Source organism: Granulicella sp. dw_53 (genome assembly GCF_018449545.1).
Lineage (GTDB): Bacteria > Acidobacteriota > Terriglobia > Terriglobales > Acidobacteriaceae > Edaphobacter.
The window spans coordinates 286,842-328,474 of record NZ_JAAVUR010000008.1 but is presented as its reverse complement, the minus strand read 5'-3'; the positions used below and the strand labels follow the sequence as shown (position 1 = coordinate 328,474).

Genomic DNA, 41,633 nt, shown 5'->3' with positions numbered 1-41,633 from the left:
GCAATACACCCCCGCCCCCCGCCCGCCCCCCCGCCACCCGGCCCCCCCCCCGCCCCCGGAGCCCCGCCATACTCCCCATACATCCCATGCGCCGCCCAAAGCCCAAGCTCCAAGAGCTCAGTCCCCTCATCCAGCAACAACGCCAGCCTCTCCCGCACCGTAAGCCGCCCCTTGGCCCGCTGCGCCTGCGCCGCCTTCGCACCACCCCCGCCGCGAATCACATCCTCCTCTGCCCGCAGCGCCTCCATCAACACCCGCAGCGCCTCGCGATTCGCCCCAAACCGCGCAGAGTTCAAATCCAACTTCGACTCCAGCCTCTCAAACTTAAATTCATCCGCCATTCGCACCATCCAATAATCGACTCATATGCATGAGCCCGCAGCCTACCACGGACGATCAAAATTCTGCACCCAACCCACCACTGAAACTGAATCCAAGATATGAAAAACGCCATCCAAACCAAGTGCGAATTCTGGGAATATTCATCTTCCCAATGTGTCTATCTAAAGCCCTCGAGGGCTTTCCAGGCAATACCACCTGGTTGAAACCAAACAGCGTGCGACGCCCGATGCGCTCTCAGTAGAACAAAATCAAAGCTGCGCATCAGCTCACGCCGAGGACATTCCTTCATTGACACCGACTACCAAGAACTACTCCGGCTGCGCGTTGCTTTTTGCATCCTTGTTTCTCTTCTCCATCTCCCCTGTCCACGCCCAATCGGATCGCGCGGCGTTAAAGAGAGTCGCCCTGAATCTCCCCGATGCACCCGGCAGGGACTCCTCCTCAGAATCCTCCAGCACCTCGTCCTCCAACTCTGACGACGATGCGGCAGCCCCCAAAGGCACCTCCAGCATCTCAGGCATCGTCCAGGACGCCACCGCGGCCTTGGTCCCCGGCGCCAGGGTAATCCTTCGCGAAAAGAACACCGGCCGCCAGCAGATCCTCACAGCCGATAGCGCCGGAGCATTTAACTTCACCGCCCTGCCCGCCGGAACCTATCAGGTAACGGCCACCTTCACCGCCCTCGGAGTATTCGTCTCCCCCGACATCGTACTCGCCTCCGGACAGCAGTACACCATCCCGCAGATCACCTTGCCAGTCGCAACCAAAGCCGACGTCGAGGTCACCGTCAGCCTCCAGGAGCAAGCCCAGGAGCAAATCCGTGTCGAAGAAAAACAGCGCGCCTTCGGAATCATCCCAAACTTCTACGTCACCTATGACCCACACTTCGTACCTCTCACCACCAAGCTCAAATACCAACTAGCCCTCAAGACAGCAACCGATCCCGTCACCATCGGCGCGGCCCTCTTCATCGCCGGCATCGATCAGGCAGCCGACACCCCCGGCTACGTCCAGGGCGCAAAAGGCTACGGCCAGCGATTCGGAGCTGCCTACACCAACGGAGTCTCCGAGATCATGATCGGAGGCGCCATCCTGCCCTCCATCCTCCACCAGGACCCGCGCTACTTCTACCAGGGCACCGGCACAAAGAAATCACGCGCCCTCCACGCAATCTCCGCCCCCTTCAAAACCAAAGGCGACAACGGCAAGTGGGAGTTCAACTACTCCAGCCTGGGCGGCGACCTCCTCTCAGCCTCCATCTCCAACGCCTACTACCCAAGAAACGACCGAGGCCCCGGACTAGTCTTCGGCAACGCCCTGATAACCACCGGAGGCCGCATGGTCAACGGCCTGGCCCAGGAGTTCATCCTCCGCAAAATCACCTCCAAACCAAAAGACTAACCCCACCACCTCCCTCCCCCACCACTGTGTGCCGTTGCCTGTTCTAGCCGTTGCTTGTTTTAACCCGTTACCCCAAACCCAAACCGCCCGGGTGCCCCATCCTTCGCGCCTCTGTCTCTCGCGAAGGGTGGGATCGAAAACCTCTCCCCAGCCCAAAACGGAGCAGCACAAAAGCGGGTGCCCCACCCTTTCCGACAGTCTCATCGTCGGATAGGGTGGGGTATCGTGCAAAGCACGACCGCCTTCCTTCGCCAAGCTCAACCGCTCAAGAAGCCACCAACCCACAACGCATCATCAACGCCCCACAAACATCCACTCCCCCGCAAATTTGTCATCCTGAGCGGAGTAACTCGCAGCTTCATCGCGAGTTACGCAGTCGAAGGACCCGCGGTTGCACTTGCCGTTGCTTGTTCGAGCTCTCCTCAACCCAGCACGGCCTCCAGGTGCCCCATCCTGAGGGCGCCCGATCGCCCGATGGTTGGGGGAACCTCAACCCCATCCCAGCACATCCCCATAACCGCTCAAGGAACGAAGTGGTAGGCGTTCACGCCTACCAAAAGAAAGAAAGCCAGGCCGAAGGCGTCACCGCTCAGCCGAAGGCCGGAGTGAAGGCGAAGCCGAAACGACAAAAGATCGCCGTTGTTTGTCCTCCCCCAAAAAACACCAGCAAAATCACATGTCAAGCCCCAAAACCCCTCAAACAACACAAAACAAAAGAAATAAAAGTGGCACAACAGTTTCCACCAATCCGATAAAATAGAACTATCAGATGAAAAGAAGCAGGCCCGGCCATCCAGCCGGGCCTAACTCATTGCACTGCACCAATTTGGACGCAACCCCTTTCGCTGCACCTACTTATTGAGCAAGTTGAACGCTAAACGAATGCAACCAAACGGCTTACGCCCAGGCAAGGGGGGTACCCCCAGGAGAATCCATGATCACCGTAGAGCCCAACGACGTCCTACTCATCATCGATCTCCAAAACGACTTCTGCGCCTCCGGAGCCCTCGAGGTCCCCGGAGGAGACGCCATCGTCCCCGTCGTCAACGCGCTGGCCACCAGATTCAAGCACGTTATCCTCACCCAGGACTGGCACCCCTCCCGCCACATCTCCTTCGCTACCACTCACCCCGGCACCCACCCCTACGAAGAGATCGACGCACCCTACGGCCCCCAAACCCTCTGGCCCGACCACTGCCTCCAGCACTCCCACGGAGCCTCCTTCCATCCCGGCCTCGACACCCCCAACGCAGAGCTCATCCTCCGCAAAGGCTTCCACCCCCACATCGACTCCTACTCCGCCTTCCTCGAAAACGACCACCTCACACCTACCGGCCTCGCCGGATACCTCCGCGAACGAGGCCTCTCTCGCCTATTCCTCTGCGGCCTCGCCTACGACTTCTGCGTCCGCTTCTCCGCCATCGACGGCAAACACCTCGGCTTCGGAACCGTGGTCATCGAAGACGCCACCCGAGCCATCGACCGCTCCAACTCCGTAACCGAAACCAACGCCGAACTCGGCGCCATCGGCGTCCCCCGCATCCAATCCCCTGAGATCCTCACCCCATGAGCCCGCAGCCCGCCACCACAGCACCCAGACGACCGTGGCTCGAAACCGAGGCCCGCGTAACCAGTTGCGAATACCAATTCGCCCGCATGAACACCCTCACCCTGGGCATCCCCACCAACACCAACCCCTTCCTCATCACCTTCACCTACTACGCCCACGCCAAGACCTACACCGACCAGTTCACCTCACCCACCTACCTGGAACAAGGCGCCCTCTTCCCCATCTCCTACAACCCCCTCGCTCCCCAGCAAAACAACAAATCCACCAACTCCCCGGCCACACGAACTCCACTCTTCGCCATAGCAGTCGCCGGCTCCATCCTTCTCTCCGTTCTTTATCTCGCAACTCTGCGCGGTTGCAACTAAAGCCCTAACTCAGCCGCTCGAGCCTGCATCGCTGCCAGACAGTTCCCCACATGCTCCTCCACACTCAACCCCAGAAGCTCCGCTCCCAGCGTGATATCCTCCCGCTTCACCGCCCGCGCAAAGGCCTTGTCCTTCATCTTCTTCTTCACTCCCGCAACTTCGACCTCAGCGATCAACCGCGAAGGCTTCACCAGCGCACAAGCCGTCAGAAACCCAGCCAGCTCGTCGCAAGCAAACACCACCTTCTCCAGATGACTCTCCCTCGCAACTCCCGAGTAATCCGCATGCGCCAGAATCGCCCGCAATACCTCCTCAGGCCAACCCAACTCCCGCAGCGCAGCCACTCCCACAAACGGATGCTCCTCTAACGACGGATGCCGCTCATAATCCATGTCATGCAACATCCCCGCAGACGCATATCTCTCCACCAACTCCTCAGCCTCGACGTCCAGCAGCCCTAATCGAGCCGCCTCCAATCTCCCATAAGCCTCCACACAGACCGACACTGCAAGCCCATGCTTCCGAAGGCTCTCTCCCTTCGTCCACTCCTCCAATAACCTCCGAGCCTCGGCCTTGCCAAACGCTGCTTCCATCAAAGCTCCTCGCTATGTCCTATTCCCAACGCAAATACAAGTTACCATCTTGGTTCCGTGTCGGTTTTTTTAGGTCTTTCGCTAATAATCAACGGGTTTCCCCCTTGACTTGCAAGTTCCCCAGTGTCACTCTAGGCACATCACATCGTTCCGTTATCGGACATGTGCTGGGTCCTTGCTCTGGGTCCCTTCGCTACACACAACTTATGGCAACCATGATGGCGTCCGTCGAACAACGTGAGGTTCTGCGTTGTGACAATTGCAGCTTGGTGCAGTTTCGCACCGCCAGCGCGCTCTGCCGGCGCTGCCGCAAATCCCTCGAGGTTGAGGTTCCCGAACCCGTCTCTGCCCCCATCGCTCTCGTTCCACCCCAACCGGAGCAGGAAGGCGGACTTCAGGTCGCTACAGCCGTCCGGGATCTACGCCACGTCCGTAATCTATCCCAGCGCCAGCTCGCCGCACGGATGAACGTCCCCCGAACCTACATCTCCAAGATCGAGAACGGCAAGGCTATGCCGACTCTCTCTTCCTTGGATCGACTAGCCCGAGCGTTGCAGGTCGACATCTCTGCCCTGCTCCGCGACGCCAACACCCGCCATCGCGACGAGACGGCCGTTCTCATGACCGACCCCTTCCTCGCCGAGATCGCGGCTTACACCTCGCAACTCGATGCTTTGCAACGCTCCATCTTCCTCAACCACGTACGGGAGCTGGCAGCCGGACGTCGCCGCACCGCCTAGCATTCCCTGCACCAGGCAACCTCCTTCCCTCCGCGAGGGAGGGCCAAAGAACCTTGATGGCCCTCTCTCGCACCTCCTCGTTTCCCCCCTTGTTTTTGGGCTTAAAGTGGATCCGCCCACCGCTCCAATCTCGGCATTCATTGCACACCATACCTGCGTGTGCTAGCGTCATGTCTGCGAGGTAGCTTTGCGCCCAAATACGGCAAGCCGCGTCCACGAACTCTCTCCCGAGGAGCAGAGCGTTTATCGGCAATTAGATCCCAACAAGATCCCCCAGCACGTCGCTATCATCATGGACGGCAACGGACGCTGGGCTGGAAAGCGCGCGCTCAAACGCTTCCTCGGCCATCAGCAAGGCGCCGAGTCTGTCCAGTTCGTCGTCGAGACCGCCTCCCGCATCGACCTCCCGTACCTCACGCTCTACGCCTTCTCGCTTGAGAACAATCTTCGCCGGCCCAGGACCGAGGTCAACTTCCTCATGAAGCTCCTGCGCAGCTATCTCATCGGCAACGTCAAGCGCATGAACGACAACAACGTCCGCATGGCCTACATCGGCCGCACCCACGAGCTCCCCAGCGAAGTGCAGGACACCATGCAGTGGGCCTCCGAGTCCACCGCCAAGAACACCGGCACCACCCTCACCCTCGCGCTCAACTACGGGGCCCGCTCCGAGATCGTCGACGCCGTCCGCAGCATCCTAACCAACCTGACCACCGAAGCTCACACCCGAGGCTGCTCCGTCGAGGACCTCCTCGGCGCCGGAGCCTTGGACGCCCTCGACGAGCCCGACATCTCCCGCGCCCTCTACACCGCCCACATGCCGGACCCCGACCTCATCATCCGCACCTCCGGCGAGCAACGTATCTCGAACTTCCTCCTCTGGCAGATCGCCTACGCCGAGATCTACGTCACCGACCGCCTCTGGCCCGACTTCCGCGGCATCCATCTGCTCGAAGCCATCTCAGACTTTCAGCACCGCGACCGCCGCTTCGGTGGTCTCAGTGACTCCTCTACGGACGAGGATCTCGCCAGCCTGGAGCCCGCCGAACAGGTAGCAGCGGAGATCAAGGACCACTTGAACTCTCCTTCTACATCCCGCGAGATCCTGCCTGACTCCACCACCCTCGTTCGGCGCTAAGCGCGGTACTCAAAGCCAACACGCCAAACATCGCTCCAACGATGACGCTCCACACTGATTCGGATCCCCAACCGACGCCAAATCCGCGTCGGTTCGCCGCAGTATGTATACGCACCGTATATGCTTAGGAGCGGCCCATGAAACGAATCCTCACTGCCATAATTCTCATTGCCGCCGTCTTTGCCCTCGTCTTCTTCGGCCAGCTCTGGATGATCACCCTCTTCGCCGCGCTCGTCGCCGAGCTCGCTGCCTACGAGTACCTCCAGCTCGCCACCACCGTCCCAGGCGAGACCCCAACTCCTCGCATCCCGCTCTGGTGGATGACCGCCGGCACAGCTCTGCTCTTCCTGGCCACGCTTCCCAACTGGCCTCTCGAAGCGCAGTTTCCGCTGCTCAGCGCCCTCGCCCTCACTCTCTTCGCCTGGAACGGCTTCCGCGCCCACCGCGACACCCTCGACCGCGTCCTCCCCGATACCGCCAAGGGCATCTTCGGTCTCATCTACGTCGCCTACCCTCTCACTCTCATCCCCCTCCTCTGGAAGCAGGAGGATGGAATCGCTCTTATCGTCTTCCTGATGGTCTGCGTCTGGGCCGGAGACATCGCTGCCCTCTACATCGGCAAGAACTTCGGCAAGCGCAAGCTCGCTCCCCGCCTGAGCCCTGGCAAGACCTGGGAGGGCAGCATCGCCTCAGTCGTCGGAAGCGTCCTGGCCGCGGCCCTCGTCATTCTCATCGGCGACCAGCTCACCGCCCGCGGAAACACCGTCCTCCACATCACGGAGCCCGTCTGGCAGTCTCTGCTGCTCGCCGTCGTCCTCAACATCGCCGCCCAACTCGGCGACCTCCTCGAATCCGCCATCAAGCGCGGTGCGGGCGTTAAAGACTCCGGCACCATGCTCCCCGGCCACGGCGGCATTCTGGACCGCATCGATGCCCTGCTCCTCGCCGCCCCCGTCCTCTGGTACGTCCTGCTGCTCAAAGACATCTTTGGTCTCGGCCGGTTCTAAGCAAAACATGAAGTATCCGCACACACGCCCGAACCGTCGCCCCCTCAATCTGCGAAAATAGACTTCGCATGAAAAAGCTCGCCATCCTAGGCTCCACCGGCTCCATAGGCACGTCCACCCTCTCCATCTGCGAGTCCTTTCCCGACCGCTACGCCCCCATCGCCCTCGCAGCCGGCTCCAACATCGACGTAGCCTTCGCTCAGTGCGAACGTTGGCGCCCCAAAGTCATCTCCCTGGCCACCGAAGCCCTGGCCGATACCCTCAAGGCCCGCCTCAAGTCCGCCGGAATCACCGGCATTGAGGTCCTCTACGGAACCTCCGGCAGCGTCCACGTCGCGACCCTTCCTGAAGTAGACTTCGTGGTCTCCGCCATCGTCGGAGTCGCGGGCCTGGAAGCTACCTACGCAGCCATCTGCGCCGGAAAGACCATCGGCCTGGCCAACAAAGAGTGCCTCGTCGCCGCTGGCGAGCTCATCCTCGCCGCCGCTGAAAAACACAACGTAGCCCTGCTCCCCATCGACTCCGAACACAACGCCGTCCATCAGGCGATGCGCGGCGGCACTCCACAAGAGGTGAAGCAGGTGTGGCTCACCGCCTCCGGAGGCCCGTTCCGCAACACCCCCGCGGCCGACTTCGCTCACATCACCCCCGCCCAGGCTCTCAAACACCCCACCTGGGTCATGGGCCAGCGCATCACCATCGACTCCGCCACCCTGATGAATAAGGGCTTCGAGGTCATCGAGGCCTGCCGTCTCTTCCACCTGCCGCCCGCGCAGGTCCGCGTCACCATCCATCCGCAGTCCACCGTTCACTCCCTGGTCGAGTTCGTCGACGGCAGCATCCTCGCCCAGATCTCCGTGACCGATATGCGCCTCCCCATCCTCTACGCCCTCGCCTACCCCGAGCGCGTCCCCGTCGAAGGCAAGGTTCCGCTTACCTTCGACCTCGCCACGTTGAGCCAGTTGGACTTCTCCGCTCCCGACCTCGCCCGCTTCCCTTGCCTCCGCCTCGCCTACGAGGCTGCTGCCGTCGGCGGCGACGCCTGCATCGCCCTGAACGCCGCCGACGAGATCGCCGTAGCGGCCTTCCTCTCAGGAAAAATCCCGTTTCTAGGTATCCCTAGTACAATCGAACAGGTGCTCTCACTTACTCCAGCCCGCCATCCTGCCTCCATCCAGGACGTCCTGCAAGCCGATGCCGCCGCGCGAGACTGCGCCGAATCCGTCGTTGCCCGCCAAACCGCAGGCGTAGCCGTCTAAATCTCTGTCAGTAAGTAACGAGGTTCGTTCTTCTTTATGTCTACCGTCCTTCAGCTTGCCATCGTTCTTGGAATCATGGTCCTCGTCCATGAGTTCGGCCACTTCGCCGTCGCCAAACTCTGCGGAATCCGCGTCGAGGTCTTCTCCATCGGCTTCGGCAAACGTCTCTTCGGCTTCAAGCGTGGCGACACCGACTATCGTCTCTCCCTTCTGCCCCTCGGCGGCTACGTCAAGATGGCCGGCGACAACCCCGGCGAAGCTCCCACTGGCGATCCCGGCGAGTTCAACGCTCACCCCCGCTGGCAGCGTGTCGCCGTAGCCCTCGCCGGTCCGGTTGCCAACTTCATCCTCGCTATCGGTCTCATGACCGGCGTCTCCATGCTGCACAACGAGGTCCAGGAGTACATCAGCGGTCCCGCGCAGACGGATTACATCCCCGCCAAAACCGCCGCCGCCAACACTGGAATCCACTCGGGCGACCTCATCGTTCACTACGACAACATCGAGAATCCCACCTGGGATCAGGTAGCCATCCGCTCCCTCCTCAACATCAATCAGACCATCCCCTTCTCCTTCGTCCACGACGGACAGCGCACCGACACCAAGATCTTCGTCGAAGCCAAGGAAGGCGCTGACAACTTCGCCCTCGACAAGCTCGGCCTGATCCCCAAGATGCAGCCCACGCCCGTTCAGGTCTCCGACCTCACCCCCAACACCCCAGCCGCTCACGCCGGCCTGCAACCCAAAGACCAGATCACCACCATCGACGGACTACAACTCCACTCGGTCCCTGCGCTCCTTGCCTACCTGCAGGATCAGGCCGGCAAGCCCGCATCCCTCTCAATCCTACGCAACGGCGCGACGATCCCCATGCAGATCACCCCTGAGCTGCTCGACAGCGGCGACGGCAGCAAGCTCTATCGCCTCGGCTTCACTCCAGTCCAGCCTCCCGTCAAGGTAGAGCGACTGCCTCTGGGCAAGGCCATCGTCGCCTCCTGGGACTTCAACAAGAAGGGCTCGCTCCTGATCGTCGAAGTCCTCAAGCGAATGTTCACCCGCCAGGTCTCGGTCCGCTCCCTCTCGGGCCCCATCGGCATCGGCACCCAGATCCACCAGGCCGTGCAGATGCCCGGCTGGATGCCCCTCATCGGCCTGATGTCCTACATCAGCCTGAACCTCGGCATCTTCAACCTCCTGCCCATCCCCATCCTCGACGGTGGAATGATCCTCTTCCTCCTCATCGAGTCCATCATCCGCCGCGACCTCAATCAACAGATCAAAGAGCGCGTCTACCAGGTAGCCTTTGTCTGCCTCCTGGTCTTCGCTGTCATGGTCATCTTCAACGATCTAACCAAACTCCCCCTCTTCACCCACCTCAAACCCTAACCGCATTACCGAACAAATTCTCATCCCGTTAGCTTTGCTTCTGTCGTTGCTTTTGTCGTTGCTTTTGTTCTTGCCTTTGCCGTTGCTTTTGTTCTTGCTTTTGCCGTTGCTTTTGTTCTTGCTTTTGCCGTTGCTTTTGTTCTTGCTTTTGCCGTTGCTTGTCGGGATTAGCGTGGGGCTTTAGCCCCACGAATAGGAACCACCACAAAAGGGGCTTTAGCCCCGGGCCTTCCTTGCCATGCCCTTAGCGCCTCAGGAAATCCGAACCTACTTCGTCACCGCAGTAACCGCATCCCGTCGCCGCCTCTTCCAAGTCGACACGAACTCCGCGTTACTTCTTGATGTCCTTCAGGAACAACGAAGCAAACAACGTCTTCGACTCCACTCCTTCGTCATCATGCCGGACCACATCCATCTACTCCTGACACCCGCACCCGACATATCCTTGGAGAAATCCGTCCAATACATCAAAGGAAATTTTTCGTTCCGCCTAAAGAGCAAACTGGACGTATGGGAGAGAGGTTATGACAGTCGCCGCATTCAAGATGGACGAGACTACACGACCCACGTTCATTACATCGAACAGAATCCAGTACGCGCTGGATTAGTGTCTGAACCCAAAATGCACAAGCATTCTTCCGCAAACCCAATCCATCTTACAGATTCAACCCCAACTCACTTCGCCTAGCCGACGCTCGCGCTCTACTCCGCTCCCCGCAACTCCGCCACAATCTCCCCCACAGCCTTCCGGGCCTCCGCCTCCTGATCCCGCGGAAAACTAATCGCCCCCACTCGCGCATGTCCCCCACCGCCATACCGCTCGCAGATCGCCGCAAGATTCACTAACTCCGAGACAGGCTTCGGCGTCCACGGATTCGTCCCCACCGACACCTTCACTCGAAAGCTCGACTTACTCAACCCCACATTGTAAGTAGCCTCAGGATGCAGATAGTAAGGGATGAACTTGTTGTACCCCTCCGTAGGTTGATCCGTAATATCGAACGTAATCACCCCCGCCTCCACCGTAGCCCGCTCCCGAATCAACTCCACCGCGGCCCGATGCCCCTCCAGCAACGGCCCAACCAGCTCCTGCACAAAGGGCCGATCCAGCACCTCCTGCAAACTCATCTCCGTCAGCAGCGGAATAATCTTTGGCACCAACAGCGCATCGGACGAGCTCTCGATCACCATCGTCAGCTTCATCGCCGGAGCAGCCATCCCCACCGCCGCCTCCGCGCTCTCATACTTCGCCCCATCCACAATGTCGGCCCAGTACCGCAACTCCTCCAGCCCCTTCGTGCTGAAGCCAAACCTACTCGCCGCGACATCCATGATCAGACCCGTACAAGACGTATAACTCGCATCGAAAAACTTCCGCATCGACTGCGAACCATCCGCCTGCCCTCGTTCAAAGTCAGCCTGATCCTCCGGCGTCATAAACGCGCTCAGATGATGATCGAACCACCACGTCACCTTCGGCGAAGCCGAATACTTGAAGTCCACAATCGCATTCTCACCCGCGCCGAAGTCCCCATCCTCGAACAACGCTCCCGCCCGATGCACCAGTCCCTGGTAAGAAAAGCGATCCGCCGTCTTCACGCACTCCCGGTGAAACCGCGTAAACAGCGAAGCCGAGCAAGCCCCATCGAAGCACTTATCGTGAAAAAAAATCTTGCAGTCCAAATCATCACCTTCTCTATACGGGGTTCGTGATTACCAATCCTTAAGCATAGCGACCCTCAGGCCCCTATCAATCGAACCAGACCTACGCCTTGATCGCTCGCGAGTTCGCCCGGCTCTCCGTCAGGTCCAGCTCATACTCCAGCGTCCGCAACACCTCGTCACCAATTCTTCCCTCCTCCCGCAGCCGCAGGATTGCGCGTCTCTCTATCTCGACTGTGTTCCTCGAAAGATCTGCCAGGCTACCGCCTCTGTCATGCTCCGTCTTGCGCTCTGTATCCGTCACATCTTCCAGAAGCTCCAGACGATGCCCATATTGATGCAGCAGATCCTTATAAGCATGAGCCGCATCATCGCCAACCTGTGACCTGCCCTGCTCCAGAAACGTGATGACCTCCTGCAGCACCAGCCGCCGCGCCACCTCCTCTTCGATCCTCGCCCCCATATCTCCCGCGAGACCCAGTCTGCGGATCAGCGGCGGCAGCGTCAGCCCCTGCAACACCAGCGTCACCAGAATCACGCTGAACGTCAGAAATACGATCAGGTTCTTCTCTCCGAACGGCTGCCCATTCCCCAGCGTGTTGGGTAACGATATCGCCGCCGCCAGCGCCACGACGCCCCTCATCCCCGTCCACCCGATCACGAAGACCGCGCGGCTTCCGCGACGATGCAGCTTCTGCTTGAGCAGCTTCGTCCGAATCTGATAGGCCACCTCCGTCCCCGGATACATCCACACCACCCGCAGCACGATCAGCACCGCGCTGAACAGCGAGCCGTACACCAGCAGCCCCTTCACCCCATAGCCCCGGATCCCTCCTACCACGTAAGGCAGTTGCAGCCCGATCAGCACAAACACGATCCCGTTCAACACAAACGACAGCGCATCCCACGTCGCGTGGACCTGGATGCGCGTCTCCGCCGAAAAGAACGTCGCACTCTTCCGGCTCATGTAGAGCCCGCACGCCACCACCGCAAGCACTCCCGACGTCTTCGCCCACTCTCCGGCCAGATACGCCGAATAAGGCACCACCAGGCTCATCACAATCTCAATCGGACCATCATCCACCCAGCGTTCGAACCACGCGGCCACCACACCAATCAGCAGCCCGATCCCCACTCCTCCCAGGATCAGCCACAGCAGCCGTATCACTCCCTCCTGGATCGTCGGCGTCCGCCCATCCACCAGCATCATCACGCCAAACTCCAGCGCCAGCAGCCCGGTCGCATCGTTTACCAGGCTCTCTCCCTCCAGCAAATCGGTGATACTCCGCGGCAGACCCAGCGTCCGCGCGATCGACGTCGCAGCAATCGCATCCGTAGGAGACACCACCGCCCCCAGCACAAACCCCGCCTTCCAACCCAGCCCCGGAATGAAGTGATCCGCAAACGCCGCCACCGCCCACACCGTGAATCCCACCAGCCCCACCGCCAGCATCGTGATACTCACCAGGTTGTAGCGAAACTCGCGCAACGAGGTCGCCCACGCGGCCGAAAACAGCAGCGGCGGCAGAATCACCAAAAACACTAGATCCGGATTCAACGTAATCCGCGGCAGCTCCGGTACCAGGCTGATCGCCAGTCCCGCGACCACCAGCACAATCGGATACGGAACCTGCAACCGCCGCGCCACGATAGCAAAGACCGCTACCAGCGCCATCAGCAACAGAAATACAGTCTGCACCCCGTGCAGTCCTTCAGCAGCATTCATAATCCAAGCCCCAATCCGAAACTCACCCACCGCCATCCTTGCACATTGCGTCCCACCTGTTCTACCCACAACTCAATCTTCATCCATTCGATTTAGACTGCACCTACGCCATGACTCCACAAGATCCCCGCCCTCCCGAGCTCGATCTGCTCCACCCCAAGCCCTCCACCGCAGGCTCCGACCTCGACGACGCCCCCCGCCGGCCCTCCCGCCTTCCCCGCAACATCGCCATCGCTCTTATCCTCGTCGTGCTGCTCCTCGTCGCCTCCTTCTTCAGCGCCCGCATCTGGGCCCGCCATGCCATGCGCGACTCCCTCCCCCAGCTCGACGGCCAACTCAGCATCCCCGGCCTCTCTGCTCCCGTCTCCGTCCAGCGCGACAGCCACGGCGTCCCCTCCATCCACGCCGCTACCCTCGACGACCTCCTCATCGCCCAGGGCTTCGTCACCGCCCAGGACCGCCTCTGGCAGCTCGAGCTCCTCCGCCGCCACGGCGCAGGCACCCTCGCCGAACTCTTCGGCTCCAGCGCCCTCCCTCACGACCGCAACCAGCGCACCCTCCAGCTCACCGTCGCGGCCGAGCGCTCCACCGCCCTCCTCTCCGCCACCGAGCTCCACTACCTCGAGCTCTACGCCCGCGGCATCAACGCCTCCATCGCCATCCAGCGCCCTCACCTTCCTCTCGAATTCCGCCTGCTTCACGACGAACCCGCCCCCTGGACGCCCCGCGACTCCGTGCTCGTCGCCATCGTCATGTTCCAGGACCTAAACACCGACTTCCCCATCAAGCTCAGCCGCGAAGTCCTCACCACCCGCCTCCCCCCGGACCTCATGGCCGACCTCTACCCCGTCGGCTCCTGGCGCGACCACCCGCCCTCGCAAGGCCTCATCGATCTCACCCTCCCCCAGCTCACCATCCCCAACATCCCCCTCGACGAGTCCCAAACCAAACTCACCCCTCCCACCCAGGAAAAAACAAACCTCGCCAACTGCGCAGCCGTAGAACCCACCGCCAGCCCATCCCCGCAAGCCTCCTCCTGCAGCGAAGCCCTCTCAACCCCACCCACCGACATCGCCGCCCTCCTCACTCTGAACCGCTCTCTGCTCCCGCAGTGCGAAGGCTGCATCGCCGGCTCGAACAACTGGGTCGTCTCCGGCCAGCACACCGCCTCCGGAAAGCCCCTCCTCTCGAACGACATGCACCTCAACCACGGCGTCCCTAACATCTGGTACGAAGCCAGCCTCGAAGCCGCGACCACCCCATCCGGAGTTCCCTTCCACGCCGCCGGTGTCTCCCTCCCCGGAACCCCCTTCATCGTCGTCGGCCACAACGACCACATCGCCTGGGGCTTCACCAACCTCGGAGGCGACGTCCAGGACGTCTTCGTCGAGCGCACCCGCACCAATCCTCACGGCGAAAACGGCAAGCCCCAACCGGAATTCCAATCCGCCGACGGAACCTGGCACCCCATCCTCCACCACCCCGAGATCATCCGCGTCCGCGGCGGCAAAAACATCACCCTCGACGTCCTCGCCACCCGCCACGGCCAGATGGAGACCCCTGTCATCTCCGGCCTCGTCGCCGCCCGCCCCATCACCGGCCCGGCAGTCCGGGAACAGCGCCTCCTCAGCCTTGCCTGGACCATCTACGACCCCGCCAACGTCAATCCTCCCTCCCTATTTGCCCTCAACAGCGCCAGCGACTGGCCCTCCACCCTCGCCGCCTTCTCCAACTGGGGCGGCCCAGCCCAGAACATGGTCTACGCCGACGACCAGGGACACATCGGCTACCACACCATCGGCAAGATCCCCCTCCGCGGCAGCGTCCTGCTCCCCACCGCCCTCAGCACCATCCCCGTCGCCGGCTTCGACCCACTCCGCCAGTGGACCGGCTACATCCCCTTCGAACAGCTCCCCCAGGTCTTCGATCCCCCCGGCGGCCTCCTCGCCACCGCCAACGCCCGCATCACCCCCGACCTCTATCCCTTCCCCATCACCCTCAATTGGGGGGCCCCCTACCGCAACGAGCGCATCTGGCGAGTCCTCTCCGCCGGCAAAAACCTCACCCCGGCCGACATGCTCAAGCTCCAAACCGACGTCTACTCCGACTTCGATCACGTCATCGCCCAGCGCCTCGCCTACGCCATCGACCACGCCGACCCCCACCTCTCCCCCAACCCCAAACGCCTCCACCAGGCCGCCGACCTCCTGCGCACCTGGAACGGCCACGTAGACGTCGACAGCCCCGCCGCCGCCATCGTCGACACCGCCCGCGCCGCCCTCTGGCCCATCCTCCTCGCCCCCAAACTCGGCGACGCCGCCGCGCTCTACACCTGGGGAGAGAAGTCCTTCGCCGAAGAGCAAATCATCATCCACACACCTGCCCGCTGGCTTCCCCACCCCAACGACAAGTGGGACGACGTCCTCGCCGGCGCAGTTGAAAAGGGCCTCGCCCTGGCCAACGCCCCCCAGGACCTCGCCCACTGGACCTACGGCAAGACCCACGTCGTCGACATCGAACACCCCATCTTCTCCCTCTCCCCGCTCATCGAAAGCATCCTCGGCGTCCGCACCGGCACCGGCCCCCAACCCCAGAGCGGCGACTCCTCCACCATCAAGCAAGTCGGCCGCACCTTCGGCCCCTCCGAACACCTCACCGTCGACCTCTCCAACCTCGACAACTCCACCCTCAACCTCGTCCTGGGCCAATCCGGCAACCCCCTCAGCCCCTGGTTCATGGACCAGTTCCCCGCCTGGTACCACGACACCACCCAAACCCTCCCCTTCACCCCCACCGCCGTCCAAGCCACCACCACCCACACCCTAACCCTCACCCCTTAAGGCCAATCACAGAGCAACAATCCCCGGGAGACCACAAAAACGGGTGCCCCACCCTTTTTGCAGTTTCATCGCAAATAGGGTGGGGTATCGTGCAAAGCACGACCGCCCTCCTTGCCCAGCCTCAACCTCAGTTAAATCCCACCATGTCCACCAGACTCAACCGCTACCAACAAACCGGCGCCCCACACTTCATCACCTTCAGCTGCACCCCCGAGCACCAACCCCACCGGAGACCCCAAAACCGGGTGCCCCATCCTATTCGACGGTCTCATCGTCGAATAGGGTGGGGTATCGTGCAAAGCACGACCGGCCCTCCTTACCCAGCCTCAACCCTCAATTAAAATCCCACCATGTCCACCGGACTCAACCGCTACCAACAAACCGGCGACCTACACTTCATCACCTTCAGCTGCACCCGCAAACGAAACATCCTCGGCACACCGGAATCCCGTGACATCTTCCTAACCCTCCTGGAAGAGACCCGACTCAAACACAACTTCCACGTCCTCGGCTACGTCGTCATGCCCAACCACGTCCACCTTCTCCTCACAGAGCCCGAGAAAGTGAAGCTCTCCACCGCCATTCAAGTGCTCAAACAACGCTTCTCTCGAACCCGAACCGAAGACGACGTATGGGAACCCCGCTACTACGACTTCAACGTCCACACCGAACGCAAACGAGTCGAGAAGCTCCGCTACATCCATCGCAACCCGGTCACCCGAAACCTTGTCGCCGACCCACGACACTGGCAATGGAGCAGCTTCCGAGCCTACGCCCAAAACGAACGCGGCCCAGTCCACGTCACCCTCCCTTAGCCACCAAATAGGGTGGGGTATCGGGCAAACCTGGGTCCCGACGAGCGCGCTTTTTGCTCGTTGGGGTGGAAAGCCCGACCGCATTCCTTCCACAACCCCAACAGCCCAAGTCACCACGACATCTCATCGGCCCCAAAAATCTATCTCCACAAAAGACAGACACCACTACCACCAGCCAAGAAACCCCCACCATCCCTTACACTCATAAACGATGCTCCAGACTCTAACAGCCCGCCGCCTACTCACCCCCATCGGTACCATCGAATTTCCCGTCATCACCATCGACCCCTACGGCCTCATCGCCGACATCTCCTCCGACCCCTCCATCCAAAGCGAAGACATCCTCACCCCCACCTTCCTCGACATCCACATCCACGGCTGCGCCAGCCACGACATCATGGAAGCTACCCCAGCCGCATTCACCGCGGTTAACACCTTCCTCGCAACCCGCGGCGTAGGCCGCTACCTCCCCACCACCGTCACCGCACCCATCGACCCAACCCTCCGCTCCCTCGAAGACATCGCCACCGCCATCGAAGCCCCAGCCACACCGGGTCAAGCCATCCCTATCGGCATCCACCTAGAAGGCCCCTTCATCTCCCACGCCAAACGCGGCGTCCACCCGGTCCCCAACATCCTCGCCCCGGACATCGCCCTCTTCGACCGCTTCCATCAAGCCGCCCGCGGCCACATACGCATCGTCACCATCGCCCCCGAGACCCCCAACGCACTGGACCTCATCCGTCACTGCACCGCCCTCGGCATCAAGGTGAGCCTCGGCCACAGCAACGCCACCACCCCCGAAACCCTCGCTGCCATCGAAGCCGGAGCCGCCTCCGCCACTCACACCTTCAACGCCATGCGCGCCCTCGACCACCGCGCGCCCGGCATCCTCGGCACGGTCCTCGACGACGATCGCCTCTTCGCTGACCTCATCTGCGACGGCATCCACGTAGCGCCCGAACTAGTCCGCCTCTGGCTCCGCATGAAGGGCGAAGAAAGAGCCATCCTCATCACCGACGGCATGTCGGCCACTGGAATGCCCGACGGAATCTACACCCTCGGCAACCTCTCCGTCGAAGTCGCCAACAACCACTGCCTCCTCATCGAAGACGGAGTCCACACCCAAACCCTAGCCGGCTCCGTCCTTACCATGGATCAGGCCGTAGCCAACCTCCAACGCTTCACCGGCGCATCCCTGGCAACCGCCATCCGCCTCGCCACCCACAACCCAGCCACCCTCCTCGGCCTCCCCACCCACATCACCCCCGGCCAACCCGCCAGCTTCAACCGCTTCTCCCCCAACGGCACCCTCCAATCCACCATCCTCCAAGGCCACCAAATCCCAACTCCCACCCAGCTAAAATAAGCCCCAAAAGCTATCGCCGTTGCTTTTGTTTCCCCCAAAAACCCAACAAAAACACATGCCAAGCCCCAAAAACCATTAACACTAGACAAACCAATCACTTACCAGTGGCACTTAAGTTTTCTTCAATCCGGTAAAATAGAACTAGAAGAAAAGAAGGCCCAGCGGGGCACCCGCTGGGCCTATCTCTTTCAGGATAAATATCGGTATTGAGCAAAGGCACTTGGCTCCGTAGTCCAGGAACAAGTCCTTACAATGGAATATTTTGTGCAAAAAACCCCGGGGGAGGGGTACCCAGGCACAACAAGCCCAGGCTGGAGAAGTCATGTCTCACCCACAACCCGCAATCGGCATCGACTTCGGCACCACCAACAGCTCCGTCGCCCTGGCTCACCCCAACGGCCACGTCGATCTCGTCACCTTCCCCACCACCTCCACTCCCACCGAGTCCTACCGCTCCATCCTCTACCTCGAACAACTCAAACAAGCTGGCCGCAACTCCCTCAAATCCTTCACCGGACCCTCCGGCATCGAACACTACCTTGCGGCCGAGAACAAAGGCCGTCTCATCCAGTCCCTCAAGTCCTACCTTCCCAGCCGCAACCTCACCGGAACCGAGGTCTTCGGCCGCCGCTACACCATCGAAGACCTGATCTCCCGCATCCTCTCCGACCTCCGCGCCCGTGCCGAGATCCACCTCGACCGCCCCATCCGCCACGCTACCGTAGGTCGACCCGTCCGCTTCGTAGGCTCTGACTCCGACGAGGACGACGCCTTCGCCCTCGACCGCCTCCGCTCCGCCTTCACCCACGCAGGCTTCGAGTCCGTCACCTTCGAGCTAGAGCCCATCGCCGCCGCCTACGCCTACGAATCCACCCTCGACCATGACGAGCTCATCCTTATCGGCGACTTTGGCGGCGGTACCAGCGACTTCTCCCTGGTCAAGGTCGGCCCCAACACCCGCAGCCTCGACCGCGCCCAGCGCATCCTCGGCAACTCCGGCCTCGGCCTCGCCGGAGACGCCTTCGACGCCCGCATCGTCCGCAAGCTGGTCTCACCCGCCCTCGGCTCCGACTCCCTGGAGCGCGAGATGAACCACAAATCCGGCCCTCTCAAGCCCACCTCCCCGCGTCCCCCGGAAAAGCGCCTCCCCGCTGTTCCAGCCTGGATCTACGCCAACCTGGAGCGCTGGCACTATCTTTCTTTCTTGAAGACCCGCAACGTCACCGAGCTTCTGCGCAGCGCCCGCGTCCGCGCCGCCGAGCCCGAAAAGATCGTCGGTCTCATCACCCTCATCGACGAAGACCTCGGCTACCAGCTCCACCAGGCCGTCCAGCGCCTCAAGATCGATCTCTCCCGCCACGAGACCTCACCCTTCAAGTTCCGCGACGGCTCCATGGAGATCGAATCCCAGGTCGCCCGCACCGACTTCGAATCCTGGATCTCCGACCAGCTCCAGTCCATCGAGACCTGCGTCGACGGCCTCCTCACCGCCAGCAACATCGCCCCACAGGACGTAGACCGCGTCTTCCTCACCGGAGGCACCAGCTTCGTCCCCGCCGTCCGCCGCATCTTCGAGTCCCGCTTCACCGCAGACCGCGTCGTCACGGGCAACGAGTTTACCTCCGTCGCCCGCGGCCTCGCCCTTCGCGCCCTCGAAGCCTATCGCAGTTGATACGGCTTCTCCGGCGCAACGACATCTTCGCCGACCTTCGGAGCCTCAATCGTCGTTGCTCCGTTCAATCCGCTGCCGGTCACATTGCTGACGCTCAACAAAGGCCCGGAGTAGCCAGTGACCTTCACATCGCGAATCACCGCGTGCTTCACATTCGCCAGCGAGATTCCCTTCGCGCAAGTCCCCGTAACATCGGACAGCGTGAATCCCTCCAGAGGCTTCCGTGGATGAATCCCCACTCCATCCACCAGCACCGGACAATCGGTCACCTTGATCTTTGAAAATCGAAAGTTTCGAATCGTCGGAATGCCCTCGTCGCCCGGCACTGGAAACTCATCCTGTATCCCGCTCGCCAGAATATTGAACCGCAGAAAGCCACCCGTCATCCCCGAGCACTCCAGATCCTCGCAGACAATATCCTCGATAAACGCCCCTCGGCCCGGCCTGCTCTTGATATAAATCGCAAACGTCTTCGCGCCGATAAACTTGCACTTCTCCACCCGAACGTTGCGAATCCCACCAGAGGTCTCACTGCCGATCCCGATACAAGCAAAGATCGAGTCCGCAAACGTGCAGTTCGAGATGTGAACATCTTCGCTGGTCTTCAGCAGCCTGTAAGCCTCGCTGCCTCGCCCTGACTTCACCGAGATGCAATCGTCTCCCGTAGCGATATCGCATCCATCGATCCTCACACGCTTGCACGAGTCCACATCGATCCCATCGCCGTTCCCGCCTGTGCTGCGAATCGTCAGGTTGCGAACCACCACATCCTCGCAGTACGTCAGGTGCAGCGACCACATCCTGTAATAGTCCGTGGAGAACTCCTCGAACCGCAGATCCCTGCAACCCATCGGCTCGATCAGCGCCGGATGCCGCAGCGGATTAGTCACATTCGGGCGACCACCCAACGCATGGTTCCCCATGATCTTTCCTGGCCCGACAATCCCTGTATGCTCAGCATCCAGCGCATAGATCAGCCCAACATGCCCTTGAATCCACTTGCCCTCCCACCGCACCTGCATCACCGGATAGTCCGCAAACTCCGCAGATCCGATGATCACGGCATCCTTCTCCAGCCGCAACAGCACATTCGATCGCAGGGCAATCGCCCCGGTCAGATAACTCCCTGCTGGAATCACCACTTCACCGCCACCAAACACCCAGCATCGGTCGATGGTCTGCTGGATCGCCACCGTATCCTTCACGACCCCATCTCCTAGCGCCCCATACTCCCGCACATTCAACACCACCTTCGCCGGAGCCACACTCGCCTTCGTCTCAATACGCTTCGGCGCAGCCAAGCCCACGCGTCCCATTGCCCCAACGACTGGCACCGCCAACAGTCCCGTTCCCGCCTGCTTCAAAAAACTCCGCCGTCCCAAACCTCTGCCTGTCATGCTCAACCTTTCGTTCGGATCAAAATAAGTCACATTCAAGCCGGAGCCTCGACCTAAGCCTCACTCCGGGCCCGCCACAGAGCGCCTTCCAAAGGATCTACAGCCCCATCCATCACCTTGACATCCGGTGCAGTCTCCTTCAGCGCCTCTGCCATCGCCTCCCGCACCACTTGGATACGCTCCAGCACGCTCCCGGTGTAAGCCACGCCGATAACTCCGATATCGCCCGCCTCCAGCATCTTCACATGCACCAGAGCCACCTGCTCCGCGAGCTCCTGCCCTGCCCGCTCCAAGACCGCCATCGCCAGCTCGTCGCCCTCCTCCGCGCACTGCACCACCACCGGAGCGAGCGCGGCGAAGTCCGGGTGCTCGTTTCCCTTCTCTACCAACTCACCGAGAGACTCCAACCCCCAGAACACCTGGATCGCATCCAGCAGCGTCGTGGGCACATTCCGGTCGTGCGCCCATAACCCCGCCTTCACCCCTTCCAGTCCGATCCAATACCCCGATCCCTCATCCCCCAGCGCCGGACCCCAGCCTCCCACCCAGTACTTCGCGACCGTCTCCGTGTCGCCCGACGCATGCACCACCACGCGTCCGACGATATTCGATCCCGTCCCGGCAATTACCAGAATCCCCGCGCCGCCCTGAAAGGCCGCATCCAGCGCGATCTCCTCGTCTCCAACTAACTCCACCTCTCCACCCACGACGCTGCGCAGCGTCGTATCCGCCCACTCCCTCACCACGGCAATCGACAGACCGGACAGCCCCATGCACGTCTGCTTTACCTCTTTCAGAGGAACGCCGGCCTTGCTGGACACCTCCTCCACCAACCGGAGCAAGCGGGTGGTTGCCTCCTCCTCCCCTACCCGCATCAACTTGACGCTTCCGGTACTCGCCCTCGCCAGAATCTTGGTCTCGTCCGCCAAAACACACGTTGTCTTCGTTCCACCTGCATCCAAAGCCAAAAAGTAAGCCAAGTCCTAACTCCCCCGTCAATCAAATCCGCAGCAATGCGCTAAGCCCGTTATCATAACCTTCATCCGTGAAGCGGGCATCAGGAGAGATGTAATTTGACCAGTCTGACCACCAATTTGCCCGGCGAATTCGCCGCACTGATCGCGTCTCCCACCACGTCTCGCCTCCACCCCTTCGATCTTGCCCTCATCGTCGTCTATCTCCTCGGCATCACCCTCTTCGGATTGCGCTTCCGCAAATCGAGCGCAACCGGCGCGGACGGCAAGCCCGACAAGTCGCTCAAGAACTATTTCCTCGCCAACAACACCGTTCCCTGGTGGGCCATCGCTCTCTCCATCGTCTCCGCCGAGACCTCCACCCTCACCATCATCTCGGTTCCTGGTGTCGCCTTCGCCGGAGACTTCGGCTTTCTCCAGATCGTCCTCGGCTACCTGCTCGGCCGCGTCGTCGTCGCGCTCATCTTCCTGCCCAGATACTTCCAGGGCCGGATGCTCACTGCCTACCAGCTCATCGACCAGCGCTTCGGCCCTACGCTGCACAAAGTCACCGCCGGCCTCTTCCTCCTCACCCGGGCCGCCGCCGAGGGCGTGCGTGTCTTCGCGATCTCCATCGTCGTAGGCATCGCCATCGGCACCGACGACACCCTCTCCATCGCCATCATCTCCATCCTCACCCTCCTCTATACGTTTGAGGGCGGTATGGCCGCCGTCATCTGGACCGACGTCGTGCAGATGGCAATCTACATCGGCGGAACCCTCGTCGCCATCTTCACCCTGGGCAACCACATCCCCGGAGGCTGGTCGCAGATTCACGAGGTCGCCGGAGCCGCGGGCAAGTTCCATCTCTTCAACTTTGCCTTCAACCTCACCCAGTCCTATACCTTCTGGGCCGGGCTCCTAGGCGGCACCTTCCTGACCATGGCCTCCCACGGAACCGACCAACTCATGGTCCAGCGCATGCTCGCCGCCCGCAACCTCGGCGAGTCCCGCCTCGCCCTGCTCTCCTCCGGACTCATCATCCTCCTCCAGTTCACCCTCTTCCTTCTGATCGGAGCCGGGCTCTTCGTCTTCTACGGCCTCCATCCGCAAAGCTTCAGCAGTGCGGATCGCATCTTCCCCACCTTCATCGTCCAACAGATGCCGATCGGCATCGCCGGACTCCTCATCGCAGCGATCCTGGCAGCCGCGATGTCCAACCTCTCCGCCGCGCTCAACTCGCTTTCCAGCACCACGGTCGTGGACTTCTACATGCACCTCCGACCCCAGGCCGACGACCGCGAACGGATGCTCATCTCCCGCGCCAGCACCGTCTGGTGGGCCATCGTCCTCTTCGCCATCGCGGTCTACAGCGTCCACAGCGGCGGCAAAGGCCACGTCGTGGAGACGGGCCTCTCCATCGCCTCTGTCGCTTACGGCTGCCTGCTCGGAGTCTTCCTGCTCGGGACCCTCACCCGCTTCGCAACTCAGTGGGGCTCGATCATCGGAATGGTCTGTGGCTTCGCCCTCAACCTTGCGCTCTGGCTGCAACCGAAGGCCATCGTCTTCAACTCCGGCTTGACCTTCACCACACCCACGAAGACGGCTTACTTGCTCGACAGAATTCCTAAAGTGGCCTTCACCTGGTACGTCCTCATCGGAGCCATCGTCACCTTCGTCGTCGGCTCCCTCGCCAGCCTCATCTTTCGGAAACAATCGACACGCAAGGCAGTCACTGTAGCCGCGTTCCTCTTCTGCCTCAGCCTCGGCCATTACGCGGTTGGCCAAGCCACCCCAAACTTCGCCTCTATCGACACCCTCGTCAACGAAGCCATCGCCGCCCACAAACTCCCCGGCGCGGTAGTCCTCGTCGGCCACAACGACCAGATCGTCTTCCACCGCGCCTATGGCAGTCGCAAACTTGCCGGAGAGCCCGACATCTACGGCAAGCCATCCCCTGCCGAACCCATGATCGAAGAGACCATCTTCGATATGGCCTCGCTTAGTAAGTGCCTCTCCACCGCCACCGCCATCATGCAGCTCTACGAGGCAGGCAAGCTCCAGTTCGACGATCCCGTCGCCAAGTACCTCCCCGAGTTCGCCGTGAACGGCAAAGAAAAAGTCACCATCCGCGAGCTTTTAACCCACTACTCGGGCCTGCCTGAAGACGTCGACCTCAAAGACCCTTGGGGCCTCGCCGCTCCTAACAAGGCTGAAGGCATCCGTCGCGCCATGAACTCCACTCTCTACGGACCACCGGGGCTGACCTTCAAGTACTCCGACATTAACTTCATCACCCTTGGAGCGCTCGTAGAAAAGATTAGCGGCACGACATTGAGTAGCTATGCTCAGATGGAGATTTTCCTCCCACTCCACATGACAGACACTGCCTACTATCCTGCCGACCGCATCTGCGGTACGAACCATCTACTAGGTGCGGCAGTCGTGATGAATCCGCCTCGAACGGACGGACTCGGCTCAGTTTGGGACTGCCTGGGAGATAGCTGGGTTGCCGACCTCATGATCCCCCGCACCGCACCCACCGCCCATGACAACGAAGGCACTCCAGCTACAAATCCTGACTACGATCATCTTTTACGCGCAGTGGTCCACGACCCCACTACACGGCGCATGGGCGGAGTAGCCGGTCATGCCGGCGTCTTCTCCACCGCGCATGACGTCGGCCTCTACGCCCAGGCCCTGCTCGATAAGCTCCTCTTCAACACAGGCCCTTTCCCACTCAAACAATCCACCCTGAAGCTCATGACCACGCCTGAGCAGCCCGCCACCGCCCAGTCCGGAGCGACCGTCTTCACCCCCGACGGCCAGCCCAGCAAAGGCATCGCTACCCGCGGCTTCGGCTGGGACATCAACACCGCCTTCTCCCGTCCTCGCGGCAGCATCTTTCCCATCGGCAGCTTTGGACACACCGGCTTCACTGGAACCACTCTCTGGATGGACCCTGCCAGCAACAGCTACGTCGTGCTCCTCGCCAACGCCATCCACCCGCGTGGCGGAGCTCCCATCAGCCCTCTTCGCGGCCAGGTTGCTACCGCAGCCGCCCAAGCTCTCGGCCTGCCGACACTGCCGCAATCGTCCCCTGAGGTCGTAGCTGCCCGTAGCGTATCGGGCTCCACCTCCACCCCGACACTCACCGGCATCGACGTCCTCGAATCCACGCACTACGCGGCCCTAACTGAGGTGGCCACCCACCACCAAAACCACCTCGCTCTTGGCGTCCTCACCAATCAGAACGGTGTCGACGCCCACGGCCACCGCACCATCGATCTCCTCTTCACCGACGCCTCCAAAGCCGTTCCCGGTCTAACGCTGAAGACCATCTTCTCCCCCGAGCACGGCATCTCCGGAACCCACGACGACCTCCACCTCTCCAACGACACCGACCCCGCCACGCTCCTCCCCGTCATCAGTCTCTACGGGGGCAAAGAGTCCGACCGCCGCCCAACCCACGACTCCCTCAAGGACCTCGACGCTGTCGTCATCGACCTCCAGGACGCCGGGGTTCGCTTTTGGACCTACGAGGCCGCCATGGGGTACTTCCTCGAAGCTGCCGCTGCGGAGCGCGATCAATATCGCCACAACCTCGAGATCGTCATCCTCGACCGCCCCAACCTCGTCGGCGGCGAGAAGGTCCAGGGCCCTGTCTCCGATCCCGGCCTCGAATCCTACACCGACTACATGCCTCTCCCCATCCGCCACGGCCTCACCTTTGGAGAGCTCGCCCGCTATATCAACGGCGAACGCCGCCTTCCCAGTCCTGCATCTCCCAACGTCTTTGCCCCACTCTCCGTCCCCCTCACCGTCGTGCGTATGGAGCACTGGACCCGCGACCAGTACTTCGAAGACACTCACCTCCCCTGGATCAACCCCAGCCCAAACCTCAAGTCTCCCACCGCCGCCATCCTCTATCCCGGCGTCGGCATGATCGAAGGCACAAACGTCTCCGTAGGACGCGGCACCGACACTCCCTTTCAGCACCTCGGAGCCTGCTGGACTCCCCTGAAATCCGCTGCCAAGAAGGCTCCGCTCGGTCCCTGTGCCCCTGAAGATCAGATCGACGGCGCCGCCCTCGCCGCCTACCTCACCGCTCGCCACATCCCCGGAGTCGCCTTCGCCTCCACCAGCTTCGTCGTAGCCGAAGACTCCAACCACTACCCCGGTCACGGCCAGACCATCCAGGGCATCGCCCTCACCACCACCGACCGCAACGCCCTCGACACCCCCGAGCTAGGGATTGAGCTGCTCTCCGCGCTCCATCATCTCTATCCCACACGCTTCAACCTCGGCCGCGCCAAGACCCTCGTCGCCAGCGTGAACACCATGCAGGCTTTGAGCAACAATGAAGACCCGCATGCCATCGCCGCCTCCTGGGCCGCCGATCTCAACGACTTCAAGCGCCGGCGCCAGCTCTATCTCCTCTACCCCTAGTCGCCCCTAAGTCCCGAAAACGTACCAACATCGCAAACGTCGTTCCGAATATTCATCACTCCTTATTCATCCCTGCGTCACAATAGGAAGGTCACTACTCCGAGGGATGAAGCTTCCATGCCCCGCATTAATTTTCAGCAACAACTCGTAGCCCTCAAGGACAAACTCCTGGCCATGGCTGCCCTCTCCCAGCAGGCGCTGGGACTCTCCCTCGAGGCCTACATCAAGTCCGACATGAGCCTCTGCGAGCACGTCTTCGAGATCGAGGCAGCCATCAACGCCGCCGAGACCAGCGTCGACGACATGGCCTACGATCTCCTCGCCAAGGAACAGCCCATGGCCATCGACCTCCGCTTCATCCTCTCCGTCATCAAGATCAATGGAGACCTCGAGCGCATCGGAGACCAGGCCTCCAACATCGCCCAGCGTGCCCGGGCCAATCGCGACCTCCCCGAGATCTCCCTCCCGGTCGACATTCCCGAGATGGGCGAGAAGGCCGGCATGATGATTCGTACCGCCATCCAAGCCTTGCTCGAGGCCGACGCGAAACTAGCCGAGTCCGTCCTCAAGATGGACAACGAGATCGACGAGATGAACCGTCTCGTACAGGCCGAGCTCGTCGAAGTGATGCAGCAGCACCCCATGGTCAGCAGTCAGGCCCTCAACGCCATCATCGTCTCGCGCAACCTGGAGCGCGCCGCCGACCACGCCACCAACATCGCCGAAGACGTTATCTTCTGGGTCCGCGGCTCCGACGTCCGCCACAAATTCTCCCTCGCCGAAGCCGACTGAGGCGTCGTTTCAGGGCAGCTTATTCGAGGCGAAGACGGGGGTTGGCCAGGGTGTAGGCGACGTCCGTGAGGAGGTTGACCGCCACGTAGGTCAGGCCCACCGTGAGGATGCAGCCCTGGACGAGGGCGTAGTCGCGATTCGAGATCGCAGAGAGCGTGAGGCGGCCTATTCCGGGCCAGCTGAAGATAGTCTCCGTGACGATCGCTCCGGCGAGCAGGCTGCCGAACTGGAGGCCCACCACCGTGAGAACGGGGATCAACGCGTTGCGAAGAGCGTGGCGGTAGACGACCTGATTCTCTGTGAGGCCTTTGGCGCGGGCGGTGCGAATGTAGTCCTGGCTGAGCTCCTCCAGCATCGCAGTGCGAACCATGCGGGTGAGGATGGCGGCGAGCGAGAGGCCGAGAGTGATGGCCGGAAGGAGGAGGTGGAGGAGGAAGTCCTGTCCGAAGATGGGTCCGGTTCCGGCGGTGGAGACGGGCAGCCAGCCAAGCCGGATGGAGAACAGCAGGATGAGGATGGGGCCGAGAGCGAAGTTGGGGAAGGAGAGGCCGACCAGCGAGACGACTCCGAGGGTTCGGTCTTGCCAGCGGGAGCGGTGGAGGGCTGAGAGCACACCCGCAGGAACTGCGGCGGCGATGCCGATGAGAAGCGCGGCCAGGGTGAGGGCGAGGGTGTAGGGGTAACGCTGGGCGACGAGGCGGGTCACGGAGTCGTGCAGGCGCAGGGACTGGCCGAGGTCGGCGTGAAGGATGCCGTGCCAGTAGTGGGCGTACTGCTGGCCGAGGGGAGCGTCGAGGCCGTAGGAGTGGCGCAGGGCGTCGATGTCGGAGGCGGTGGCGCCCTCGCCGAGCATCTGGACGATGGGGTCTCCGGGCACGAGGTGGATCAATAGGAAGACGACCGACACGACCACCCAGAGGACGGGGAGGGTGAGGAGGATGCGGCGGGTCGGCTTCCAGAGCGCGGAGGGCTTCATGCGGTGACTTCCCTGCCTGCGTCTGACTCGGGCGGCGGGGTGGCGGTAGGAGCGTCCGTTGGGCCTGGGGCGATCAGGGTCTCAATGTTGACCCGGGCGATGCGGCGGCCTGCCATCTCAGCGATCGTGTAGCGGCGGCCCTCGAAGTCAAAGCTCTCCCCGACTTGGGGGATGTGCCCTAGGTGCAGCAGAAGGAATCCGGCGAGGGTCTCCACGCCGGGCTCGCGGGGGAAGGTCCAACGGAGCTGGGTGCTGAGGTCGCGGAGGGTGGCGCTCCCATCGAGCGTGAGAACGCCGGCGGTGCTGAGGCTGGAGGTGCGGCTGGCGATGTCGAACTCGTCCTCGAGCTCGCCGACGATCTGCTCGAGGGCATCCTCGGCGGTGACGATGCCGACGGTAGAGCCAAACTCGTCCACGACGACCGCGATCTGGCGGCGGCGCTCCTGGAACTCCTGCAATAGCTCGGCGGCGAGCTTGGTCTCGGGAACGACGGCGACGTCGCGCATCACCTGGCGCAGGGTGAGGCCGGAGTCGCGCCTGCCACCGAGGCCCAGGGCGACGGCGCGGAAGTGCATGAGGCGGGAGATGTCCTTGGAGTAGACGACTCCGATGATCTGCTCGGGTCCTCCTGCGGGGTCGAAGACGGGGACGCGAGAGTGCTGCTCCTCCACGATGCGGGCGCTGGCCTGCTCGATAGGCATGTCGGCGGGTAACGAGAAGATCTTGCCACGGGGCGTCATGATCTCGCGGACCGTGACGTGGTTCAACTCGATGGCGCGATGGATGATCTCTTCCTGAAAGACCGGGAGGAGGCCCATGCGGCGGGTGGCCGTGGCGATGAGCTTCAGCTCCTCCGGCGAGTGAACCGCCCCCTCACCGCTTAAAGGCGCGCGGAAGAGACGCAGGACCATGGTGGCGGAGGAGTTCATCAGGCGGACGGCGGGCCGTGTGATGCGGATGAAGACGTCCATGGGCCCCGCCACGGCCAAGGCGATGCGCTCGGCGCGCTGGAGGGCGAGGGACTTAGGAACCAGCTCCCCCAGCAGGACTTCCAGATACGTAATAAGGGCGAAGGAGAGGACGATGGCGGTAGTGTGGGCGTAGACCATCGCGTGCACGGACGATTCGGGCATCCAGGTGGAGGCGATGCGCAGAATGATCTCCGCAATGGCGGGCTCTCCTACCCAGCCTAGAGCGAGGCTGGCAAGGGTTACCCCAAATTGAACGGCGGGAAGGAACTCGTCGATGGAGTGTTTGAGCTGGAGGGCGGTGCGAGCGCCGGGACGTCCCAAAGCGATGAGCTGCTGGATGCGAGTCTCACGAACGCTGACGAGGGCGAACTCCGCAGCCACGAAGAAGCTGGTAGCCAGAATGAAGAAGGCCACCATGATTGCGCGGAAGAGCATCCACTCGAGCATTAAGGCAGTGTAGTGCAAGGAGCATAAAAGCCCCACAAGGTTGACTCAGGACAAGGCGCAAAAAAGAGCCCGGATCTCGCTCGAGAACCGGGCCTTGATTTCAAACTTTGCCGCTTATGCCAAAACCTTGAGGATTGACTTGTCGATGGTGTCCTTGGGGACAAAACCAACGATCTGATCCGCGACCTTACCACCCTTGAAGATCAGCAACGCGGGGATACCGCGGATACCGTACCGCATAGGAGTAGCGGTGTTAGAGTCAACGTCCATCTTCATGACCTTGAGCTTGCCCTGATACGAAGTGGCAACCTCATCGACCACGGGAGCCAAAGCGCGACAAGGACCACACCAGGCGGCCCAAAAATCTACAAGAACAGGTTGATCCGACTGCAATACCTCTTTTTCAAAGGATGCATCGTTCACTTCGCTTACGAACTGTCCTACCATTCAACTTCCTCCTGCCGCGCTGCCCGAGGGACTTGCCTGCTGCGGTACAGTGCAGACTGCTACTCATAATAGATGCTGCATGTGGAAAGTAGTTTCAGGATGTTGATTTTGCGTGCAAACAGCCACCAAAAGCAAACGCCCGGACCCCTATGCAGGGGTCAACGGGCGGCGTAGCAGCCCTCCCCAGAACTGCCCACATCGTTAAAGTACTTATCCACAAGCATAAGGTAAAGAAATCTTAGGTAATCGACATACTTTGTTACTTAGTTAACTAGGTCGTTATCTGTACGATACCGCACCGAGCGAGATGGAGGTCTCCAGAACCTCAAGGGACGGACTCTTCGCTGCGTCCCGGATGGCGGCGAGCATGGGGGCCGACGGGTAGGAGCTGTCGGTGATGAGCAGCACGGAGGGTCCGGCTCCACTGAGGGCGACGCCGTAGACTCCCTGGTAAGAGGCCAACGGAAGCAACAGCGGAAGCAGGGGGCACGCCTCTTGACGGTACGGCTGGTGGATACGGTCCGTCATCGCTGTCCGCAATAGACTTGGGCGATTGAGCGCAAAGGCGGAGACGAGCAAAGCGGTGTTCTGGACGTTTGCGACTGCATCTGCCCGAGTGTAAGTGGGTGGAAGCATGGCTCGAGCCTTGGCGGTGGAGAGGCTGGCAGGGGGTAGCGCCAACATGAGATTCCAGGCGAGGTTTTCTCCGCATGTCGCTGCAATCACAGCAGCTTCATTCATGGAAGAGGCGGTCATGCCTCCCAGCCAACAGGCGGCGACGTTATCGGGATGGCCCTCCCGGCGGCAGGCCTCTTCGAGGATCTGCTGGCTGGTCCAGGCGAGGCTGCCGAAGTGATTGGCGAGCAACACCCCCGCCAGGAGCGCGGCGGCGCTGGAGCCGCAGCCCATCCCAAGAGGGATCTCGTTCTGCAACATAAGGTGCAGCGGCGAGGCTTCCTTCCCAGCTTTCGTCAGGATGGAGGTGTAGGTGGAGAGGATCAGGTTATCTTCCAGGCGCGCGCAGAGAGCCGCATCGCGTCCGGTGGCTTCGATCTGGAAGGAATCGGCGGTGGTAGCGTCGATGGTCAGGTAAAGAGCCATCGCAAGGCCCAGGGCGTCAAAGCCCGGACCGAGGTTGGCGGAGGTCGCAGGAAGGCGTAAGTGAAGCGGGGCCACAGCGGTCGTCATGCAGGCTGAACGGCCTGGGTGAGCTGCATGTGCGCTTCGAGGGTGCGGAGGACGACGTCGGGGTCGGCTTCGAGGACCGTCGGGGGCTTACGCAAGGCGGTGTGCTGGGCTGTCTGAGCGGGCGTCGCCTGGGCTAACTCGGCGTCGGTCAAGAGTTCCCCACGATGGTAGTCGATGGTGTACTGGGAGTCCTTGAGGGTGTGGCCTGTGAGGATCAGGACAACCCGCTCCTCGCGTGTGATTCTCCCTGCGGCGACGAGCTTCTTCAGGCCGGCGAGGGTAACTGCGGAGGCAGGCTCACAACCGATGCCCTCCGCGCCGATCTCGGCCTTGGCAAGGGCGATCTCCTGCTCGGAGGCCTGCTCGCACCAGCCGCCCATCTGCTCAATGACGTCGGCCGCCTTGCGCCAGCTTGCGGGATTGCCGATGCGGATGGCTGTGGCGCGAGTATCCGCCGTTACCGGGCGCATGATGCGGTTGGAGTCGTTGTACCAGCGATAGAGGGGGTTCGCGCCCTCGGCCTGGATCACGCTGACCTTGGGGACGTGGGGGATGAGGCCGAGCTGGTGCATCTCGGTGAAGCCCTTGCCGAGGGCAGCAGAGTTGGCGAGGTTGCCGCCGGGGACGATGATGTGCTCGGGGACAAGCCAGTCCATCTGCTCGACCATCTCGAAGGCGGGGGTCTTTTGGCCTTCGAGGCGGTAGGGGTTCACGGAGTTGAGCAAGTAGATGGGGAAGCGCTTGACGAGGTCGCCGAGGATGCGGACGCAGCCGTCGAAGTCGGTCTTGAGCTGGAGGGTGAGGGCTCCGTAATCCATGGACTGGGAGAGCTTACCCCAAGCGATCTTGCCCTCGGGGATGAAGACGATGCTGCGCAGACCGGCACGGGCGGCGTAGGCGGCCATGGCGGCGGAGGTGTTGCCGGTGGAGGCGCAGGCGACCCACTCGAAGCCACGCTCGGCGGCGACGGAGAGGGCGGTGGTCATGCCGGTGTCCTTGAAGGAGCCGGTGGGGTTCATGCCCTGATGCTTGGCCAGGAGCCAGTCGATGCCAGCCACCTTGGCGCAGCGCGGCAGATCGTAGAGGGGAGTATTGCCCTCGCGGAGGGTCACAGCCTTATCGGCGTTCTTAAGGATCGGCAAGAGGTCGCGGAAGCGCCAGACGCCGCTCTGGTCCACCGCAAGAGTGGACGAACGGCGCTCCTGCCAGAGCCAGCGGAGGGCGCTTGGATTGGGAAGATTGCTGTCGGAAGCGGTAGCGCTGCCGGGCTTGGCGGCAGACCAGGGGTAGACGACCTCATAGAGGCCATTGCAGGTGAGGCAGCGAAAGTTGCTGCTAACAGCTTCAGGAGCAATGCTCGTGCCGCATTCCGTGCATCTAAGAGTATGTGTTGATGCGCTCATTCGTACTACTAGCCTACCGTAAAGTCCGGGGTGGACCCAAGCTCCCGAGTGTGAACTTCTGTCTCGCGGTCTGGATGCTGATGCTGGCCGGTCTCTCCGGACAGGCTCTGGCACAGGGCCATAAGGAGCTCCGGGTGGCTGCGGCAGCGGATCTGCAGCCAGTGATGCCGGTCTTGGCCACGGCGTATGAGCACGCGACTGGCGTGAAGCTGGTGGTGAGCTTCGGATCGTCAGCGACGCTTACGACGCAGATTCTGAACGGCGCTCCTATCGATCTCTTTCTCGGGGCAGACTTTGTCTTTCCGGAGAAGATCGTAGCCGCGAAGTTGACGGACGCCACAGCCCCCACGCCGTATGCCAAGGGATCTCTCGTGCTGTGGGCGCGAAAGGACTCGGCGGTCCAGCCGATCACCATCGACAGCCTCACCGACAAGCGGGCCACCTCCATCGCGATCGCCGATGAGATGCATGCTCCGTACGGACGTGCCGCAGTGGCATCCCTCACCTGGATGAAGATCTACGATAAGGTAAAGCCCCACTTGGTGGTCGCCGAGAACGTTGCACAAGCAGGACAGTTTGCCGAGTCCGGGAATGCGCAGATGGGGCTGATCTCGCTGACGTTGGCGAGTACCCCGCACTTCCAGGAGATAGGGACCTACGTGCTGGTTCCAACCACGACATACCCACCGATTCGGCAGTGCGCGGTCATCTTGAAGGCAGGACGCAAGGCCGAAGCAGACGCCTTTCTAAAGTGGCTGCTGACTCCCGGAGTCCAGGCAAATCTGCCGAAGTATGGACTGGCTCCGATCCAGTAGCCCACTTCTCCGCCCGGAGAGGAACTTGAACTGTATAGACTTACCCCAGCATGGATGTTGAGGCGTTGGGTCTGACATTGCGGCTGGCTCTCAGTACGACAGCGGTCCTGCTGCTGGTCGCCCTGCCGCTTGCGTGGTGGATCGCCTCGGGCAAAGGATGGGCACGGGCGTTGGTGCAGGCTGCGGTCGCACTGCCGTTGGTCCTGCCGCCTACGGTCATCGGGTTCTATCTGCTGGTGGCGTTGGGACCTCTGACGGCTCCGGGCCGATTGCTGACGCGACTGATCGGGCATCCGTTGGCGTTCAGCTTTGTGGGGTTGCTGGTGGGTTCGATTCTGTACAGCCTGCCGTTTGCGGTGCAGCCGCTGGTGGCGGGTTTTACCGGCATCGACCACGAATACATTGAGGCTGCCGCCGGATTAGGAGCGAGGCCAGCGAGGGTCTTTCTGTCGGTGGTGTTGCCGATGACGCGTGCTTCCCTGCTCACCAGCGCCGTGCTGGCGTTTACCCATACGGTGGGGGAGTTCGGCGTGGTGCTGATGCTCGGGGGAAACATTCCCGGGGCGACCCGGACGCTTTCTATCTCGCTCTACGACCTGGTGCAGGATGGCAACTACGCTGCCGCGAATCGTACGGCGCTGGTGCTGGTCGGGTTCGCGATGGTGGCGTTGATGGCGATCTACCTCCTGCCTAGCGCGAGGAAGTTGGATGGAAGGCAGGCCGATGTCGTCCGATAGCCTGCTGAGTCTGAAGATCGTACATCGGGTGGGAGTGCTGACGCTCGATGTTGCATTCGAGCTGACACAACCGTGGACGGTGCTGTTTGGGCCTTCGGGCAGCGGCAAGACCACGGTGATGCGGGCCATCGCCGGCTTTGTAAAGCCCAATACTGGACGCATCTCGCGTGGTGAAAGCGTTCTGATGGATCGGCAGACCGGGGTGTTTGTTCCTGCGCATCTGCGGCCGGTACGGAGTGCAGGACAGACTGCACGGCTCTTTCCCCACATGACGGTCAAAGAGAATCTGCTGTTTGGGGTGGGGGCTGCTTCCTCTAGTGGATCTGGAGAGATCGCCGATGAGGTGATCGCTATGTTTCGCCTGCAGGGGTTCACAGAGCGGATGCCCAAGGAGTTGAGTGGCGGCGAGCGGGAGAGGGTCTCGGCGGCTCGGGCGGTGATCTCCGCGGCTACGTTTTCAGGGCCGGAACGGGCTTGTCTGCTTCTGGACGAGCCCTTTGCGGGCTTGGATTCTGCCGTCCGGGACCAGTTGCTGTTGGAGTTGCGAGCCTGGGTGGCGCAGCGGGAGATTCCAGTGCTTTCCGTGACGCATGATGTCGGGGAGGCATTCCAACTCGGGGCCGAGGTGATCAAGATTGCGGCTGGCAAGATCGTAGCGCAAGGGCCGGTGGGTGAGGTTTTGGCTGGGGAGCGTAGACGGCTGATGGAGCAGTTGGGGCAGCTTTGATTCGTTGCCGCCAATGAGTCTGCAAGGATATCCCGAAGACTCTAAGGTCAGGAAGGAAGACGGTCGTGCTTCGCACGATACCCCACCCTATCCGACGATGAGACTGTCGGAAAGGATGGGGCACCCGCGATTGTGGTCTCCGGTAGCTTGGTTTCTTGTTTAGATGGTTAAACGTCGCCGATTTGAACGGGCTCTTGTTCGAGCTGGATATTGAAGCGGGACTTTACTTCCTGCTGGATGGTGTCGCGCAGGGTGGCGATATCGCGCGCAGTGGCGTGACCGCGGTTGATGAGGGCCAGAGTGTGGCGGGAGGAGATGCCCGCTTCGCCTAGCGTGAAGCCTTTGTGAAAGCCGGCGCGTTCGAGGAGCCATGCGGCGGCCAGCTTGATTTGCCCTCGTTCGGCGGGCCAGTGGGCAATGCTGGTGGGTTCGATTGCGAGGTTTGCGGCCAGGAGATCCAGCGTCGCAGAGGACACCACGGGATTCTTGAAGAAGGAGCCGGCGCTACGACTATCCTGCTCTCCCTCGACCACGAGCATTCCCTTGTTGTACCGGATGGCGCGGACAGCATCGTAGACCTCCATCGGCTTTGGAGTCTGGCCACTCTCAAGTTGCGCGGCGAAGTGCTTTGCGAGGTCCGTATAGGTCAGGTTGGGGGTGGCTGTTGCGTCGAAGCGGAAAGTGACCTGGATGACAATGTACCGGCCCCGATGGGTGCTGTTGAAGATGCTGCGGCGGTAGGCGAAGCCGCAAGCCTCGCGGGACAGAGACACAAAAGTAAGGGTCTCAAGATCGAGTGCACGGACCGAATGGATGGTGTTGGCGACCTCCTGTCCGTAGGCTCCGATGTTCTGGATAGGGCTGCCGCCCACCATGCCTGGGATGCCGGCGAGACATTCGACGCCGCTGATTCCATGCTCACAGACCTGGAGGACGAAGGCGTTCCAGTCGAGTCCGGCGGGGACAGTAATGTCGACGTACCGGTCGTTGGGGGTGGTCCGGGCTGGCGTATCGATCGCGAGGTGCAGGACTAGACCATTGAAGCCGGCGTCGCTGACCAGCAGATTGCTTCCGCCACCCAGGACGAAGATCGCCAGGCCTTGTTGACGGGCGAACTGGACTGCTTCGAGGAGCGCTGATTCGGCGTGTATCTCGCAGAAAAAGCGGGCGGGTCCACCGATCTGGAAGGTCGTATAGGGGGCGAGGGCGACGGACTCCAGGATGCGAAGGTCGGGGCTGAGGGGAGTTGGCACGGGTTGATGGTATTACACCCGGCCCGGGGAGGCGGACGGAAGACGAGTGGCGGAGTACGAGAGGAGTCCGTACAATCCGAAGAGGCGCGGCTTTCACCCGTGGCCCAGGAGAAAAGACTATGTATCCAGAGATTATGGTGATACCGATGCGCGAGGAGTTGACGCGCGCCGGACTGAAGGAAGCTCGTAGTGCTGCCGATGTCGACGCGGCTGTAGCCCAGCCGGGAACGACGATGGTGGTAGTGAACTCGATCTGCGGATGCGCGGCCGGGAAGATGCGTCCGGGAGTTCGTCTGGCGATGCAGCACGGCGCGAAGCCGGATCATGCGGTCACGGTATTTGCCGGACAGGACCGTGAAGCGACCGAGCGTGCTCGCGGCTACTTCGGCGGACATCCCCCCACCTCGCCTGCGATCGCGATCCTGCGGGACGGACAGTTGGTGTACCTGATGCAGCGGTCTGCCATCGAGACCTCCACGGCACCGGCGATCGCCCAGGAACTGGCTCGGGCCTTCGATACCTACTGCGCTCAAACCACTGCTTAGTTTTTTAGTACACCAGCTCGACAGGTCGCGGGAAGGTGGGCTTCCCGCGACTGTTCTGGGCTATTCGCTCCCCCTATTCATCCCGCGCAGAATATGCCATCGTCGTGTCCCTATCAGGGATGCTCAGGGAATCTCCATTGCTATCTCCGCGTTTCGAAGAACGGCCGAGATACACTAAAGCCGGAATTGAGGGCTTGCATGAGACGAGTTTTTCTGGCTCTGACGTTTGGTTTGACGTTCATGAGCAGTTCGAAGAGGCAGATACTCCAGGCAGAGGTACAGACGTCGCCAGTTGCCCCCACAATGTCGGTGGAGGCGCGTAGTAAGGCACTATCCGCGCTTCTCGCGGAGATCTGGGAAGACACCCTCAAGCACTCACCGGAGATGGCGTCCTCGTTGGGGGACAAGCGTTATGACGACCAGTTGACGGACTACTCAGCCGCGGCGGTGAACGCCTCTCTGTCGCGTGGTCTCGGGTTTATCCAGCGGCTGGGCGCGATTGATACGACCGGACTGCCGGAGCAGGAGAAGCTCTCCTCGGCGCTGATGCTGCGCTCGCTAATCGAGGATCAGGAGAGTGCGCGCTTCAAAGAGTGGCAGATGCCGATCAACCAGTTCAACGGCTTCCACACTTCGATGCCGCAACTGGTGAATCAGCTCAGCTTCGATGAGGTGAAGGACTACGACAACTACATAGCGCGGCTAAAGAAGATTCCAACGGCCTTCTCACAAATCCGGACCAACATGGAGATGGGGATGGAGTCGGGGCGGATGCCGCCGGCTTACCTGATGGAGAAGGTGACCGTTCAGGCCCAGACGCTGGCCGACCAGAAGCCGGCCGAAAGCCCCTTTGCACTGCCGCTCAAGAAGTTTCCCAAGACCGTCAGCGCTGCAGAGCAGAAGCGCATCTCCGATGAGGTGCTCGCGGCGATTACAACCGAGGTCCTGCCCTCGTATCTGCGATTCGCGAAGTTCATGAAGGCGCAGTATGTGCCCGCTGGACGCAAGGAGCCGGGGGTCTGGTCGCTGCCGGATGGCGATGCTTACTACGCCTTCAGGATTCGGCAGAGCACAACGCTGAACAAGAGCGCGAGCGAGATCCATCAGATCGGGCTGGATGAGGTGAAGCGCGACGAGGCCGAGATGCTGGCCATCGTGAAGAAGCTCGGGTTCAGCGATATGAAGAGCTTCAGCGCTGCCTTGAAGGCGAATCCGAAGGAGCATCCGACATCGAAGGAACAGTTGCTGGGCACGTATCGCGGCTATCTGGACCAGATGAAGCCAAGACTGCCTGAGCTCTTCGGCAGGCTGCCGAAGGCTCCGCTGGAGGTAGTAGCGGTTCCCGCGTACGTGGAGAAGGATCAGGCGGCCGCCTATTACGAACCAGGCACTCCGGATGGGAAGCGTCCGGGCCGGGTCAACATCAATACCTACAACTTTGCGGAGCGTCTGCTGACTCCGGTAGAGGCGGTCTCGTACCACGAGGGGATTCCCGGGCATCATCTACAGATCGCCATTGCACAGGAGCTGACGGGAATTCCAGAGTTCCGCAAGCAGTCCTACTACACGGCCTATACGGAGGGTTGGGGTCTCTACAGCGAGCGGCTGGGCAAGGAGATAGGCTTCTACCAGGACCCGTATAGCGACTACGGCCGGCTAGAGGCGGATATCTGGCGGGCGATCCGGCTGGTGGTCGATACCGGAGTTCACTCCAAACACTGGACGCGGCAGCAGATGGTGGACTACTTCCGGGAGCACTCGGCCATCGACGAGACGAACATCCAGGCGGAGGTCGATCGCTACATCGCGTGGCCGGGCCAGGCGCTCGGCTACAAGATGGGCCAGTTGAAGATCCTCGAGCTGCGCCAGCGGGCACAGACTGCGCTAGGTCCGCAGTTCAGCCTCAAGGCATTTCACGATGTGGTGCTGGACTCCGGGGCGCTGCCGATGGATGTACTGGAACAACAGGTAGATAGCTGGATCGCCGCGCAGAAGGACGCTCCGAAGGCCCGATAGGTCTGGTAGCCTTTGAAGATGAAAGACGAGACGATTGAGATTGTAGTTCCCGCGCCAGCGATGCCGGGTTTGAAGGTTGCGATCATCGGTGCGGGCAAGATGGGAGGCATTCTGCTGCAGGCCTTCCTCAAGAATCACCTGGTAGCTCCGGATCAGATCTTTGCGACGGTGCAGCACCCGGACCGGGCGCAGGCGCTCTCCGCTCAGTTCGGCATCGATGTGACCACGGACAATCTGGCGGCGGCGGAGCAGGCGGACGTGATCCTGCTGGGCGTGAAGCCGATCCAGGTTCCAGACCTGATTGCACAGATCAAGCCGGCGCTCACGCCGCAGAAGATGCTGCTGTCGTTCGCGGCGTCGGTAAAGACGCGCAGCATCGAGGACGGTGCGGGCTGCGAGCTGGCCGTTGTTCGAGCAATGCCGAACACTCCGGCGATGATTGCCGCCGGCGTCACTGCCTTGTGCGCGGGACGTTTCGTCTCGCCAGAAGATATGGCCATCGCCCAGCGAATCTTCAACACGGTCGGGCGAACGGTAGTGGTGGACGAGAAGCATATGGACGCCGTGACGGGGCTTTCGGGCTCAGGGCCAGCGTTTCTCTACATCATCATCGAGGCGCTGGCCGAGGCAGGCGTCAACGTCGGCCTGCCACGCGACGTGGCGACGTTACTGGCGGCACAGACGACCTACGGCTCCGCGCGGATGGTGCTTGAGACTGGATATCACCCGGCGCTGCTAAAGGACCAAGTGACGACCCCGGCGGGATGTACCGTGGACGGCATTCTGGAGCTGGAAGAGGGTGGGTTGCGGGTCACTCTCATCAAGGCAGTTAAACGCGCAACGCAACGAGCTAAAGAACTTGCCAATGGCTGACATCGCTCCACGAGTGGCCAGTTTCAGAGCGTTAGAATAAACCTATGACGACAATCAGCATCCCCGTGCAAAGCAAGACTCCCACACGAGCTTTAGTGGCCTTTGCATGGTTTGCGCTGTCGTTCATGGTGCTGGTGGTGCTGTGGGGTGCAGTCGTCCGGGCGACCAGCTCCGGTGCGGGATGTGGCGCGAACTGGCCGCTCTGCAATGGAGACTTCTTTCCGCACCATCCCCGGTTGGCCACGGTGATCGAGTTTACGCATCGCTCCATGAGCGGAATCTGCACCTTCCTCGTAGTGGCTCTGCTGGTTTGGACCTTCTACGGGACAGAGCGCGGACATCGTGCACGAAAAGCCGCTGTCTGGTCCGCGGCCCTTCTGGTCATGGAGGCCTTCCTCGGCGCGATGCTGGTCCTGCGGCACTACGTGGAGAACAACATCTCCACGGGCCGGATTGTCATGCAGTCGATCCACTTCACGAACACGATGCTTCTACTCGCGGCACTTGGATTGACGGCCTGGTTCCTGGGAAGGGCTCCCGAGCGGCGAACTAGAGAGCAAGCAGCGGAGGGGGCAAAGAGCATTGCCGTGCTGGCGATAATCGCCACGATCGTGGTGGGGGCAACAGGATCGCTGGCCGCGCTGGCAGATACGCTCTTCCCCTCTCCCAGTCTGCAGGCTGCGTTGGCAGCAGACTTTGCCGCCTCCTCACCCCTTCTCGTACGCATGCGATGGGTGCATCCTGCCGCCTCGCTGATCGGCCTGGTATGCGTCCTGCTGCTGGCACGAAAGGTGAAAACCCGCCTCAGCCGGTTCGTTCTTATGATGGTGCTCGCTCAGATCGTATTGGGTGTAGGAGACGTCCTGTTGCTGGCTCCCACATGGATGCAGGTAGTGCATCTGCTTGGAGCGGATATCTACTGGATTGCACTGGTGGGCTTTGCCGGAGAGGCCTTGTGGCCTGAGAACTTCGGCTCACGAGAGACGCTAAGCCACTTCTTAGCCCAGAACGAAGGGCCCGCCGCGTCTTCAAAATCACGCTGCAGGCCCGTTTAATCCAAATTCAGTTACAAGATCGCCTACTGCGGAGAGGGTTCAGAGGGCTTGCCCGACACCTTGCGAGCAGCCTTCTTCGTTCCACTCTTGGTCTTGTGATACGCCTTCTTGGTGCCCTGCTTGATGCCGTGTCCCGTATCCTTTGCCGCGCCCTTGGTCTCAGAGCCAGCATTTTTCATGCTCTGCTTGGCTCCCGAATCGTTCTGGGCAAAGGCGGCAGGCAGACTGAAGGTAAAAGCAGCAGCTAAAACAAGTCCTGCGATGGGGCGGATTGTCATCGTTATCTCCCGGGTCAAAACGATCAGACCCACTTCCCTATAGATTCTGAATCATCCTAGGACGTTGTAGACATTTTGATCACAATGTTCACCCGCCATCTGTCTCCAGCCTGCGAACAAGCACTGAGCATAATCTCAACGGGAGAGCATCGATTTGAGGTATAGTTGCAGCGGTCCGGGACTTAATTCGGGCTGCGAACTTATAATTACGAACGAACTCAACTTGAACTAACCTCTAACCTCAATCGTTCTGCTAATGAAGTTATCCGAGCGATGGCTGTCCAAAGAAACTGCACGGTGCCGCGGTGCCGTAGATTGATGAGAGGGTAGCGCCTGCCTTGAATCGGGTGGGTTCTACTAGGAATACGAACGATGCATGCTGTGGCGACTCTGGCACTTTGGATGGACGGCCGGCAACTGACGAAG

Annotated in this window: 35 protein-coding genes and 1 pseudogene (1 of these 36 only partly in view); 23 read left to right on the top strand and 13 right to left on the bottom strand. The window is 61.4% G+C overall.

Features of this window, described 5'->3' with window-relative positions; translation table 11 throughout:
• Positions 1–341: pseudogene (locus HB393_RS14900) on the bottom strand (acyl-CoA carboxylase subunit beta); the annotation flags it as partial.
• Between the two features lie 289 nt (positions 342–630).
• Between HB393_RS14900 and HB393_RS14895 the strand changes: the two are divergent.
• The 3 genes from HB393_RS14895 (at position 631) to HB393_RS14885 (ending at position 3,678) form a co-directional block, all read left to right on the top strand.
• On the top strand, positions 631–1,743 hold the full coding sequence (locus tag HB393_RS14895) for a carboxypeptidase-like regulatory domain-containing protein (RefSeq protein ID WP_213805955.1): 1,113 nt from the start codon (positions 631–633) through the stop codon (positions 1,741–1,743).
• Positions 1,744–2,677: 934 nt separating this feature from the next.
• Positions 2,678–3,313, top strand: a complete 636-nt coding sequence (gene pncA / locus HB393_RS14890; RefSeq protein ID WP_213805954.1) for a bifunctional nicotinamidase/pyrazinamidase — start codon at positions 2,678–2,680, stop codon at positions 3,311–3,313.
• Complete coding sequence (locus HB393_RS14885) at positions 3,310–3,678, top strand: hypothetical protein (protein WP_213805953.1); 369 nt, start codon at positions 3,310–3,312, stop codon at positions 3,676–3,678. The genes pncA and HB393_RS14885 overlap by 4 nt, the downstream gene beginning before the upstream one ends.
• Here the strand turns inward: HB393_RS14885 and HB393_RS14880 are convergent.
• A complete protein-coding gene (locus HB393_RS14880) occupies positions 3,675–4,271 on the bottom strand; it encodes an HAD family hydrolase (RefSeq protein WP_213805952.1) in 597 nt (198 codons plus the stop codon). The genes HB393_RS14885 and HB393_RS14880 overlap by 4 nt on opposite strands.
• Before the next feature lie 206 nt (positions 4,272–4,477).
• Between HB393_RS14880 and HB393_RS14875 the strand changes: the two genes are divergently transcribed.
• The 6 genes from HB393_RS14875 (at position 4,478) to HB393_RS14850 (ending at position 10,489) form a co-directional block, all read left to right on the top strand.
• Positions 4,478–5,011 carry a helix-turn-helix domain-containing protein gene (locus HB393_RS14875; protein WP_213805951.1) on the top strand — a complete coding sequence of 178 codons (534 nt, stop codon included), beginning with the start codon at positions 4,478–4,480 and terminating at the stop codon, positions 5,009–5,011.
• A gap of 187 nt (positions 5,012–5,198) precedes the next feature.
• Complete coding sequence (locus HB393_RS14870) at positions 5,199–6,149, top strand: isoprenyl transferase (protein ID WP_213805950.1); 951 nt, start codon at positions 5,199–5,201, stop codon at positions 6,147–6,149.
• A 137-nt stretch (positions 6,150–6,286) separates the two neighbouring features.
• Positions 6,287–7,156, top strand: coding sequence for a phosphatidate cytidylyltransferase (locus tag HB393_RS14865; protein WP_213805949.1), 870 nt, complete (start codon positions 6,287–6,289; stop codon positions 7,154–7,156).
• A gap of 68 nt (positions 7,157–7,224) precedes the next feature.
• A complete protein-coding gene (locus tag HB393_RS14860; protein WP_213805948.1) occupies positions 7,225–8,415 on the top strand; it encodes a 1-deoxy-D-xylulose-5-phosphate reductoisomerase in 1,191 nt (396 codons plus the stop codon).
• 36 nt (positions 8,416–8,451) lie between these two features.
• Complete coding sequence (gene rseP, locus HB393_RS14855) at positions 8,452–9,801, top strand: RIP metalloprotease RseP (protein WP_213805947.1); 1,350 nt, start codon at positions 8,452–8,454, stop codon at positions 9,799–9,801.
• Positions 9,802–10,039: 238 nt separating this feature from the next.
• Positions 10,040–10,489, top strand: a complete 450-nt coding sequence (locus HB393_RS14850) for a transposase (RefSeq protein WP_213805946.1) — start codon at positions 10,040–10,042, stop codon at positions 10,487–10,489.
• 14 nt (positions 10,490–10,503) lie between these two features.
• Here HB393_RS14850 and HB393_RS14845 read toward each other — a convergent pair whose 3' ends face one another.
• Positions 10,504–11,484, bottom strand: coding sequence for a DHH family phosphoesterase (locus tag HB393_RS14845; protein WP_213805945.1), 981 nt, complete (start codon positions 11,482–11,484; stop codon positions 10,504–10,506).
• Between the two features lie 82 nt (positions 11,485–11,566).
• Complete coding sequence (locus HB393_RS14840) at positions 11,567–13,219, bottom strand: Na+/H+ antiporter (protein WP_345945212.1); 1,653 nt, start codon at positions 13,217–13,219, stop codon at positions 11,567–11,569.
• 80 nt (positions 13,220–13,299) lie between these two features.
• Here HB393_RS14840 and HB393_RS14835 point away from each other — a divergent pair, with 80 nt between their 5' ends.
• The 4 genes from HB393_RS14835 to HB393_RS14820 all read left to right on the top strand — a co-directional run bounded on the left by HB393_RS14835 (position 13,300) and on the right by HB393_RS14820 (position 19,885).
• Positions 13,300–16,029, top strand: coding sequence for a penicillin acylase family protein (locus HB393_RS14835; RefSeq protein ID WP_255551147.1), 2,730 nt, complete (start codon positions 13,300–13,302; stop codon positions 16,027–16,029).
• Between the two features lie 350 nt (positions 16,030–16,379).
• Positions 16,380–16,844 (top strand): transposase, encoded by a 465-nt coding sequence (locus HB393_RS14830; protein WP_213805944.1) that lies wholly within the window; start codon positions 16,380–16,382, stop codon positions 16,842–16,844.
• 211 nt (positions 16,845–17,055) lie between these two features.
• Positions 17,056–18,213 (top strand): N-acetylglucosamine-6-phosphate deacetylase, encoded by a 1,158-nt coding sequence (nagA, locus tag HB393_RS14825; RefSeq protein ID WP_213805943.1) that lies wholly within the window; start codon positions 17,056–17,058, stop codon positions 18,211–18,213.
• A 322-nt stretch (positions 18,214–18,535) separates the two neighbouring features.
• Complete coding sequence (locus HB393_RS14820; RefSeq protein ID WP_213805942.1) at positions 18,536–19,885, top strand: Hsp70 family protein; 1,350 nt, start codon at positions 18,536–18,538, stop codon at positions 19,883–19,885.
• Here the strand turns inward: HB393_RS14820 and HB393_RS14815 are convergent.
• Both HB393_RS14815 and HB393_RS14810 read right to left on the bottom strand, forming a co-directional pair.
• Positions 19,873–21,282 (bottom strand): glycoside hydrolase family 28 protein, encoded by a 1,410-nt coding sequence (locus tag HB393_RS14815; RefSeq protein WP_213805941.1) that lies wholly within the window; start codon positions 21,280–21,282, stop codon positions 19,873–19,875. The genes HB393_RS14820 and HB393_RS14815 overlap by 13 nt on opposite strands.
• Positions 21,283–21,335: 53 nt before the next feature.
• The gene (locus tag HB393_RS14810; protein WP_213805940.1) at positions 21,336–22,262 is read right to left on the bottom strand and encodes a BadF/BadG/BcrA/BcrD ATPase family protein; all 927 of its coding nucleotides are present in this window, start codon (positions 22,260–22,262) and stop codon (positions 21,336–21,338) included.
• 102 nt (positions 22,263–22,364) lie between these two features.
• Between HB393_RS14810 and HB393_RS14805 the strand changes: the two genes are divergently transcribed.
• Together HB393_RS14805 and phoU are read left to right on the top strand one after the other, a co-directional pair.
• The gene (locus HB393_RS14805; protein WP_255551159.1) at positions 22,365–26,684 is read left to right on the top strand and encodes a sodium/solute symporter; all 4,320 of its coding nucleotides are present in this window, start codon (positions 22,365–22,367) and stop codon (positions 26,682–26,684) included.
• A 117-nt stretch (positions 26,685–26,801) separates the two neighbouring features.
• Positions 26,802–27,476, top strand: a complete 675-nt coding sequence (gene phoU / locus HB393_RS14800; protein ID WP_213805939.1) for a phosphate signaling complex protein PhoU — start codon at positions 26,802–26,804, stop codon at positions 27,474–27,476.
• Positions 27,477–27,495: 19 nt separating this feature from the next.
• Here phoU and HB393_RS14795 read toward each other — a convergent pair whose 3' ends face one another.
• The 5 genes from HB393_RS14795 to thrC all read right to left on the bottom strand — a co-directional run bounded on the left by HB393_RS14795 (position 27,496) and on the right by thrC (position 32,908).
• Positions 27,496–28,452 (bottom strand): ABC transporter permease, encoded by a 957-nt coding sequence (locus tag HB393_RS14795; RefSeq protein WP_213805938.1) that lies wholly within the window; start codon positions 28,450–28,452, stop codon positions 27,496–27,498.
• Positions 28,449–29,870, bottom strand: coding sequence for a hemolysin family protein (locus tag HB393_RS14790; protein WP_213805986.1), 1,422 nt, complete (start codon positions 29,868–29,870; stop codon positions 28,449–28,451). Before HB393_RS14790 ends, HB393_RS14795 begins: the two co-directional genes overlap by 4 nt.
• Positions 29,871–29,984: 114 nt before the next feature.
• The gene (gene trxA / locus HB393_RS14785; protein WP_213805937.1) at positions 29,985–30,317 is read right to left on the bottom strand and encodes a thioredoxin; all 333 of its coding nucleotides are present in this window, start codon (positions 30,315–30,317) and stop codon (positions 29,985–29,987) included.
• Between the two features lie 279 nt (positions 30,318–30,596).
• Complete coding sequence (gene thrB, locus HB393_RS14780) at positions 30,597–31,505, bottom strand: homoserine kinase (RefSeq protein ID WP_213805936.1); 909 nt, start codon at positions 31,503–31,505, stop codon at positions 30,597–30,599.
• Positions 31,502–32,908: a threonine synthase gene (gene thrC / locus HB393_RS14775; RefSeq protein ID WP_213805935.1), complete on the bottom strand. Its 1,407-nt coding sequence runs from the start codon at positions 32,906–32,908 to the stop codon at positions 31,502–31,504. Before thrC ends, thrB begins: the two co-directional genes overlap by 4 nt.
• Here thrC and modA point away from each other — a divergent pair.
• The 3 genes from modA to HB393_RS14760 all read left to right on the top strand — a co-directional run bounded on the left by modA (position 32,899) and on the right by HB393_RS14760 (position 35,187).
• Positions 32,899–33,723 (top strand): molybdate ABC transporter substrate-binding protein, encoded by an 825-nt coding sequence (gene modA / locus HB393_RS14770; RefSeq protein WP_255551146.1) that lies wholly within the window; start codon positions 32,899–32,901, stop codon positions 33,721–33,723. The two genes, thrC and modA, sit on opposite strands and share 10 nt — an antisense overlap.
• Positions 33,724–33,788: 65 nt before the next feature.
• Entirely contained in the window at positions 33,789–34,460 is a 672-nt protein-coding gene (gene modB, locus HB393_RS14765) for a molybdate ABC transporter permease subunit (protein ID WP_345945210.1), read from the top strand.
• Positions 34,447–35,187: an ATP-binding cassette domain-containing protein gene (locus HB393_RS14760; protein ID WP_213805933.1), complete on the top strand. Its 741-nt coding sequence runs from the start codon at positions 34,447–34,449 to the stop codon at positions 35,185–35,187. Before modB ends, HB393_RS14760 begins: the two co-directional genes overlap by 14 nt.
• 167 nt (positions 35,188–35,354) lie before the next feature.
• Here HB393_RS14760 and HB393_RS14755 read toward each other — a convergent pair whose 3' ends face one another.
• Positions 35,355–36,440, bottom strand: a complete 1,086-nt coding sequence (locus HB393_RS14755) for a UDP-N-acetylmuramate dehydrogenase (protein ID WP_213805932.1) — start codon at positions 36,438–36,440, stop codon at positions 35,355–35,357.
• 119 nt (positions 36,441–36,559) lie between these two features.
• Between HB393_RS14755 and HB393_RS14750 the strand changes: the two genes are divergently transcribed.
• The 4 genes from HB393_RS14750 (at position 36,560) to HB393_RS14735 (ending at position 40,929) form a co-directional block, all read left to right on the top strand.
• Positions 36,560–36,985, top strand: a complete 426-nt coding sequence (locus HB393_RS14750; RefSeq protein WP_213805931.1) for a BrxA/BrxB family bacilliredoxin — start codon at positions 36,560–36,562, stop codon at positions 36,983–36,985.
• A gap of 198 nt (positions 36,986–37,183) precedes the next feature.
• Positions 37,184–39,001 (top strand): DUF885 domain-containing protein, encoded by a 1,818-nt coding sequence (locus tag HB393_RS14745; protein ID WP_255551144.1) that lies wholly within the window; start codon positions 37,184–37,186, stop codon positions 38,999–39,001.
• Between the two features lie 18 nt (positions 39,002–39,019).
• Positions 39,020–39,874 carry a pyrroline-5-carboxylate reductase gene (proC, locus tag HB393_RS14740; RefSeq protein WP_213805930.1) on the top strand — a complete coding sequence of 285 codons (855 nt, stop codon included), beginning with the start codon at positions 39,020–39,022 and terminating at the stop codon, positions 39,872–39,874.
• Between the two features lie 44 nt (positions 39,875–39,918).
• Positions 39,919–40,929, top strand: coding sequence for a COX15/CtaA family protein (locus HB393_RS14735; RefSeq protein WP_213805929.1), 1,011 nt, complete (start codon positions 39,919–39,921; stop codon positions 40,927–40,929).
• Positions 40,930–40,952: 23 nt separating this feature from the next.
• Here HB393_RS14735 and HB393_RS14730 read toward each other — a convergent pair whose 3' ends face one another.
• On the bottom strand, positions 40,953–41,207 hold the full coding sequence (locus tag HB393_RS14730; protein ID WP_213805928.1) for a hypothetical protein: 255 nt from the start codon (positions 41,205–41,207) through the stop codon (positions 40,953–40,955).
• Between the two features lie 372 nt (positions 41,208–41,579).
• On the opposite strand from HB393_RS14730, the gene HB393_RS14725 reads away from it, so the two are divergent.
• Positions 41,580–41,633, top strand: partial view of a sodium:solute symporter family protein gene (locus HB393_RS14725; RefSeq protein ID WP_255551143.1) — the 5' end (the start) only. It continues 1,680 nt past the right edge of the window; only the first 54 of its 1,734 coding nucleotides appear in the window; it begins with the start codon at positions 41,580–41,582; its stop codon lies off the right edge, out of view.

Coding starts and splice junctions, on each gene's coding strand:
- HB393_RS14730 (WP_213805928.1), bottom strand. CDS start 41,207: ATGACAATCCGCCCCATCGCAGGACTTGTTTTAGCTGCTGCTTTTACC.
- HB393_RS14795 (WP_213805938.1), bottom strand. CDS start 28,452: ATGAAGCCCTCCGCGCTCTGGAAGCCGACCCGCCGCATCCTCCTCACC.
- HB393_RS14790 (WP_213805986.1), bottom strand. CDS start 29,870: ATGCTCGAGTGGATGCTCTTCCGCGCAATCATGGTGGCCTTCTTCATT.
- HB393_RS14820 (WP_213805942.1), top strand. CDS start 18,536: ATGTCTCACCCACAACCCGCAATCGGCATCGACTTCGGCACCACCAAC.
- HB393_RS14830 (WP_213805944.1), top strand. CDS start 16,380: ATGTCCACCGGACTCAACCGCTACCAACAAACCGGCGACCTACACTTC.
- nagA (WP_213805943.1), top strand. CDS start 17,056: ATGCTCCAGACTCTAACAGCCCGCCGCCTACTCACCCCCATCGGTACC.
- HB393_RS14745 (WP_255551144.1), top strand. CDS start 37,184: ATGAGACGAGTTTTTCTGGCTCTGACGTTTGGTTTGACGTTCATGAGC.
- HB393_RS14750 (WP_213805931.1), top strand. CDS start 36,560: ATGTATCCAGAGATTATGGTGATACCGATGCGCGAGGAGTTGACGCGC.
- trxA (WP_213805937.1), bottom strand. CDS start 30,317: ATGGTAGGACAGTTCGTAAGCGAAGTGAACGATGCATCCTTTGAAAAA.
- thrB (WP_213805936.1), bottom strand. CDS start 31,505: ATGACGACCGCTGTGGCCCCGCTTCACTTACGCCTTCCTGCGACCTCC.
- phoU (WP_213805939.1), top strand. CDS start 26,802: ATGCCCCGCATTAATTTTCAGCAACAACTCGTAGCCCTCAAGGACAAA.
- HB393_RS14875 (WP_213805951.1), top strand. CDS start 4,478: ATGGCAACCATGATGGCGTCCGTCGAACAACGTGAGGTTCTGCGTTGT.
- rseP (WP_213805947.1), top strand. CDS start 8,452: ATGTCTACCGTCCTTCAGCTTGCCATCGTTCTTGGAATCATGGTCCTC.
- HB393_RS14835 (WP_255551147.1), top strand. CDS start 13,300: ATGACTCCACAAGATCCCCGCCCTCCCGAGCTCGATCTGCTCCACCCC.
- HB393_RS14815 (WP_213805941.1), bottom strand. CDS start 21,282: ATGACAGGCAGAGGTTTGGGACGGCGGAGTTTTTTGAAGCAGGCGGGA.
- HB393_RS14850 (WP_213805946.1), top strand. CDS start 10,040: ATGCCCTTAGCGCCTCAGGAAATCCGAACCTACTTCGTCACCGCAGTA.
- modA (WP_255551146.1), top strand. CDS start 32,899: ATGCGCTCATTCGTACTACTAGCCTACCGTAAAGTCCGGGGTGGACCC.
- thrC (WP_213805935.1), bottom strand. CDS start 32,908: ATGAGCGCATCAACACATACTCTTAGATGCACGGAATGCGGCACGAGC.
- HB393_RS14860 (WP_213805948.1), top strand. CDS start 7,225: ATGAAAAAGCTCGCCATCCTAGGCTCCACCGGCTCCATAGGCACGTCC.
- HB393_RS14885 (WP_213805953.1), top strand. CDS start 3,310: ATGAGCCCGCAGCCCGCCACCACAGCACCCAGACGACCGTGGCTCGAA.
- HB393_RS14865 (WP_213805949.1), top strand. CDS start 6,287: ATGAAACGAATCCTCACTGCCATAATTCTCATTGCCGCCGTCTTTGCC.
- HB393_RS14735 (WP_213805929.1), top strand. CDS start 39,919: ATGACGACAATCAGCATCCCCGTGCAAAGCAAGACTCCCACACGAGCT.
- HB393_RS14760 (WP_213805933.1), top strand. CDS start 34,447: ATGTCGTCCGATAGCCTGCTGAGTCTGAAGATCGTACATCGGGTGGGA.
- pncA (WP_213805954.1), top strand. CDS start 2,678: ATGATCACCGTAGAGCCCAACGACGTCCTACTCATCATCGATCTCCAA.
- HB393_RS14880 (WP_213805952.1), bottom strand. CDS start 4,271: ATGGAAGCAGCGTTTGGCAAGGCCGAGGCTCGGAGGTTATTGGAGGAG.
- proC (WP_213805930.1), top strand. CDS start 39,020: ATGAAAGACGAGACGATTGAGATTGTAGTTCCCGCGCCAGCGATGCCG.